This is a genomic window from Aminobacter sp. MDW-2, from assembly GCF_014250155.1.
Taxonomy (GTDB): Bacteria; Pseudomonadota; Alphaproteobacteria; order Rhizobiales; family Rhizobiaceae; genus Aminobacter; species Aminobacter ciceronei.
Genome location: NZ_CP060197.1, coordinates 2,415,426 through 2,470,654, shown reverse-complemented (window position 1 = coordinate 2,470,654; position 55,229 = coordinate 2,415,426). Strand labels below are relative to the sequence as shown.

Below are 55,229 nucleotides of genomic sequence, written 5' to 3'. Positions count from 1 at the left end.
ATCATGACGCTCGGCCATGACGCCGGCATGCGCATGATAGAGAACGTGGTTGCCCACATGCCGCGCAAGGCCAAGGACAAGGCGGCCTAGCCAACATCGACAAACTTCCCCTCTCGCTGCCGTCAAGCCGCGAGAGGGCACCATTCATCAAGCGAGATCATGGTCCAGACCGAAACGAAGGGATTGTCAGCCAGCGGCAGCCAACCGATATCGGCCAAGAAGCGCGTCGCGAGACTGGCCTTCTGGTCGATCATCATCGGCGCCGCCGTGATGGGGCTGAAATTCGTGGCCTGGTGGCTGACGGGTTCGGTGGCGCTCTATTCCGACGCGCTGGAATCGATCGTCAACGTGGTCGCCGCCATGGCTGCCTTCTGGGCGATCAAGGTCAGCCACAAGCCGGCCGATCTCGACCACCAGCATGGCCACCACAAGGCCGAGTATTTCTCTGCCGTGCTCGAAGGCGTGCTGATCATCGTCGCGGCACTTCTGATCCTGTTCGAGGTCTGGCGCAGCTGGGGCGTACCGATGAATGCGGACGAGCCATGGCTCGGCCTCGGCATCAACGGTGTTGCCGCTGTTATCAACGCCTTCTGGGCCACCATGCTGATCCGCGTCGGCCGCGCCGAGCGCTCGCCAGCCATGGTCGCCGACGGCCATCACATCATGACCGACGTGGTGACGTCGGCCGGCGTGCTGCTTGGCCTCGTCGGCGCCATCGCCACCGGCTGGACGATCCTCGACCCGGTGCTCGCCGTCATCGTCGCGCTCAACATCCTGTGGCAGGGCTGGCACGTGATGAGTTCGTCGATGAACGGCCTGATGGACCGCGCCGTCGAGCTGGAAGAGCACATGCGCATCCGCGACATCATCTCGGCCAACTCCAAGGGCGCTATCGAAGTCCACGACCTCAAGACCCGCATTGCCGGCCGCGCCACCTTCATCGAGTTTCATCTCGTCGTCGACGCAGACATGAGCGTCGGCGAAAGCCACGTCATCTGCGACCGCATCGAGGACGCGCTGAGGGAGGAAATTCCCTCCGTGCGCGTCATCATCCATGTCGAGCCGGATGACGAAGCCAAGCTGCCCAAGGGTACGGTGGCGGTTCCCTTCGCCTGAACTTCGACCCGCTTGTCAGGATGATGTCGGCTTGAACAGCCGGCATCACTGTCGCCGCTGGACAAGCATGGCCACGCAAGCTCTATCAAGGCAACGAGGCGATGCGAGGTCCTGAGATGTACGGATTGATCGGAAAGATGCGGGCGCAGACAGGCAAACGCGACGAGTTGCTCGGCATCCTGCTGGAAAGCACCAGTGCCATGCCGGGATGCCTGAGCTATGTCGTCGCCCGGGATCCTGCCGACGCCGACGCGATCTGGATATCCGAGGTCTGGGACAGCAGCGCAAGCCACAAGGCCTCGCTGCAGCTGCCCGAGGTCAAGTCGGCGATCAGCCGGGCAATGCCGATCATTGCCGGCTTCGACACCAGCATCGAGACCGAGCCGGTCGGCGGCTTCGGACTGGGGCGCTAGATCTTCACCAGCATCGCAGTGAGGTACATGAAACCGGCACCGGCAGCGAGGCCCGACATGATGGCCGGGCTGAACAGGCCGTTGCCCTCGGGCCCTTCTCGGCGTCGCATCATGGCTGTCACCTCGACAATGACCTGAAGGATCGCGCCGGCGCCGATGGCAAGCGCCAGCGCCGACCATTGCGGCGCAAAGGCCAGGCTGCCGATCCACAGGCCCAGCACCGCCGGCCCGCCGGCCAGCAGCATCAGCCAGGCGAAGGTCCAGAGCGCGATGCGTTCGCGCAGGATAGGTGCCGCGATGCCGATGCCCTCGGTAACGTTGTGCAAGGTGAAGCCGATCACCAGGAAGGTGCCAAGTCCGGCCGCGCCTGCCGCAAACGCCGCGCCGATGGCCAGGCCTTCGCCGAAATTGTGCAGGCCGATACCGATGGCGATATAGGTGGCGAGCGCCAGCCCCTTGGGTGCGCCATTGCGCCGGCCGATTCCCATCAGGATCAGGAAGCTCGCCGCGGCGGCCAGAACCACCATGGCGTTGCCCTGGAAAACTGCAGCCGATTCCGCCGCAAGTTCGAAGGCGTCGCCAATGGCGTCTACCATCAGGAAGGCAAGCAGGCCGACGGTCACGGCGAGAAGAAAATTCATGCCGTTGCGGCCGACGCCGCGCAGGGCGGGATAGAACATCAGGCCGATCGCCACCGGTACGATGCCGACGAAGATGCCGAGGATCGCCTGCGACAGCAGGCTGGAGCTGGTGGCGACGGGCGTCGCCACCGCGACCGGAATGTCATGGGCGAATGTGGCGCCGGTATTGGTCACCAAGTTGATGGCATGCGCCTCGCCGAGCACCCATGGGAACGGCACCTGGATCCAGGCGGAGGCGCCTCGTGCCAATGGGCCCGGCGGATCCTGGGTGAATTGCCAATAGGCATCGTCGACCTGGACCTGGGCGATCGTCATCGGCTCCGAGCCGCCGGCGCGGACCAGGACGCGAATGCCGTCGCTGCCAAGGATGACGCGTTCGAAGGCGATGTCTTCGACCGGCGGCGTGCCGTTGCTGAAGCGCGCCAGCGGATTCGTCGAAACCAGAACCGCGATCGCGGCGGCAAAGGCAAGCAGCGGCAGGATGATCCACCAGAGCGCGCGGCGCGGCGCGGCCGTGCCGGGCAGTTCGGCTTCGGTCTCGGAAACGGGCGCGTCCCTCATGCCACGTCCTCCACGACGTCGAACATGCCGACCCAGCCCAGTTCGGTAAACTCCGACTGGTGCGGATGGAACATGTAAAGGCCGGCCTCATGCTCGGCGAAAGTGAACTCGATGATGCCGCGCTGGGCCTGGCACTGGGTGATCAGGTCGACGGTCTTCAGCGTCGGCGTCAATGTCGTGCCCTGGTCGAAGTAGTCGAAGAAATTGGCATGCAGGTGAAACGAGTTGATCGGATCGAATTCGACGACGTTGATCAGGTAGATCCGCACCGGCTTGTTTTTCGAAATTCGGATCGGCGTGTTCATGTAGGTGTGCGCCACCGTGTTGACGGCATAAAACTCGTTCTCGCCGTCAAAGTTGGTGTCGAAGGCATTCATCACCATGACGAATTCCTGCCAGCCGGCATTCTCCGGCGAGCCGTAGAGCCGCGAACGGGCGACATCGGCCTGCTCAGGGTGGCGCGCCGGATCGGGATCGATGACGAAGGCGCCGTACATGCCCTTGTGGATGTGCCGCTTCAGCGGCAGCGCGTGACAATGATAGAGATGGCAGCCGAACGGCTTGGCGTCGAACTCGTAGATGAACTCATCGCCGGGATTGATCAGGCCGGCACCCGGCACGCCGTCCATGCGCGCGGCGTGGATGCCGTGGAAGTGCATCGAATGCGGATGCGAGCCGTAGTTCTTGAACACGATGCGCAGGCGCTCGCCTTCGGTGGCGCGCAGGGCCGGGCCGGGAACGCGGCCATTGTAGGTCCAGGCCGGGAACATCACGCCTGGCGCGATCTCGATTTCCTTGTCTTCGGCAACGATCTCGAAGGTCCTGAGCGTGCGCCCGTCAGGTAAGGTTGATGTCGTGCCGACATCCCAATCGGTCAGCATCTTGGCCGGATCGAAGCCGTTGCGGGCACTGTCGACCTCGCCGACGGTAACCATCGCGCCATGGGCGCCGCTATGGTCACCTGCCGGAGCCGGATAGGCGTCAGTGCTCGCAGGCGGCCGAGCGGCACCGGCCGCATGGCCATCATGGGACGCCTGCCCTACCGCTGCTGTGACGCCTGCAGCCGTTGCCCCCGCAGTGCAGATACCGCCTGCCAGCACCAGCCTGCGGCTGAGCCGCTCCCCAAACCATGTCGGCATTTCAACCATCCAGAGCCATTTGCAAATGCGAATGATTTGCATCATGCTCTTGCAAATGGCCGCGTACAAGCTGAATCTGATTGATAGCCGATGGACCTAAACTGACGCGATGACTCAATAATCCGGTGGCGAGGCGAGTTGCGGGCGATGAGCATGCGAGAGAGAAATGCCCGAGCCTTGCGGCGCAACCGGTTGAGAAGCACAGCTGTACAGAGGGGCGATGTGTGCGATACGTCCGCGACACGCGCCGTCATATGAAGAGTGGCAGTGAATCAGGATCGTAGAAATTCCGGGCAAGCCGCTGAACGGATTATCTGTTCTGAGCCCCGGCATCCGCTTCGGAGTGCTCGCGGACGACAGCGCTGTGCCTCGATGCCGATGACGTCGATACCCGACTGAAGCACTTCGGTTGTCACAACTGCACGGCGGCCCGCTCCGTCTACGATGACGGCCGGGTCGGTCATCGCCTCGTTGGCCGAGGCATTCAGGCGATCGACAACCTCCTTCGGCGTGCCGGCGGGCGCAAACAGCGCGTTCCAGGTATAGGTCTCATAGCCCGGCACGCCGGCTTCGGCGATTGTCGGTACGTCGGGGAAGGACGGCGCCCGCTCGGCCGTGGTGACGCCCAGCGCCTTCAGCGTGCCGCCCTTGATGTGCGAGGACGAGGACGGCAGATTGTCGAACATGATCGGCACTTGGTTGCCGACGACGTCGTTCAGCGCCGGACCAGCACCCTTGTCGGGAATGTGCTGGATGCTGACGCCGGCCATTGCCTTGAACAGTTCGCCTGACAGATGCAGCGGCGTGCCGTTGCCTGACGAGGCATAGGCATATTTGTCGGGCTCGGCCTTCAACAGCGCGATCAGCTCCTGCACGTTGTTGACCGACAGCTGCGGGTTGACGACGAGCACATTGGGCACGACGACAAGCAGCGAGACAGGGGTAAAATCCTTTTTCCGGATCGTAGGGCTTGGTCTTGAGGATGAGCGGGGTTGAGCGCGTGCGTGGCAACCGTGCCCATCAGGATGGTGTAGCCATCCGGTTCGGCGCGGGCGACACGGTCGGCGCCGATGTTGCCGCCGGCACCCTCGACATTCTCGACGATGACCTGCTGGCCGAGATCATCGGACATCTTCTGCTCGATGATGCGGGCGACGACATCGGTCGAGCCGCCGGCGGCAAGGGCACCACCAGGGTCACCGTCCGGTCCGGGAATTTCTGGGCTATGGCCTGCGGCGCCAAGGCCAGCAGCGAAGCAGCAGAAAGCCCGAGGGCCAATGTCATGCGGCGGGTGAATTTCGTCATCGGTACGCACCTCCCTTTTGGCGGTGGCACCTCGTTGCCGACTGTGTGGAGCGGCGAGCGTATGAACTTTGCCTACGCTGTCAATGCGACGTTGGACGTTCGGCAGAGGAACGAGGGTTGCCTGGCGCTGCATCTGCGGACAACACGGGCTGACACATCATCCCGAATAGGTCTAAGACGACGGCATGAAGCCTGACCCGCAGCCTGCCGCTCCGCTCACCGATACGAAGCCTTTGGTGCAATGGGCCCTGCTGCTCATCTGTTCGGTTCTGCTTGCCGGACTGTTCGAGCTCGTGCACCTGCCGGCCGCCCTGCTTGTTGGGCCGATGCTGGTCGCCATCGTACTCGGCAGCAGCGGCGCCACGGTGCGGGTGCCGCGGCCGCTTTTCGTTTCGGCGCAGGCACTCATCGGCTGCCTCGTCGCCAGTTCGATTTCTGCAGACATCTTCGTCACCTTCGCCGCCGAATGGCCGCTGTTCCTGAGTGCGGCCATCGCCACCGTCGCCGCGAGCAGCTTCCTCGGCTGGTTCATCTCGCGGCTGAAGGTGCTGCCCGGCACGACGGCCGTCTGGGGGTCGGCGCCGGGCGCCGCGACCGCCATGGTGCTGATGGCCGACGCGTTCGGCGCCGACGCGCGGCTCGTCGCCTTCATGCAGTATCTGCGCGTCATCATGGTTTCGATCGCCGCCGCGGTCATCGCACGGCTCTGGGTCGACACGTCAGGCGTCGAAGCGCCAGGCATCGAGTGGTTCCCTGATATCGCCTGGCCGGCATTCGGCGCGATGATCGGCGTCGCCATTGTCGGCGGCACGCTTGGCCATCTTCTGCGCATCCCCTCGCCCTACTTCGTCGGCGCGATGCTGGTTGGTGCGGTCGTCCATCTCGGCTTCGGCGTCGAGCTGCAACTGCCGGAATGGCTGCTGGCCATCGGCTACACGCTGATCGGCTGGTCGATCGGGCTCAACTTCACCCGGCCTATCCTGCGCCACGCCGCACGCGCCTTGCCTCAGGTGGTCGGCTCCATCGCCGCCCTGATGGCCTTTTGCGGCGCGCTGGCCTTTGGCCTGCACCTCATCCTCGGTGTCGACCCGCTGACCGCCTACCTCGCGACCAGCCCCGGCGGCATGGATTCCATCGCCATCATCGCCGCCGCCTCCAAGGACGTCGACCTGTCCTTCGTCTTGACGCTGCAGATGCTGCGCTTTCTGATCGTGCTGGTGTTTGGCCCGGCGCTGGCGCGGCTGGTGGCTCGCGCGATCAAGGACTGAGCGGCCGAAAAAGGCCTCGCCCCTGTAGGATCGGGCCGTCTGCTTTCGTCCTTTGATCGTCAGACGAGGAAGGAGAGCAGACATGGAATCTCATACCCCAGCGAAAATCATCATCGAGAACGTCAACCATCCCGGACAGGCCAAGCCGGCAGATGCTGCCATGTACCAGGCGATGAAGCAGGCGATCCTTGAGGTACTGCCGGCGAAATCACCTGGAATGACCGTCGCCGAAATGCAGGAATGCGTGCGCGGCCGCCTGCCCGAGCAGCTCTATCCCGACGGCGCCAAGTCGGGCTGGTGGACCAAGGCGGTGCAGCTCGATCTCGAGGCGAAGGGCATCATCACGCGCGAGAAGGTCAGCCCGCTGCGCCTGCACAAGGCCTGATCCGGAAGCTACTGCGTCAGAAAGGCCGGATACAGCACCGCGCATCGTGCCGGGCGGGCTTGCGCGGTCCATGCGCCTCCTGTAAGAGAGCGCCATGTCGTCGCGCAAGATCAACGAAATCTCCCGTCCGGCCGCTTTTGCGGGCGAGACACTGCGCGCCCTTTCCTCGGCTCTTCTTCTTCTCGGCCTTATCGGCGATCGCCGGGCTCGTTAAGGGAGCGTCCGGCGGTCGAATTGCCGCCGAGGCATATGCTCCTTTGCTCTTCACAACAGAACCGAATTTCTGATTTAAGACCGCTGAAGCATGCGCGCGTTGTCGTGCATGGCGGCCAAGAGAACGAGACCGACAATGAGCAAGACCACTCCCGCTTCCGGCCGAAGTGCTGGCATGCCGTCCGCCGCCATTAAGTACCAGCCCTACCACAAGATCGACCTGCCCGACCGGACCTGGCCGTCCAGAACCATCGACAAGGCGCCGATCTGGTGCTCGGTCGACCTGCGCGACGGCAACCAGTCGCTCGTCGATCCGATGGGCCACGACCGCAAGGCGCGCATGTTCCAGCTGCTGCTCGACATGGGTTTCAAGGAAATCGAGATCGGCTTCCCCTCGGCGTCGCAGACCGACTTCGATTTTGCCCGCTGGTGCATCGAGGAAGGCAATGTCGCCGACGACGTGTCGCTGCAGGTTCTCGTCCAATGCCGCCCGGAACTGATCACCCGCACCTTCGAGGCGCTCGAAGGTGCACACAAGCCGATTGTGCATTTCTACAACTCGACCAGTGAGTTGCAGCGCCGCGTGGTGTTCGCCAAGGATGTCCAGGGCATCAAGCAGATCGCCACCGACGCTGCCAAGATGATCACCGACATGGCCGCCAAGGCCGGCGGCGGCTATCGCTTCCAGTACTCGCCGGAAAGCTTCACCGGCACCGAACTCGAAGTCGCACTGGAGATCTGCAATGCAGTCGCCGAGATCGTCAAGCCGACGCCCGACAACAAGCTGATCATCAACCTGCCCTCGACCGTCGAGATGGCGACACCCAACATCTATGCCGACCAGATCGAATGGATGTGCCGCAACCTCGACAATCGCGAAAACCTGATCATCTCGCTGCACCCGCACAACGACCGTGGCACCGGCATCGCCGCCACCGAACTCGGCCTGATGGCTGGCGCCGACCGTGTCGAAGGCACGCTGTTCGGCAATGGTGAGCGCACCGGCAACGTCGACGTCGTGACACTGGCGCTCAACATGTTCACGCAAGGCGTCGACCCGATGCTCGACTGCTCGGATATCGAGCGGATCAAGCAGGTCTACGAATATTCGAACCAGATGGTCATTCCGGAGCGCCACCCTTATGTCGGCGAACTGGTCTACACCGCCTTTTCCGGCTCGCACCAGGACGCCATCAACAAGGGCATGAAGGCGATCAAGGTCGCCAACAAGCCACTGTGGGAAGTGCCCTACCTGCCGATCGACCCTCAGGACGTCGGCCGCAGCTACGAGGCGATCATCCGCATCAACTCGCAGTCCGGCAAGGGCGGCATAGCCTATGTGCTGCAGGCCGACTACGGCCTCAACCTGCCGCGCTCGCTGCAGGTCGAATTCAGCCAGGACATCCAGCAGATCACTGACAGCGAAGGCAAGGAAGTGTCGCCGAAGCGCATCCACGAGCGGTTCCTCGAGCGCTATGTCGACCAGCCGGGCGCCCGGATAAAGTTCGTCGATCACCAGACCTTCCCCGACACCGAGGTGAAAGGCCGCCGGGTCGTCGAGGCGACCATCCTCGACAATGGCAAGGAAATCGTCATCAAGGGCACCGGCAACGGCCCGATCGACGGCTTCGTCGACGCGCTTTCCCGCCACATCGGCATAGATCTGTCGGTGCTCGACTATTCCGAGCACTCGATCCAGCGCGGATCGAACGCCTCCGCCATCTGCTACATGGAAGTCGAACATCCGGCCGGACGCCTCTTCGGCGCCGGCATCAACACGAATATCGTCGCCGCTTCACTTGAGGCTGTGGTTTCCGCAGCCAACCGGATCGTGTCGAGATAAGTCTAACTGCAGTCCGCAGAAGCCTCGCCCGTGGATAACGGGCGGGGCATTTGTGCATCGTTGCTGAGCGCGCTTGTACACTGACGCCAGCCGACTATGATCAGGCCGTTCGTACCGGTTGGAAAAGGGTCGACACTTGGTTGCCTCCACGCCTGCTGCCCCCGCAGTGCGCGAAGCGCTTGAGCGGCTTGTTGCCAGCGAGACCTTTGGCCGGTCCGACCGGGCACGCAAGCTGCTGCGCTATATTGTCGAACGTGAGCTCGCCGGCGAAGCCGAGCGATTGAAGGGATTTGCCATCGCGGTCGACGTCTTCGGCAAGGACGCCGAGTTCGATTCGGCGACCGATGCCGTCGTCCGTGTTCAGGCAGGACGCCTGCGCGAGCTTCTGGCACATTATTATGCCGCTGAGGGCAGCAACGATCCGATCCGCATCGGCATACCGCGCGGCAGCTATGTCCCGACCTATGAGGCGCTCGCCGAGTTTCCTCCAGCGTCCCCTCGCCCCGCCGAAGCACAGCACAACGGTTCGACTGCGGTGCTGGCCCGGGTCGAATCAGGCCTTGCCGAGAACGAGCCGCATCATGCCGAGGAGGCTCAGGCCGGCCCGGCCTACTCCGGCACCAGCGTCAAGCGGCAGTTGCGCTACTTCTGGGCGGCTATGGCGCTGGTCATCGTCATGCTCGGCATCCTTGTCTTCCGCAACATCGGCGGCCCGATCGGCTTCGAGGTTGCCGGGCTGAACAACTTCCGCGGTGCCACTTCGAGCATCAACGACACTGTCGACCAGCTGCCGGCCGTGCACATCCATTCGAGCTCCGAGGGCGGACAGACGGCGCGCGTGGCAACGGTGCTGCGCACGGCACTGTCCGGCTTCGACACCATCGACCTGATAGCCCGCGAACGGTCCGATACGGTCAGGCGCGCCGATGCCACCGATTTCGACTTCACCGTCGATACCGGCCCAAGCGCCGGATCGGTGCTGGTCGAGCTGCAGCACATGGCCAGCGGCCGTATCCTCTTGTCGCGCGTACTCTCGCCGCAGGAGATCAGCCCTGATGTCATCGACGATCGCATCGCCGACGTCGTCTCTTCGGCCATCCCGGCTTCCGGCATGATCTACAGTTTCATCGAGCAGAACGGACTGCAGCGCGGACTGACGGCCTGCCTGCTGCTTAGCGGTGCCTATTACATGGACCAGAACGCCACCAAGCACCGCGCCGCCTATCAGTGCATGGACGACCTCTCCAAGCGCAGCGCCAAGTCGCCTGTCGTCTACGCCGAGTTGGCCTCGCTGCAGTTGGAAGCGGTCACCGACAATTATCCCTACCCGCCCAATGCGACGACCGAGGGCGCCTACGCGCTGGCCCACAGCGCCGTTCAGATGGGCTCGACCAGCCCCTACGCCCATCGCGCCTATGGCTATCTGCAGACGCGGACCGGCGATCGCACCGAGTCCATCAGGTGGATGCGCAAGGCCTATGAGCTCAACACTTACGACCTGACCATGGCGGCATCCTATGGCTATGCGCTCATTCTCGGCGGCAGCTACAGCGACGGCGTGCCGATCATGAAGCGCGCCGTCGAAAGCGCCAGCGCGCATCCGGGCTGGTGGGACTACGGCCTGTTTCTGGGCGAATTCATGCTCGGCAACCGCTACGCCGCGGCCCGCGCGGCAAGCGCGCTGGCGACGAACAAGAAACCGCATTACGTGGCAGCGCGCCTGATCGCCGCCAACTTCGTCGGCGACACCAAGCAGGCGTCCGAACTGTCAAAGGAGATTGCGACGCGCTACCCGGTTTTCGCGAACGACCCGGCAGCCACCTTCACCAAGGGCAAATACCCGGCGGAATTGACAAAGGCGTTGACCAAGGCGCTGCGCGCCGCCGGGCTCGGCCACCAGACCTGAGCCTCACTGGCGTTTTCTGCTCATTTCTTGCATAACTAAATTTGCGCGTTCGGCGCTCATACGTTGTTTTACAACCTGCTACTTTCAGTCTACAACTTTTCGTGAATTTCTATCCGACCTTTTGAGCAAAAATGAATTACCCCATCCATGCCGCCGTTCGGGGAAGCGGCAAGAATGTAGTCGTCCTGCTGCACGGTTTCGGCGGAATTGGCGGTGTCTGGGACGACGTCGTTGCCCACCTAGATGGCGCATGCATCACAATCGCCTATGACCTGCCGGGACACGGGCTGTCGCTCGACTATCCCAAGGCCGGCTCGGCCAAGGTGGCGGCAACTGCCGTTCTGGCCGATCTGGCGGCGCGTGGCATAGACCGCGCCCATTTCGTCGGCCATTCGATGGGCGGTGCAGTGGCGACGCTGGCAGCACTGTTCGATCCCGAACGGGTCGCCTCGCTGACATTGCTTGCACCGGGCGGCTACGGCCCTGAGATCAACGGCCCGCTGCTCAGGCGCTATGCGGCTGCCGCCTGCGCCGAAGAAATCCGCGCCTGCCTCGCCGAAATGTCGAGCCCCGACAGCACCGTTCCGGAAACTACGGTCCGCGATCTTGCCGAGATGCGCAACCGACCCGGCCAGACGGAAAAGCTCATCGCCTTTGCCGCGGCGATGACCGCCGAAGACAAACAAGGCGTGATCCCACGCGAAAACCTGGCGACGCTGGCGATGCCGGTGATGGTGGTATGGGGCACGGACGATGCCGTGCTGCCCTACAGCCATGCCGACGCGCTGCCTTCGGGCTTCCTCATCCACCATGTGCTGGAAATTGGTCACATGCTGCCGGAGGAGACGCCGGCGCTCGTAGCCGACATCGTCAGCCGCATGGTCCGCCGACGCCAGCGTCGTCGGCCAGACGTTGCCGCCTGCGACAGCTGATCTGCCAGGTGATGCGTTGCCGCTTCTAAGCACCTGCAGGGCAACCGTTTTCAGCTCCTCGGCGGCCAGCGAAAATGAGTTCACGCAGGTTACAATTCCGCCGCGATCGTAGCTATGTTAACGGTTGCTTAAACATGATCCGGGGCAACAGGCGATGAGCGACGACAGGGCGACCGCACTGAAGCAGGCGCAGCCGCTGGCGGACGCCATCCGCGACGTCAAGAACGCCAATGCCGACCGCAGCGACGTGGTCGTCGACCTGCGCGATGCCCACCGCATGCGGCTTGAGCTGCTTGCCGCCGAGCTTGAGCCGGTTTTCGCCGACGTGCCCAAAGACATCGACAACTTCGATTTCGTTATCTCTTCGGGGCTGCAGCCCAGGCTGTGGATCGACGCAGTGAGCCATGTCGGCCTCGGCCGCGACCGCCGCACCTTCCGCTTCGTCCGCGACACCCGTGTCGGCCGTGTCGTATTGGCCGAATCCACCGACGCCAAGCGCATCGCCGACCAGGTGACGCGCTATATCGCCGAACGAATCGTCGAGCGCCAGCAGATGATGGAGGGTGGTGCGGAACCGGCGCTTGCTGGCTTCGCCAGGGGGCCAGTGGCTGATGCCGAGCCACCGCTGCGGCAGAGGCCAGCCCTGCCGGGCATCATGGCGGGTTTTGGCCTGCTTGTTGCCGGTGCTGCCATCGGCATCGCCGTCATGGCGGTGCTTTACTGGCTGCGCCTCGCTGCCACCGGCATCATTCCCTGACCAATGCAGCCGAGCGCGGAACCGCTGCGCTCAGATCAAAGGTTCCGATCTCGGCCGATGGCATAGCCGGTCCGGACAGACCACGACGGGTAAGCCTGACATTCCAGTCCCCGGACTGGCCGGAGATGTCGAGCAGGTTGAACTGCGCCGCCGGCTTGTGTCCTCCCGGCGCTTGGCCTGCCGCGGCAACGCCGACAACAGGCACGGCCCCGTCGCGCCCGTCGATCCAGTGCAGCGTCGGCAGATGCGAATGGCCATGAAGCACCAGCTCGGCGCCATGTCGTCTGACCAGCTTTTGGAACTTGCCGATGCCGAACAGGCGCTTGTGCTGGCCCACAGCGCCGCGAACGGGCGGATGGTGGATCATGATCGCCCGGAAAAGGCCGCGCCTGCCTGTTTCGTCGAGGACCCTGCCCAGCCGCTCTGCCTGCCCTTCGCGAAAGAAGCCGCTGGCCATGAAGGGAGCCGTCGCGCGCGCCGTCGACACGCCAATCAGCGCAACACCCTGCCGCACGCGCAGATAGGGAAAGCTCGTCGAACTGATCGCGCCATGCACGCCGTCGCCATGCATCCACGGCGCCCAGGCATGGCAGGCCTTGTCGAAGGCCCCGGGCACATAGGCATCATGATTGCCCGGCACGACCGAGACATCGGCTGGTTCGCCCAGCGTTTCGAGCCACAGCCGCGCCAGCGCGATTTCGCCATCGAGCGCCAGATTGACCAGATCGCCTGTTACCGCGAGGTGGTTGGGCGCCTGCACCTTGAGGTCGGCGACGATGGCATCGACAATGCCGTCATGGTGATGCCGACGGCGGTTCCGCTGCCAATTGACGTAGCCGACCATGCGCTTGGAGGCGAGGTCGCGATAGGTTACATCCGGAAGCGGACCAAGATGGACGTCGGAAATATGCGCAAGCCTGAACATCGTTTCCTTTTAGGTCACGCGTTCCAAGCTTTCCACCCATGGCGGCATGCCTGATGAGCAATGTCGCCACTTCCCCTCGCCAGGGTTCATGGACGCGGCTGCGCGGAAGGCTGTTCCACTTCTATTTCCTGCTGCGGCGGCCGATGACGCTCGGCGTGCGCGGCCTCGTCCACGACACCGCCACCAACTCGGTCTTCCTGATCCGCCACACCTACGTGCCCGGCTGGCAGCTGCCGGGTGGCGGCATCGAGATCGGCGAGACCTTTGTCGAGTCGCTGGCGCGTGAACTGGAGGAGGAAGGCAACATCGTCCTCACCGCGCCGCCCATCCTCCGGTCGATCCACCTCAACAAGCAGGCGACAAAGCGGGATCATGTCGGTTTCTACCTGATCGAGGCCTTCCGGCAGGACAGGCCGAAGCAACCCGACCACGAGATCGCCGAGGCAGGATTTTTCCCGCTCGACGCGTTGCCGGAGGGCACGACGCCGGCGACGCGGCGGCGGATTGCCGAGGTGTTCGAGGGCAAGGAAGCATCGCCCTATTGGTGAGAGAGGGATGCTGTTCTTTGCGCAAGCACTGGGTGGAGAGACGGCAATGTGAATTCTGGTCGTTGCCAACCATGAAACCTCCACCCGATTGGTCGCCTTCCCGGCAGTTGCGTCGAGTTCCGGCCAGCTTCCGCTCTCCAGACGACAAGCGGTCGATGGTGTTGGCATCCGAGCATGAATCGAAAGGTCTGCACCTGAGCATTCGACCCCGACTACCCTGACGCTCCACGCCCTCATGGTTCGACAGGCGCACCATGAAGGCTTGGCACTCGGCGCAGGCAGCTCAAGCCGCCTTCAGCAACTTCCCCCGGTTGTGCGGCGCGTCGAGGTCGATCTCCGGCCCAAGCGGGATGATACCGGTCGGGTTGATGCCGGTGTGGCTGCCGTAATAATGCGCCTTGATGTGCAGCATGTTCACCGTCTCGGCGACGCCTTGCACCTGGTAGAGGTCGCGCAGGTAGTTCGACAGGTTCGGGTAGTCGGCGATCCGGCGCAGATTGGTCTTGAAGTGTCCGACATAGACCGGGTCGAAGCGCACCAGCGTCGTGAACAGCCGCCAGTCGGCCTCGGTCAGGGTGTTGCCGACGAGATAGCGCTGGCGTGAGAGGCGGTCTTCCAGCGTGTCGAGCGCGGCGAACAGTTCGTTGAATGCCTCCTCATAGGCGGTCTGGCTGGTGGCGAAACCGGCGCGGTAGACGCCGTTGTTGATCGAGGGATAGACCAGCTCGTTGACCGCATCGATCTCGCCGCGCAGCGGCTCGGGGTAAAAGTCAACCGCGGCGTCGCCCCATGCGTCGAAAGCCTGGTTCAGCATCCGGATGATCTCGGACGACTCGTTGGAAACGATCGTCTTTTCCTTCTTATCCCACAGCACCGGCACGGTGACGCGGCCCGAATAGGTCGGATCGGCCATGGTGTAGATCTGGTGCAGGTAGTCGAGGCCGTAGAGGGTGTCGCCAGTGGCGCCGTCATCGCTGCGGAACGTCCAGCCATTCTCGCCCATGTAGTGATGGACGACCGACACCGAGATGATGTCTTCTAGCTTCTTCAGCGCGCGGAAAATCAGCGTCCGGTGCGCCCAGGGACAGGCGAGCGAAACATAGAGGTGGTAGCGCCCCGGTTCGGCCTTGAAGCCACGTGTCCGGCCTGCCGCCGGCATGCCGTCGACGGTGACGAAATCGCGCCATTGCGAATGCGAGCGCACGAATTTGCCGCCTGTCGACTTGGTGTCGTACCAGCGATCCTGCCATTTGCCTTCAACCAGCAATCCCATCGTGAAATCCTTTCGTTTGCCACGATGTAGGTGCCCGGCGACCGAAGCCGAAGCGCAACTCGCTGAACGGATTGTCAACGCAGGACGCACATCGGCCAAATGCACGATGGACGGGCGCCGAAAATGATGGTAGCGGGCATTTCGATGTCACATTGCTTTGCAAATATCCGGGTCGACCGACGACGAATGAGCGCACGCGCTTGAAGCGCTGACTTGCGACTGCTGCGGCATGCCCCGCGGCACCTCATCCCACGGTACCGGATTGCAAAAAACATGACCCTCGCCGACGTCACCTACATGCCGGAAGCTCCGGCGCACGATCTCGAAATCGATGAAATCAACGCCGAGGCCTTTGGCCCGGGTCGGTTCACACGCGCGGCCTACAAGATCCGCGAAGGCGGTCCGCACGACCGCTCGCTGTCCTTCGTCGCCATGCATGGTGGCCAGGTCATCGCCTCGGTCAGGATGACGCCAATCGCCGCCGGCGCCGGCCGGGCACAGATGTTGGGCCCGCTTGCCGTGCGCCCCGACTTCAAGAACATGGGCATCGGCCGCAAGCTGGTCGCCATGGCGCTCGCAGCAGCGGAAAAATCCAGCGAACCCGCCGTCATACTCGTCGGCGACGAGCCTTATTACGGCCCGCTCGGTTTCGTGCGCATTCCGCGCGGTCAGATCGAGATGCCGCGGCCGGTCGACCTTAACCGCCTCTTGGCGCATGAGATCGTGCCGGGCGCGGTTGCCGAATTGACGGGCGAGGTCTGCCACGCCAACCTGGCCAAGACACCGCAACGCACGACCGAGCCGGCCTAGCCGCCGATGACTTGCCCGTGCCGCCCATCTTGCTAATTCAGTAACAGCAGAAGAGGACAGGCTGACATGAATCCAAACGGGCAGATTGCAGTGGTCACCGGCGCCGGCTCCGGCCTTGGCGAAGCCACCGCGCGCGCACTCGCTGCCAAGGGCGCCAAGGTCGCGATCTTCGATCTCAGCCTCGAACGCGCCGAGAAGGTCGCCGCCGACATCGGCGGTGTCGCCGTGCGCTGCGATGTCAGCAATGAAGAAAGCGCTGTCACGGCATTTGCCGAAGTGGAAGCCAAGCTCGGCACGGCCCGTATTTTGGTCAACTGCGCCGGCATCGCCGTCGGCGTGAAGACTGTCGGCAAGGACGGTCCGCATCCGCTCAGCGTCTTCCGCCAGGTGATCGAGGTCAACCTGATCGGCTCCTTCAACATGATCCGGCTGTTTGCCGACGCAGCCTCCAAGCTCGAACCGCTGGCCGGCGGCGAGCGCGGCGTCATCATCAACACCGCCTCGGTCGCCGCCTATGACGGCCAGATCGGCCAGGCCGCCTACTCCGCCTCCAAGGGCGGCGTCGTCGGCATGACGCTGCCGATCGCCCGCGATCTCTCGCGTTCGGGCATCCGTGTCGCCACCATTGCGCCCGGCATCTTCAAGACGCCGATGATGGCGGCGATGCCGCAGGAGGTGCAAGACTCGTTGGGTGCCGCCGTTCCGTTCCCGCCACGTCTGGGCGAACCGTCGGAATATGGTGCGCTGGCATTGCACATCGTCGAGAACCAAATGATCAATGGCGAGACCATTCGCCTCGACGGTGCCATTCGCATGGCGCCGAAATAGGCGCCAGCCGTCCCAGGATCGGCTATCCTGCAGCCCCGGCAGCGCAAGCTTCCGGGGCTGTTTTGCTTGTGGCGAAACGACCCCCTTGCCAAAGCCTGTCCGCCTTGGATAAGTAGATTGAATTAGTCATATTTGATGGTGAAGCAGTGGAAGAGCGCAAGAAGGACGTGTTTCTGGAGACCACCGCGGAAGCGACAGCGCTCGCGCGTTCGCTGATGCGCAAGGCCCGCCATGGTGCGCTTGCCGTCATCGAGCCGGAAACCGGCTCGCCACTCGCCAGCCGGGTCGGCACCGCAACCGACGTCGACGGCACGCCGCTGATCCTGATCTCAGGCTTATCCGCTCACACCAAGGGCATCGTCGCCAATCCCGTCTGTTCGCTTTTGGTCGGAGAGGTCGGCAAGGGTGATCCCCTCGCCCATCCGCGCATCACGCTGTTCTGCCGGGCGCGCAAGCTGGAACGCGGCACGCCGGAGTACGCCCGCGCCGAACGTCGCTACGTCAACCGCAATCCCAAGGCCAAGCTCTACATCGGCCTCACCGACTTTACCGTCTTTCGGCTGGAACTCGAGCGCGCCAACCTCAATGGCGGCTTCGGCAAGGCCTATCTGTTGAGCCGCGACGACCTGCTGCTCGCCGGCCCCGCGGTGGACGCGATCGCGGCAGCCGAACAGTCGGCTCTCGACCACATGAATTCGGATCACACCGAAGCGACCACGATCTATGCCACCCATTATGGCCGGCTCGACGACAAGGGCTGGGTGCTCAGCGGCTTCGATCCTGAAGGCATGGATCTGGCCGCCGGCGACGAGACCGCACGCGTGCTTTTCCCTGCGTTACTTGCCGAGGCCGCCGATCTCAGGCGAAGCCTTGTGGAAATGGCAAAAGAAGGTCGCGCAGCGAAGTCTTGATTTTTTCAGCGAAAGCTGATTTGTCCTATTTTAGCCAGATTGATCGCTGATTCCATTGATCATCTGGTTTGGTAATCCGTCGTTGTTGCCCCCATGACGCCGGAAAGCATGACTGATACACGGGGTACCCATGAAACCGAAAAAACTGACGGCCAATGCGGAAGCTGCTGCTTCCTTGCTCACACTTATGGGCAATGAAAAGCGGCTGATGATCATGAGCCATCTGCTCGACACGGAAATGTCGGTCGGCGCGATTGCCGAAAAGGTGTCATTGAGCCAATCGGCGCTGTCGCAGCACCTGGCCCGCTTGCGCAACGAGGAATTGGTCGAGACACGTCGCGACCGGCAGATGATCTACTACACCTGCAAGTCCGAAGCCGTGCGCAAGCTGCTCGGCACGCTGGAAGGCATCTTCGAGGACGCCTGATCTTCAGCTGACTAAGCCTTTCCAGGCTCCCATAGCGGACTGCCCTCCGCTATGAAGCTACCATGAACATCATCCGCATCGACAACCCGGCCGACCCGCGCGTGGCCCCCTATCTCGACATCCGCGAGCGCGATCTGGTCGGTCGCGAAGGGCGCTTCATCGCCGAGGGCAAGGTCGTTCTCAACGTGCTGTTTGCAGCGCGGCGCTTCGACGCGGATTCGGTGCTGGTGCTCGAAAACCGCCTTGCCGGCATGAGCCAGACCCTCGCCCTTGCTCCCGAAGCCATGCCGGTCTACGTCGCCTCGGGCGCCGTCATGGACGCCATTGCAGGCTTCCACATGCATCGCGGCATCCTGGCCATCGGCCGCAAGGGAGCGACGGCTTCAGTCGACGACGTGCTTGCCGCCCTGCCCGAACGCGCGCTGGTGGCGGTGCCGGTGGGGATCTCCAACCACGACAATATCGGCTCGATCTTCCGCAACGCGGCAGCCTTTGGTGCCGACGCGGTGCTGCTCGACCAGACCTGCTGCGACCCGCTCTACCGCAAGGCAATCAGGGTCTCAGTCGGTGCAGCGCTCAAGGTGCCGTTCGCCATAGGCGGCACGGCCGGCGAGCTTGCCGACGCACTTACCCGCCACAGCTTCGAACAGCTGGCGCTGTCGCCCGCGGGCGAGGCCGACATCAGGGACATCAGGCGCCCCGCCCGGCTGGCGCTGTACCTCGGCACCGAAGGCGAAGGTTTGCCCGAGCCGCTGCTGAGAAGACTGACGACGGCAAAGATCCGGATGGCGCCTGGTTTCGACAGCCTGAATGTCGCGGCCGCATCGGCGATCGCGCTGCATCACTTCACCGAAGCATCAGAATAGGCCTATTCGGCGGGGACAGGTTTCTGCAGCGCCCGGACGCGATCGGCAAGGCTGATCACGGCTGGCGCATCGACGGGCGTACGGGCCTCACCGGATTCGGCAAGCGCCTTGGCAATCGGCGAGTCAGCGCCCTCAAGCCGAGCGGTAAGCGCCACGACTTCGGCGGCCAGTTCGTGCATCTGCTCGCGCAGCTGCGAATCCTCGCTTGGCGACGACTTGGTGCGTCCGGCTTTCGACAACTCACCCTTCAGTCGCTTGTTCTCGCGCGTCAGCGTGGTCAGCCGCCCTTCCAGACGCTCCCGCTCCATCGCCTGCGCCGTGCCATTGACCGCTGCCGTTTCCGGCGCGGCCTGCGGGCCCTTCAGCTGCTCGCGCACGCGGGCGAGTTCAGTTTCGCGCAACCGGCCGAGCTCCGCCTCGCGCCGCTCCAGCTTGTCGTCGCGGTCACTGAGTGAAGACACCATCTGCTGCAACCTCTTGTCCAGTTCGACAGCGCGCTTGGTTTCCGCCAGGAGCGCCTCGCGCACGGCCTTGTTGTCAGCTTCGAGTTCGACGACACGCTTGTCGGCGTCCTTGCGCTGGCTGCGCAGCGCCGACATGTCGTCGGAGAGCTTGCCAATCTCGCTTTCGCGGCTGACCAGCTCGATCTGGCGGTTGCTCGAGGACAGGCTGGCCTCGTCATACAGCCTGCCAATCTCCTCGATCTCCTGTGCCCGCTTCTCCAGCATGCTTTCGGCTTCGACGAGCTGGGCGGCAAGAGCCTTGATCTGTTCGTCGCGCTTGGCGATGTCCTCTCTCAGGCTGCCGCGCGCGGCTTCCAGTTCGCCGACGGTGCGATCCTTGTCGGCATGGTCGGTGACGTGGGCCTTTTGCGCCTCACGGCTCCGGCTAAGCTCGACGGCCTGCGTCAGGAGCTTTTCCTGCGACGATTTGAGCTGAACCTCGACTTTGCGCAGCGCCATGGCGTGCTCGGCGCGCAGACTGTCCTTGTCGGCGCGGATTTCATCGAGGGTCATCGGAAGCTTGGCTTCGACCCGCTGGCGGGTGACCGAAACGGCACGCCGCCAGACCGACGGCGCAATCAGCAGCACCACAAAGCCGGCGGTCAGGAAGCCAAGAACGAAAAAGAGGATCGACTGGACCAAGGCACTTTACCCGTTACGGATACGCGCGAGTTTGCCATGTTCCCATGGCAGGAATCCAGCACCGCCGCAACAAAATGGCGCCCAATCGACCCGTTCTTCACACAATCAGAACGGATTCCAGGTCGGCTGCTGGGTCAACTTCAGGTAGCCAAGATTGACGCCCAGTCGCGCGCCGACACCGGTACGCACGGGCACGAGCAAAATGTTGCCGCGCTTGAGGACGTTGAAGCCAACGCCGGCAACGACATAGGCCGAACCCGCGACGCCGCCATAACGGTCATAGAGGTTGTTCACGTCGTCCAGGTTGTAGACCAGGATCATCGTGCGCGAGCCCTGCCCGCCGAAATCCCAGCCCAGCGACGGCCCCTGCCAGAACACCTTATGGTCGCCGGCATTCTTGGTGTAGAGCGTGCCCTCGCCATAGGTCAGGCCGCCGACAAAGGCACCCGATCCCTCTTCGCCAAGCACGTAGCCGTTCGGCAGGCCATAGGACGCGAAAACCTTCTCGACCACGCTGGCGAGACCGCCAGACGTCGAGCCAAAGAAGCGATGGCCGGAATCAAGGATCTCCTGCGAGGTATATTGCTGCGCGCGAGACGCAGATGTCGAAAATGCCAGAACGCCGACAAGGACGAACATCGCGGCAACAAGCCGGGCAAAAGTCCGGCCATAGAATCGGGAAATCATGCTTCCAAATCTCCGTCAGGGAGCACACTTTCTCGACGCCCCGGACCCGCTGCTACTCTTGATGGCGGCTGGCTGGTCCAACTTCGGCAAACTATGCCGTAATCCTTTTTCAACCATTAAACTGACCTACGAAGATGGCGGATCGAAGGCACGACCGGGCGTTAAAAAGCCCGGAGTTGCGCAGAAAAGCCACCATTTCGCGCAAGCGTTATCGGCTGTTTCTTGCCGCATGAGGCGGCGCTGTGTAACCAAGAGTACTGTAAGGCCAGCCCTGATTCGTACTGTCGGGCTTCGTGGCCGCCAGATCGTGGTTCAAGTCATTTTTTGCCCGAGGGATGCCGTTCATGGCCGAGTTGTTGACGCTTTCCGCCCCTGACCTCGCAGCGCTGCTGTGCAGCCGCGTCTGCCACGACATCATCTCGCCGGTCGGCGCCATCAACAATGGCCTCGAACTGCTCGACGAGGGCGGCGCCGACGAGGACGCGATGCGCCTCATCCGTACCAGCGCCCGCAACGCGTCGGCGCGGCTGCAGTTCGCCCGCATCGCCTTTGGTGCTGCTGGCTCGGCCGGCATGCTGATCGACACCGGCGACGCGGAATCGGTTGCGACCGCCTTCCTCAAGAACGAGAAGCCGGAACTGACCTGGAGTGGCGGGCGCGCACTGCTGCCCAAGAACAAGGTCAAGCTGCTGCTCAACCTTTTGCTCGTCGCCCATGCGGCGATACCGCGCGGCGGCAAGCTCAGCGTGACGCTGGAAGCCGTCGAGACGGCGCCGAAATTCATCCTGTCGGCCAGCGGCCCGATGTTGCGTGTGCCGCCAAAATTCCTCGAGCTGCACTCCGGCCACAAGCCTGACGAGCCGATCGACGCCCATTCGGTGCAGCCCTACTACACGCTGCTGCTGGCGCGCGAAGCCGGCATGACGATCTCGATCCACGCCACGCCGGAAGAGATCCTGCTCACTGCCGAGTAATCGGCACGACGTTTCAGTATTGTCGTCATCGCCTGGTGGCAACGGTCTCGTGACAGCGTGCGCGCGCTTGGGCGCGACCGCACGCGCCGAAGTTTCCAAGAATTTTACCATTCGGGTTTTCGGCTTCTTTACGCCGCCCAGCTAAGGTCACGTTGCATCCGGCGCGACTGACGCGTCCGGCTCCCGCAAAAAGGACCGGGATATGAAGCGTTGCCTGTTCGTCGATGATTCGAGCGTCATCCGCAAAGTCGCCAAACGCATCCTCAACAGCTCCGAGATGGTCGTCGTCGAGGCGGCATCCGGCGCCGAGGGGCTGGATATGTGCGCCTACGACATGCCCGACATCATCGTCGTCGACGGCGGGCTCGAGGACATGAGCACCACAGACTTCATCCGCCGTGTCCGCGCCATCGAAGGCCGTGTCAAGCCGCAGATCGCCATCTGCCTGACTGAGGTCGACATCGGCGCCATCATGCGCGCCAAGCGTGCCGGCGCGCAGGGCTATCTTCTGAAGCCGTTCACCAGGCCGCAACTGCTCGATCGCTTTCGCGCCTTCGACGTCGCAGCCTGATTTCGCTCCTGGCACGACAGACACCTAGCGAGAAACTGTGCCCAGAAAAAAGAAAACCCGGCACGAAGGCCGGGTTTTGACTGAAGTATCCAGAATAAATCAGGCAATTTCGCGAAGTTCTTCCGGCTCACGCAGCACATAGCCGCGGCCCCAGACAGTTTCGATGAAGTTCTGGCCACCGGATGCAGCGTCGAGCTTCTTGCGTAGCTTGCAAATGAAGACGTCGATGATCTTCAGTTCGGGCTCGTCCATGCCACCATAAAGGTGATTGAGGAACATTTCCTTGGTCAGCGTGGTGCCCTTGCGCAGCGAGAGCAGCTCCAGCATCTGGTATTCCTTGCCGGTCAAGTGCACGCGCTGGCCACCGACTTCGACCGTCTTGGCGTCGAGATTGACGATCAGGTCGCCGGTGATGATGACCGACTGGGCGTGACCCTTCGAACGGCGGACGATGGCGTGAATGCGTGCCACCAGCTCGTCCTTGTGGAACGGCTTGGTCATGTAGTCATCGGCGCCGAAGCCCAGGCCGCGCACCTTGTCCTCGATACCGGCCATGCCGGAGAGGATCAGGATCGGCGTCTTGACCTTGGACAGGCGCAAAGTACGCAGAACCTCGTAACCCGACATGTCGGGCAGGTTCAGGTCGAGAAGGATGATGTCGTAGTCATAAAGCTTGCCGAGATCGACGCCTTCTTCGCCGAGATCGGTCGTGTAGACGTTGAAGCTTTCCGATTTGAGCATCAGTTCGATGCTCTGTGCGGTTGCACTGTCGTCTTCTATCAGCAGAACGCGCATTCAAATCCCCTTTTCTGCTGCCGGAACGTCTTCTCGGTCTAATCCATACCGGCCCAGTGCTACTGAATCGGAGGCTGCCATCGAATGGTTAACAAAACCTAATTTCGTATGGAAGACCATATCAGAAATTTTAACCGGCGCATACACCCTCTTGAATCCAATCATGAATCACACGGTCAACATCTTAACGCGCTGCATTAACAAGGTTGCCTAAGCGACTCCGGACACGACCCGATCACATTCACGGCGAAAACCAGAATCTTTACCGGGCTTTAAGTCTCGATGGGTATGATTAACGATGCCCGTAAACGAATGGTTACCGACGGACAAAAACTTTAAAAGTTTGTTTTCCATAGTCGGGAGTTCAGAACCGGTTCCGGCGCGGCACGGTCCATTTGGGCCGAAGTAGGCGAGTAGAAGTGCGTTTTTCGGTGTTCGGGAGTATCGGGTCATGAAGTCACGTGAGAACCTGGTCAGGCTCAAGCAGTTTCAGGTGAACGAAAAGCGCCGCCAGCTGATGCAGCTTGATTCGATGATCGCCGAGTTCGACCGCATGGCCAGCGAGCTCGAACTGCAGATCGTCGCCGAGGAAAAGAAGGCGGGGATCACCGATCTCAATCATTTCGCCTATCCGACCTTCGCCAAGGCCGCGCGGCAACGACGTGACAACCTGAAAAACTCCCAGCATGACCTGGCGCAACAGCGCGCCGCTGCCGAATCCTTACTCGCCGAAGCTGAAGCGGAGCTGTCCAAGGCGGAGGCTCTGGAGTCGCGCGATCGCAACACCCGCGACGTCGACGGCACCGGTCGCAGCGCGATGATCGGCTAAAAAGTCAATTTCTCCCGCACTTTGCCGCTGCTCGCGCGGCAGCGAGCCGTTTGGCGCCTCGAGCCATCCGCTCGGCCCAAGGCCCCCGCTAGGTCCTGAGTTCGGCCGGCTCTCCTTCGGCAGCCAATGATTGGGCACGCGAATCACGAATTTCGGGCGCATGGCGCTCCGCCCAGACACGGATCTGGTTGAGCAGATCGGCGAGGTTACGGCCGAGATCGGTCAGCTCGTACTCGACGCGCGGCGGTATGACCGGGAAGATCTCGCGCCGCACCAGCCCGTCGCGCTCCAGAATACGCAGTGTCTGCGTCAGCATCTTGGGCGTGATGCCCTCTACCTTGCGCTGCAGCTCGCCATAGCGCCGCCGGCCCGGCTTCAAGGCACCGACGACCAGATAGACCCATTTACTCGCCAGCATCTCGAGCACGGTGTGCGACATGCATTCGCGTCGGAAGGCGTCATAGCCGAACGGCGTGTCGGGGGCGCAATCACTATCCATGGGGTACCTATGTATCATTGAGGTACATTCTAGACAAGCGAGTGATACTATCCAGATGATAGTGGCACATGCATCCACCCAAGGAGGACATTCTCATGCGTGCCATTACCCAGAACACTGTCGGCGGACCTGAAGTGCTCGAACTCGCCGAACAGCCGACACCACAGCCCAGGCCCGGCGAAGTGCTGATCCGCATCAAGGCTGCCGGCGTCAATCCGGTCGATGCCGCCGTGCGCGGCGGGTTCTACCCCCTTCTTGGCGAGCCGCCCTTCGTGCTCGGCTGGGACCTGTCAGGCACTGTCGAAGCCGTTGGCGCCGGCGCCAACGGCTTTGCAGCAGGCGACGAGGTCTTCGGCATGCCGCGCTTCCCGGCACAGGCCGGCACCTATGCCGAACTGGCGGCAGCACCGGCAAGCGAGATCGTGCACAAGCCCGAGGCGCTCGACCATGTCACGGCAGCCGCCCTCCCCCTCGCCGGCCTGACGGCCTGGCAAGGCCTGGTGACAGCAGGCAAGCTCAAGACCAACGACCGTGTCCTGATCCAGGCGGCCGCCGGCGGCGTCGGCCACCTGGCCGTACAGATCGCCAAGGCGCGGGGCGCTTATGTCATTGCCACCGCGAGCCCCGGCAAGGTCGATTTCGTCCGCTCCCTCGGTGCCGACGAGGTGATCGACTACACCTCGGACGATTTCGTCGCCAAAGCCGGCCCGGTCGATCTCGTCTTTGAGGCGCTCGGCGGCGATCATCCTGAGAAGTCGCTGAAAGCGCTGAAGGACGGCGGCACGCTCGTCGTGCTGCTCGGCCTCAGCGACAAGGCCGCAGCAGAGGCTGCATCACGTGGCATCAGGGTCGAACGCATCTCGGTCCGGCCGGATGGCGATGGCCTGAAGGAACTGGCGAAACTGACGGAAACCGGCAAACTCAAGGTCCATGTCGCCAGGAGCTTCCCGCTCGACCAGGCCGGTGCCGCGCATGCCTTCCTGGCGACCAGACCCAAGGGCAAAGTCGTGCTGGCGCTCTGAGAGCCACGCTCGAAATTCTGCAGCAACGGGCCGGGCGGCGCACATGCTGCCCGGCTTCTCCATCATCCGGACTTTCGCTATAGCTTGCCGATGCGCACGCTTTTGCCATTGATCCTGTTTGCAGCTTCGATCTGCTTCGCGCTCGGCATCGTGTTGCCGCTGATTCATGTCGATCGACTGTATTTCTTCGCCGATGAACCTTCGTTGATCGGCATGATCGCAGCATTGTGGCGTGGTGGCGATTGGCTGCTGGCGATTGTCGTCGCCATGTTTTCGGTGGTCTTTCCCGCGATGAAGCTCGGCCTGCTGCACAATGCGGCCTATGGCCAGGCAGCCGGCGCCGTCAGCATTCCCGGCTGGTTTCGGGCCCTGTCCAACTGGTCGATGCTCGACGTCATCCTCGTCGCGCTGGTGGTCTTCGCCGCCAAGACATCAGGCCTCGCCACGGCCTTCACCAAACCTGGTCTGTGGTTCTTCGCGGCATCGGTGATGCTGACTGCAACCGCTTCAGCCGTCATAAAGAGGAAGCCACGGGACAGCGCACAGGCAGCTCATTGAGGCAATGCGTTTCAGGTAGCAATTCGGGGAAAGCTCAGCCCGAAAGCAAAAAGGGTGCGGCAAGCCGCACCCTTTTCTGTTGGTTGGCCGCAACGGCCGGTGTCAGTGGCGGTATTGCTGGATGCGCGTGGTGCGCAGGCCGGCAAGGCCGTATTCGTCAATGGAAGCCTGCCAGGACAGGAACTCCTCGGTCGTCAACTTGTAGCGTTGGCACGCTTCGTCAAGACTGAGCAGTCCTCCCCTGACCGCGGCGACCACTTCCGCCTTGCGGCGGATAACCCACCGGCGCGTGTTGGTCGGGGGCAGATCGGCAATCGTAAGCGGGCTGCCGTCCGGCCCGATAACATATTTGACACGCGGTCTAACCAGATCGGTCATCGTACTCTCTACTAAAAACTCAAAGACCCAATCACCTGTCACACTAGCGCCACAGCTTTAAAAATTGCCTAAGCGTACACTAAGAGCTAAGTAACGAACGTGAACAGAACGTTAGACTCTCAATCCGCAATTTAACCACCTGCCCAGTTGGCTGGTTTCTCGCCGAAAAAGGTGGGCCAGCGCGCTCCGGGTGGCACTGCGATGAGGCTTGACCTATATTGCAGCCATTGGCATGCAGCCGACCTATAGACAGCGGAACGCAATCCCGATGAACAGCCTGGACCTGCCCGGACGCCCCGAAGACACCCGCGTGGTTGTTGCCATGTCGGGCGGTGTCGATTCTTCAGTCGTGGCCGGCCTGCTGAAACAGGAAGGCTATGACGTCGTCGGCGTCACGCTGCAGCTCTACGACCATGGTGCCGCAACCCACCGCGCTGGCTCCTGCTGCGCCGGTCAGGACATCGCCGACGCTCGCCGCGTCTCCGAGACGCTCGGCATTCCACATTACGTGCTCGACTATGAAGAGCGCTTCCGCAAGGCCGTCATCGACCCCTTCGCCGAAAGCTATGTCGCGGGCGAGACGCCGATCCCCTGCGTTTCGTGCAACCAGACGGTCAAGTTCGCCGACCTGCTCGCCACCGCGCGCGAGCTCGGCGCCGATGCGCTCGCCACCGGCCACTACATCCGCTCCAAGCAGAACGGTGCCCACCGCTCCCTGTACCGCCCCGTCGACGCCGATCGCGACCAGAGCTATTTCCTGTTCGCCACCACCCAGGAGCAGATCGACTATCTGCGTTTTCCCCTTGGCGGCATGTCCAAGCCAGACGTGCGCGCCGCTGCCGAGCGCATGGGCCTGACGGTTGCCGCCAAGCAGGACAGCCAGGACATCTGCTTTGTGCCGCAGGGCAAATATTCCGACATCATCGCCAAGCTCAGACCTTCGGCCGCCAATCCCGGCGACATCGTCCATATCGACGGCCGTGTGCTTGGCCGCCATGAAGGCATCCTGCGCTATACCATCGGCCAGCGCCGCGGCATCGGCATCGCCTCGGGCGAGCCGCTCTACGTCGTCCATATCGACGCCGAGCGCGCGCGTGTCGTCGTCGGCCCGCGCGAGGCGCTGGAGACGCACAAGATCTTCCTGCGCGGCATGAATTGGCTCGGCGATGACGCCCTGTCGGCGGTGCCGGCCAGCGGCCTCGAGCTTTATGCCAAGGTGCGTTCGTCGCGTCCGCCCCGCCCCGTCGTGCTGCATCACAAGGACGGCACCACCTGGGTCGAACTCGTCGATGGCGAGTCGGGCATAGCACCGGGTCAGGCCTGCGTGCTCTATTCCGATGAAGGCAACGAAGCCCGCGTCTTCGGCGGCGGCTTCATCGAGCGTTCCGAGCGCCACGCCGACGCCGAGGCGATGCTGTCGCGGCTGGCGGCAACGCCGGGGTCGATCGCGGCAGAATAACCGCCACTTCGATGCTGGAAGCGGCCAAGCGCTGGGCCCGACTTCTGAAGCGCGACGTCGTGGCGCTGTACCTGGCAGCGCGCAGCCCGCTGACGCCGTGGCTTGCCCGCGTGGCTGCTGCCTGCGTCGCAGCCTACGCGCTGAGCCCCATCGACCTCATTCCCGATTTTGTACCGGTGCTCGGTTATCTCGATGACCTGCTGATCGTGCCCCTGGGCATCTGGGTGGTGATCCGCATGATCCCGGCCGAGCTGATGGCAGGCTTCCGCGCCCAGGCGGCCGAAATCACAGCCAAGCCGCGCAGCATGGCTGGTCTGGTGTTCATCATTGCTGTGTGGCTGGCCGTCCTGGCTCTCGCGGGATGGTGGGTGCTGCGAAGGGAGTAAGGGAGTAAGGGAGTAAGGGAGTAAGGGAGTAAGGGAGTAAGGGAGTAAGGGAGTAAGGGACGGAGCAGACGTCGCCAACGGCGGGCAAGCCCTTTTTCCCCTACTCCCTTACTCCCTTATTCCCCTATCCTCAGTCGTGCGTGACAGTACCTGCCGTGAGAATCCTGAGCACGCCGAGCGCTTCCTCGGCACCGGTGCGCGGCTCTTGGCGCGTCTGGATGCAGTGGATGAAGTGCTCGAGCTCGCGCGTCAGCGGCATGGCGTTCTCGATCGGAATGTAGGTCGGCTCGTTCATCGTCGACGTCCACTGCCCCTCGTCCTGCCAAACGGCGTGGCGATAGAGCGCCAGTTTGCGCTCCTGCGGCTCGACGTCGTCGAACACCGCCATGCCCTTGGTGCCGACGACGGTCAGCCGCCGCTCGCGGTAAGGGTTGAGCCGCGAGGCGAACAGGTGCCCGCGCAGGCCGTTGGGGAAGCGCATGTGCAGATGGGCGAAATCGCTGAGGTGGTTGAGCACGGCAGCCCCCTCGCCGCGCACCTCGATCGGCGCCGTGCCGGTGATCGCCAGGATCATCGACAGGTCGTGAGGGGCCAGATCCCACAACGCGTCGTTCTCGGCGTGGAATTTGCCAAGGCCGAGGCGGTGCGAATGGATGTAGCCGACATCGCCGAGCTCGCCCTTGTCGACAAGCGCCTTGAGCCCTTCGAAGGCCGGGTGAAAACGCAGCACGTGGCCAGTCATGAAGACGCGGCCATTGTCGCGCGCGGCCTTCACGGCGCGCTCGGCATCAGGCACGGTTAGCGCGATCGGCTTTTCGACCAGCACGTCCTTGCCGGCCGAGACGGCACGCACGGCAAAGTCGGCGTGGAACTGCGGCGGCAACGCCATGACGATCGCATCAACATCGTCGCGGGCGAACAATTCGTCTGGGGTCAGCGCGATGCAGCCATGTTCGCCGGCAAAGCGTTCGGCCCGCGCCGAATCGACGTCGGAAACGGCATGGAGGGCGCCAAGCGACTTCAGGGTGCGGATGTGGTTACCGCCCCAATAGCCGCATCCAAGGACTGCAATACGCGGTTTCATCAGGCTCTTTCCAAGGAGAATTACGCCGGCAGACATAGTCCCGGCACCTCGCCAACTCAACCCCGCGTGTTGCGCCATAAGCGCCCGGCGCGTCCGCGAAGGCGGTGGAATGGCGCTTTCCGCGAGCTGCCCAAGGGTCAGCCGATGCGTCAGACATTTATCCTGAAACGCCCGATCTCACTGCTTGACAGGCTCGCCATCGAGACATTATATCCGCCCAACCTTGGCGAACGCATCGACGCCTGCCTCTCACAGAGACAGTGATTTCGGGCCTTCTCCAACCCTGGCGGGATAGCTCAGTTGGTTAGAGCACGGGAATCATAATCCTGGGGTCGGTGGTTCGAATCCACTTCCCGCTACCACTTCCTCACCTCAAGACAGCATGCAGCCGGCGTAGCAGATGCCGCTTTCGGGGTTCGTCCCCACGAGCGCTCGTCGTTGTTGAGGCATTTTGCTGCCTGCCAGACGCGCCTCATTGACGCGCGGCGCCGGGAAGCTCGGCGCCGCAGAGATGGATGTTGGACGCTCGATCAGGCGGCGCGGGCCTGACCGATGACCTGGGCCTTGTCGGCCAGCGCCTTGGTCGCATCGACGGTTTCCTGAGCGGCGTACCAGTAGCGTTGCTTGAGCTCGATATTGAACAGCACGCCCTCCGGGAAGCTGCATTCGGCCATCAGCGTTTCCCAGGGGATGTCGCCCCAACCGACCGGCAGGTGCAGGTCGCCATGGCCGTAGGCGAGGCGCTCACCCTCGGTAAACATCCAGATGTCGTCCTGGCGGCCGAAGCTGTCATGCATGTGGAGATGGCGGGCATACGGCGCCAGCGCCTTGATCTCCCCGACGAAATCATCGCGGCGGCCGTCGAAGTCGAGCTTGAGATAGGCGTGGCTGAAGTCGAGGGTCGCGACGACATTGGGGTGGGCGATGGCCTCCAGTTCGCGGGCGAGGCGCGACGGCGACGAAGCATGGATCTTGCCGTCATAGCCTGCAAACAGCGTCTCGACGCAGAGAAAAAGGCCGTGCTGGCGGGCTATCTCGCCAGCCTTGGCCAGCCATTCGCGCTGGCGGCCATAGGCGGCCTCGATGCCATGGCCCTGCTGCAGCGGTGTCAGGCCGGAGTGCATGACATAGTTTTCGGCGCCGACCTCAGCCGCTATTTCAAGCGAGGCCTCGAGCACCTCGAGGTGGCGCGGCAAGCGAAATGCCTCGTCCATGAAGTTGATCGCCAGCGGGCCATGTACCGAGAAGCCGACGTCGCGGCCGGCAGTGGCGCGCTTCAGCGCCTCGAGCTGCGGCCTGCGGATCCTGCCACCGACCACGAGGTCCATGTCATATGTGGGCAGCTCGATCGACTCGACGCCCAAGGCTTCAATCATGTCGAGCTCGTCGCTGAAGTCGGAAAGGTCGTCGGCGCGCTTGTGCGCTGAAATGCCGGTGCCGGCGGTGCCATTGGCAAGCATGGTCTGTTCCTCGTCTTGGAGAATGGCGGGGCATCGCCCCTCGGGTGAAAACCGTGGGCAGACTGGCCCGGCTACGTGTCAGCCGTTTTGCGTGAGCGTGACGCTTTGCTGACAGTGCACGGGCGCCATCGGCCATGGACATTGGCCGGCAAATGTCATTGAATCGTCATCGCAACGTCATGAACGGGTACCGCGATACGACGCTTCCTGCAGGTGCTGTTGATGCTGTCGGCCGCGTTTCCGCCGATGTCGGCCGCTCTCGCGGGCGAGCTCAGTTCGGGCGAAATCCGCAGCGAACTCGTCGGCCGTTCGATCTCGTGGTGGGAACAGGGCGGCTGGTTCAGTGGACAGATGATGCTTTTGCCCGACGGCCGCGCCGAGATCAGCATCGATGCGCCGAAGCGGGCCGGCGATAGCGGCCGCTGGATGGTGCGCGGCGACCAGCTCTGTACCGTCTGGGGCGATTTCCGCTCCGGCCAGGAGAAATGCTACTCGCTCCAGCGCGGCGCGGCCGGCCGCTTCGAGACCAGCGGCGGCAACGTCTTCGAAGTCAGGGAAGCCGGCGTCTGACAGACTGCGTTCTTGGATGAGAGCAGCTGCGCGGCCGCCATTCCACGCTGTCGTTGATTGTCGTCATTCTGTCACCGGATCAAGACGTGCCTGTCATCCCGTCAGGGTACGGGCTGCAGCGAGCATTGTGCTCGCACCAGCTTCCTGAGGGAGACGACGGATGAAACGACTGTTCCTGCTTGCAACTGCGGCAAGCGCCATTGCGACGGCCGCCGGTGCGGCCGAGCGCACCAAATTCGATTTCTGGTACGGCCTGACCGGCGACCTCGGTGAGGTCGTAGCCAAGCACTGCCAGCTGTTCAATGAATCGCAGGACAAGTACGAGGCGGTCTGCACCGGTCAGGGCGGCTACGACAAGGCCGAGCAGAACACGATCGCCGCTTATCGCGCCAAGCAGCAGCCGACGATCGTCCAGATCTATGACGCCGGTACCGTCAACTTCATGCTGTCGGGCGCCATCTATCCGGCCAATAAGTTTACCGAGGAGCACAAGCTCGACATCGACTGGAAGGGCTATTTCCCCGGCATCGCCAACTATTATGCCACCTCCGGCGGCGACATGTGGTCGTTCCCCTACAATTCGTCGACGGCCGTGTTCTACTGGAACAAGGATGCCTGGGCGAAGATCAACAAGACCAGCGCCCCCCAGACCTGGGCCGAGCTCGGCGAGGACCTCAAGGCCATGAAGGCCGCCGGTGTCGAGTGTGGCTTCGCCTTCGACTTCGACACCTGGATGAACCTCGAGCAGTTCTCCGCCACCAACAACCTCCCCGTTGCCTCGATGGACAACGGTTACGGCGGCCTCGGCGCCGAGCTGGTCTTCAACAAGACCGCCTTCGTCGACCACATGAAGGACTTCAAGATCTGGCTCGACGCCGGCTACGCCAAGATCCAGACCACCCAGGTGGGCAAGAACCTTGTGCAATCCTTCGCCGACGGCAGCTGCGCCTCGACAATCACCTCGATCGCCAACCACGGCACGGTCAAGAACACCCAGGTCGCCGGTCTCAACTGGGACGTGGCGATGCTGCCGGTGATCGACACCACCAAGCGCACCAACTCGCTGGTCGGCGGCGCCTCGCTGTGGCTGATGCAGGGCAAGACGGATAAGGAATACGAAGCTGCCGCCGCATTCCTGAAATATGTGACGGCTGCCGACACCGGCGAGAAGTACATCGCCGAGAACACCGGCTACATCCCTGTTACCACCAAGGGATTCGACCTGCTCAAGCAGGAAGGCTTCTACAGCGACCCCAAGCATACCGGCCGTGAGGTCGCCATCGCCTCGCTGACCGCTTCCGACGTCGGCCCGCTGTCGCGCGGCATTCGCCTCGGCAACTTCACCTCGATCCGCGCCGAAGTCCGCGCCGAACTCGAGGCCGCCTTCACCGGCCAGAAGGACATGCAGACGGCCATCGACGCGGCCGTCGAACGCGGCAACCAGATCCTGCGCCGCTACGAGCAGACCTACAAGGGCGCTGCCCTGCCCTGATCCTCAGGCTCGGGACCAGTCGGGCGCCGCTCTCCGCGGCGCCCATTTTTCAGCATAGCGGACCGGGAGACGTTGCTTGGAAAAGCGCGCCACTTTCTCCAACCTGTGGCTGGCGGCAGCCTTCATCGCGCCGCAGATGCTGCTCATCTTCGTCTTCTTCTACTGGCCTTCGGGCGAGGCGCTCTACTGGGCGGTCACACTCGAGCCGCCATTCGGCGGCAGCAACGACTGGGTCGGCCTGCTCAATTTCCAGACCGTCTTCGCCGATCCCAAATATTGGAGCTCGGTGCGGATATCGCTCGCCTTTGCCGGCATAGCCACCGCGCTGTCGTTGGTCATCGCCGTTATCCTCGCGCTGTTCGTCGACAGACGGTTGCCCGGACACCAGGTCTACAAGTTCACCTTCTTCCTGCCCTACGCGCTGGCAGCACCCGCCGTCGGCCTTGCCTTCCGCTTCATCTTCTCGCCGGATGCGGGCTTCGTCTCGGCCATCAACCGGGTCTTTCCCGACATCTGGAATCCGGCGCTCGATGGCTATGACGCCTTTGCCCTGATTGTCTTTGCCCAGAGCTGGAAGATGGTCGGCTACAACTTCATTTTCTTCCTGGCCGCACTCCAGTCGATACCGCGCTCGGTGATCGAGGCTTGCGCCATGGACGGCGCCGGCGTGATGCGCCGTATGCGCGACGTGCAATTGCCGCTGATCGCGCCGACGCTGTTCTTCCTGATCGTCATCAACATCACCGACAGCTTCGTCGACAGCTTCGGCATCGTCGACATCACCACCGGCGGCGGCCCGGCCCGCGCGACCGACCTGATGGTCTACAAGATCTATGCCGACGGCTTTCAGGGCAAGGACTACTCGCTCGCTGCCGCCCAGTCGATCGTGCTGATGCTGCTGGTCATCGCCCTCACAGTCATCCAGTTCCGCTACGTCGAGCGGCGCATCCACTACAGCTGACCGGAGCGCCAACCGTGATCGAACGTACTCCCATCCTCGACTTCGCCACCCACGCGCTGCTGATCTTCAGCCTGGTCGCACTGCTGATCCCGCTGTGGATCGTGTTCGTGGCGGCGAGCCACGACTTTCACACCGTCAACCAGGTGCCGATGCCGCTCTGGCCCGGCGGCCACCTGTTCGAGAATCTGTCCGCCGCCTGGGAGCGGGGTAACTTCGACCGGGTGATGCTGAATTCGCTGATCGTCGCAGGCGGCGTCACCATCGGCAAGATCTCCATCTCGGCGATCTCGGCCTTCTCGATCGTCTACTTCAACTACCGCCTGCGCATGGTTTTCTTCTGGCTGATCTTCATCACACTGATGCTGCCGCTGGAGGTGCGCATCGTGCCGACCTACGCGGTTGCAGCCGATGCGCTGAGGCCGTTCCAGTCGATGCTCGATTTCGTCGGCATCAGCGTCAATCTGCCGGAGTGGAACCTGCTCAACTCCTATTCGGGTCTGATCCTGCCGCTGATTGCCACCGCCACCGGCACGTTCCTCTACCGCCAGTTCTTCCTCACCGTGCCCGACGAGTTGACCGAAGCCGCCAAGATGGACGGCGCAGGCCCGGTACGCTTCTTCTTCGAGGTGCTGTTGCCACTGTCGCGAACCAACATGGCAGCGCTCGCCACCATCATGTTCGTGTGGTCTTGGAACCAATATCTCTGGCCGCTGCTCGTCGTCACCGACCACCAGAACTACGCCACCGCCACCATGCAGTTGCAGAAGGTCGTGCCCGGTCCGTTGTTTGGCGAGCCGCCGGTCTGGAACATCGCCATGGCGGCCAACCTGATCGTCCTGGCCCCGCCGGTGCTGGTGACCATTCTTCTGCAGCGCTGGTTCGTGCGCGGCCTCATCCAGACCGACAAGTAAGGAGACCAGACCATGGCCCAGATCGCCATTCGCGGCGTGCGCAAGACCTACGGCAAGAACGAGGTCGTGCACGGCATCGACCTAGACATCTCCAGCGGAGAGCTGGTCGTCATCCTCGGCCCGTCCGGTTGCGGCAAGTCCACGCTGCTGCGTATGGTCGCCGGACTTGAAGCGATCTCCGACGGGGACATCTCGATCGCGGGCAAGATCGTCAACAAGCTCGAGCCGCGCGAACGCGGCTGCGCCATGGTGTTCCAGAACTACGCGCTCTATCCGCACATGACGGTCGCTGACAACATCGGCTACGCGCTCAAGATCGCCGGTATCTCGAAGACCGACCGCCGCGAGCGTGTGAAGGCGGTGGCGACATCGCTCGGCCTTGGCGAGTTCCTTGACCGCAAGCCGGGCCAGCTGTCCGGTGGCCAGCGCCAGCGCGTGGCCATGGGCCGGGCGATGATCCGCGAACCCAAGGTGTTCCTCTACGACGAACCGCTGTCGAACCTTGACGCGCGGCTGCGCGTGGCGATGCGCGTCGAGATCCGCAAGCTGCACCAGCGCCTGGGCGCAACCACCCTGTTCGTCACCCACGACCAGATCGAGGCGATGACCTTGGCCGACCGCATCGTTGTCATGAACAAGGGCGTCATCGAGCAGGTCGGCGCGCCTGTGGAAATCTACCAGCGCCCGGCGACAACCTATGTCGCCGGCTTCATCGGCACGCCCGGTCTCAACCTGCTGCCCGGCACCATCGATCCGGCCAAGGGCATCATCACGCTCGAGGACGGGCAGGAACTGGCCTATGACCGTGGCCGCTGGCCCGCGGCGGTTCCTGGGCCGATCACCGCCGGCTTCCGCGCCGAGGCAGTGGAACTCGGCTCGGGCGGACTGTCGGGAACCTACGAATTCTCGGAAGAACTCGGCGCCGCCCAACTGGTCCACGGTACGGTGGCGAAGTCGATCGTCATCGCCCACATCGTCGGCAGCAGCCGGCGCAAGGCGGGAGAGCCGCTGTCGTTCCGGGTCGTGCCGCAGCATCTCCAGCTGTTCGACCACCGCAGCGGCCGCCGGTTGAGCGGCGAAAAGAGCCCTGAAGTTTCGCTGGACGCCGCGTCCGACATCGTTGCCGAGCGACCGATGCTGATGCCCGCCTGACAGGTGAGAACGACGAAGCCATTGAGCCCAAGCCATTGGCTTGACTTGTGCCTCTGTGAGGCCGGCCCCGGCCCCCTCTCGCCAGGCCCTTTTTGCTTGGACTTACGGATGCGCGTATCCAACTTCCGCTACCGGTTCCTCACTTTGAGACGGCATGCGGCCGGCGAAGCAGACCTTCCTGCTAGCCCGTCATCTGCTGGATGATCCATTTCCTGAAGGCGATCACGCCTGGGCTTCGCCTTTGTGCCGGCGACGTCACCAGGTGGTACTGCAGGTCCGACGGGATGATCTCGTCGAAGCATTTGACCAGCCGCCCCGCGGCGAGGTCGTCGGCGACAAGCGAGGACCGTACCAACGCCAGCCCAGCATCCTGCCGGCACGCCGCGATCATGTCGGAGAATGTCGGGAAGCTCGGCCCGGCCTGAAAATCGAACGGTCCCTCCACGCCGTCGACAGCAGGAAACTGCCCCTTCCCGTCGTAGATCTGCCCATGCCAGCGCTCCCAATCCAGCACCGTGTGCCGGGCGCCTTCATAGCGCAGCAAGGGTGCCGCGCGCAGTGCCTGGCGACTGGGCAGAGCCCTGGCAACGGCCGGTGACGAGACGGCGAATTCGTAGTCCTCGGTAAGGCGGAAGGCTTCGGTGCCCGGCAGTGTCCCCGCCAGCCAGATCGCAACGCCGATTTTGTCGATGTCGAAGCGGGCGCGCCGGTATTCGATGGTCACGCTGACGTCGATCTCTGGGTGGGCGACGCAGAAGCCGCCGAGCCGCGGCTGCAACCACTGGCTGGCGAATTCCGGTGTCGTCGAGATGCAGAGCTGTTCGCTCCGGAGGCTCGGGCGCGCGTCTCCAGCACCGCCTCCAGCGCCGACAGCGCCGCGACGATATCAGGTATCGCCTTGTCGGCCAGGACTGTCAGCTCGACACCCTTCCTGCTGCGCACGAACAGCGGCGTGCCCAGCCAGGCTTCGAGCTGCGCGATCTGATGGCTGATGGCCGTCTGGGTCAGCCCGAGCTCCTCGCCCGCTTTGGTGAAGCTGCGTGTGCGCGCCACCGCTGCCATGGCGCGGAGCGTCTGCAGCGGCGGCAGGCGGGAGCCCTGTTTCATGAAATTCCTTCATGCCAAGAGTGACGGTACTTCATTGTACCCGACGCATGGCGGCATGCAAATCGTGGAGAGCTATGAAACAGCTGCCGGTCGTTTCTATGAAGAAAATCTCTGATACAGTCAGGCGCGTGTTGCGGCGCTTTCGCCGCCATGGTCGCCCGTCTTCTCTCCCGAGTTACCTCCAGCGCGACATCGGCCAGCCGCACAAGCCTGATCGGCCACGCCATTGGGCCGACTTAACGCCCGACGGCTTGTCCCATCGCATGATCGAGCAGTCTCAATGGGTGATCAGCAGCGGCGAGATCGAGTTCGCGATGGTCTGGAACGCCGCCTTCAGCTCGGCGATGTTCTTGGTCGGGAAGTAGTAGCCCGGACCCGTCGCGCAGGTGCTGTAGAGATCGCGATTGGCCGGGGTGTCGGCACCCAGCACCACCGTGTAGACGACGACATCCTGCTTCTTCAAATCGGCACAAACGGTCTTCGTCGCCTCGTTGACCTTGCTGAGCGCACCGCTACGACTGGTCGAGCCCATGCGCCCCGTGTCGAGGTAACTGTAGGCGCCGTAGTCCGACTTGTTGATGGCTTCCGAAGACGCGCCGAAGACGTTGTTTTCGCCGTCGGTGAAGACGACGACAACCTTGGTGGTATCGGGCGCCTTGAAGGCATCGCCCTCGGTGAACGGCGCGCCCGGCGAAAGCACGCGATACCCCCAGGCGAGGCCCTCGGACACGTTGGTCCCCGAACCGTACCAGAAGTTCATGTTGTCGAGCTCGCCCTTGGTCTTCTTGACCGGATCGCCGCCAATCTTGGCGAGGTCCTCGGTCAACGGGACCACAGGCGTCGCGCAGCCATAATTCGGGCCGTTGGTGTCGTTCGGGGTTTCCTTGAGAATGGAACTGTCCCGAATTGTCTTGTCCCGATACTTGTCCCAGGATTGCTGCTTTGCGCGGTCGGTGTCATTCTTGCCGACCAACTTCTCGTTCAGATAGCTGTTGTTGTATTTGTTGCCATTGTTGCCGGTCTTGACGGCGTCGCCCGGCTCGTCGGGCGCAAAATAGGGCACGAACAAGGTTTCCGGAATGCTCAGGTCGGGCGGCGTGTCGTCAAGCGCATAGCTGCCACTGCGGGCTTCGACACAACCCTTCCATTCACCGGTCGGGCCGCTCTTCCAGTTGTCCTTCAGGTACTTGAAGAGCTTCCAATGGCCAATGCGATTCTTTGGGTCGTAGTTGTTGAAGTTCTTGCCGTTCCACGACTTGTCATCCAGCGGGATGAGCTCCCTGGTATCGATCCACGACTGACTGAAACCCTTGTCGCTCTTGATGTTCACGGCAGTCACGAACGGCACTAGTGCTGCCCGAATCTGGCGCTCAGGCCGGTCGGCCTTGACCTTCTGCAAGGTCCTGATGATCTCCTTGGAGCCCTCGATCAGCGCCGCCATGTTGGCCGCGCCCATCGAGCCGGTGTTGTCGAGCACCAGCGCGACTTCGAGCTTGGAATTCGATTCAAACGCATTGGCCGTGGCGGCGACGGCCGAGCTCTGTCCGAAGATGAAGGAGAAGTTCAACTTGATGTTGGAATCGGCGGTGGCGGTGGTCTTTATTTCGTTGACAGTCTGCTCAACGACGAGCTTGGCCTTGGCGTTGACCAGCGCCGGCTTGTTGGCAACGTTGGCGGCAAAGAAAGCGTCAAAGGTGGCCTGGCGAGTGCCGGTCTGATCGCTCAGTCGCGACGCCGCCAGCACCGCAGAATCGAGCGCGTTCTGCAGGTCCGATCTGGCCTTCATCAGATTGGCGATATCGAGCGCGAAGCCGACGGCGGCCAACAGCACAGGCAGCAAGATCGCGAACATCATCGCGAAATTACCGCTTCTCGACAGCCAGAAGCGTTTGAGCACGACAGCCTCCCCGAAATCCCGCAGAGGCTTTTGCATACAAACAATTTAAATTGAGTTTAGCGGATTTCATACAACCGCAAGATGGCCTGCATGGCACTCAGAGGTCTCCCGCAGCGTCAATTTCCTTGCCGTCACGATAGGCCAAGCCAGTCCTCAAGGACTGCGGCTGCAAACCAAGCATCGGCAGGACGCGCCGGAGGATGGCGCCGCCAAGGGGAACGGCATTCCACCCTGAAGTCCTGAAGCCGTATGTCTCGGGCAGACCCTTGGGTTCATCCAGGATCGTCAGCAAAAGGTATCTCGGCTTGTCGGCCGGAACCACGGCCATGAACGAGGTCATCACCAGGTCCTCGACGTATCGGCCGTTGACGACCTTCTCCGCCGTGCCCGTCTTGCCACCGACGAGATAGCCTGCGACGGCTCCGTTCCTGGCGGAACCGACCTCGGCGTTGTAGCGCAGCAGGTAACGCATGGCGTCCGCCGTGGCAGGCGAGACGAGCCCCGAGCCGACGACGCGGCCGGCGACCGGGGCGCCCTTGATGAAGGTCGGGGTGATCAGGCGGCCGCCATTGACCAGCGCTGCGATGCCCATGCTTGCCTGCAATGGCGTCACCGCAATGCCATGACCGAACGAGACGGTTGACGTCGTCACATCGCTCCAGCTTCGCGGCAGGATCGGGGCGGCGCTCTCCGGCAGTTCGGTGCGCAGTCGCGACATCAGGCCGAAGCGCGTGAGGTAGGCCTGCTGCGCGTCACCGCCCAAGGTCATGGCAATCCTCGCCGTCGATATGTTTGAGGAGTAGATGAAGACCTCCGGGATGGTCAGCATGCGGTACTTGCCGCGATAATCGTGGATCATCTGCCGCCCGAACTGCAGCGGCTTGCGCGCATCGATGACCGACTTCAGCGTGAACTGTCCGGAATCGAGCGCCATCGCAGTTGTCAGCGCCTTGAATGTCGAGCCCATTTCGAACGCGCCGGCACTGATGCGGTTGAGCCGCTCGGGCTTCAGCGCATCGATGGGCACGTTGGGGTCGAAATCGGGAAACGAGGCCAGCGCCAGCACCTCGCCATTGTCGACGTCGAGCAGCAGGCCGGCACCTGCCTTGGCCTTGAAGCGTGCCATCGCCTTGAGGGTTTCGTCGGCAAGGGCGTGCTGGACGCGGACATCGATCGTCAGAGCTACCGGCTCCAGCTGCCTGGCATCGCCGGCCATGCCAGCGAGATTGAGCTCCTGCAGACCCTGACCGTCGATCCACTTCTCGATACCCGAGATGCCTATGTTGTCGAGATCGACTGCGCCGAGCACATGAGCGGCCAGCGGACCGTTGGGATAGATGCGACGCTTCTCCGGGCGGAGCCCGATGGCCGGAAGCCCGGCGTTCCACAGAGCCTGTTTCTGCGCCGGCGTTACCTGACGCTTGAGCCAGGCGAAGGCGGCATCGCTTTTCAGCCGCTGATGCAACTGGCGCGCATCGAGGTCTGGAAAGATGGCCACCAGTTTTTCGACTGTCTCGTCGACGTCGGGCACGTAGCGCGGCTCGGCATAGACAGACGCGCTCGGCAGGTCGGTTGCCAAAAGCACGCCATTGCGGTCCAGGATCTGCGGCCTGGCATTGGCCACCCCCCTGAAGGCATAGGCCGGTCGCTCGTTGCCGGCCACGCCAAGCTGCACCAGTCGTCCGCCGATGGCTGCGAACAAGAGGGCAAACGCCGCCATGACAAGCCGGATGCGGCCTCCGGCATTTCTCGCGCCACGCCTCTGCATCTCAGTAGAGCCCGCCGGTGCTGTTGAGGAGCCTGTCGCGCAGCGCGGGCGAAATGCCGCCAATGGCAGGAACCGTCGTCGTGACGATGTCAGACGCTTCAAAACCGTCGATGACAGGGCAGTCGCCGATGCAGGGCGAGGTGCCAGGCTTGAAGGCTTCACGAATCGAGTCCGGAGTGCCGGCAGCGACGCGCCTTCCTGTACGTCGGTCGACGCTTTCGAATGTCATCCCTTCGGGCACAGGAAACTCGGCAGCCAGCTTGCCCTCGAGGGCAACCTTCATGAAGTCGATGAAGACGGGTGCCGCCAGCCCACCGCCGGATTCGCCATATCCCATCGGCTTCGGCGTGTCGTAGCCCAGGAACACGCCGGTGACGACGTTGGGCGTGAAGCCGACGAACCAGACGTCCTTCTCGTCATTGGTGGTTCCGGTCTTGCCCGCGACCGGCACGCCGAGCGCCGATACGCTGGTTGCCGTGCCACGCTCGACAACGCCACGCATCATCGAGGTGATCTGGTAGGCAGTCATCGGGTCGAGCACGTGTTCGCTGACGTCACGCAGTTCAGGTTCCGGCTGGTCCTGCCATGCCTCGACATTGCAGGCGTCGCAGTCCCGGCCGTCGTGGCGGAAGATGGTCTTGCCGTGACGGTCCTGGACACGGTCGATCATCGACGGCTGCACCGATTTGCCGCCGTTGGCGATGACAGCATAGGCCGAAACCAGGCGCATCAGCGTGGTCTCGCCAGCACCGAGCGACATCGGCAGGTAGGGCTTGAGCTTGTCATAGATGCCGAAGCTCTGGCCGTATTGCGCCACCACATCCATGCCGACATGGCGCGCGAGACGCACCGTCATCAGGTTGCGGCTTCGTTCGAGCCCGGTGCGCAAGGTCGAGGGACCGCTGAAGCGGCCGTCATAGTTCTTCGGTCTCCAGACCCGCCCCGCACCATCGGGAAGTGCGATCGGCTGGTCCATCACCAGTGCTGCCGGCGTGTAGCCGATGTCGAGGGCCGCGGCATAGACGAAGGGCTTGAACGCCGATCCCGGCTGCCGATAGGCCTGCGTGGCGCGGTTGAACTCCGACTGGGCAAAGGAGAACCCGCCGACGCTCGCCAGCACCCGGCCGGTGTGCGGATCCATCGAGACGAGCGCGCCCTGCACTTCCGGCACCTGCCGCAGTACATAGCCGTCGTGCTGCTTCTCAACATAAACGACATCCCCGGCCGCAAGCGCGCCTGCCGATGTCTTGCCCGCCTTTGGGCGCCTCAGTGCCCAGCGCATCGACTGGGTGCTGATGTGGGCGATTTCTCGCGCCTGCCGGCTGCCTGAAGCCTGGCGAAGGCCAATCCTGATGCCCTCGTCGGCCGCGCCGAGCACAACCGCCAGGCGCCATTCCGGCACGTCGGCCAGTGGCACGATGCCATCAAGTGCTTGTTGCCAATCGCCATCGGTCGCGATGCGGGTCACCGGTCCGCGAAAGCCCCTGCCCTGATCATAGTTGACGAGCCCGCGCCGCAGCGCTCTGACCGCTGCTGCCTGCAGCCTGGGATCGAGCGTCGTGCGCACGGCGAGGCCGGCGGTGTAGAGCGCAGCGTCGCCATATTGCTCGGCGATCTGTCTGCGCACCGCCTCGGTGAAGTAACTGGCATCAGCAACCAGCAGGTTCGGTGCGCGCGTCTTCGTACCGAGCGGCAAGGCCGCCGCAGCGCGCGCTTCATTCCGGTCGACAAATCCGTTGCGCAGCATCTGGCCGATCACCCAGTTGCGTCGTTCGACGGCTCGCTCGGCGTTGAGATAGGGATTGTAGTTGTTCGGCCCCTTGGGCAGCGCGGCAAGATAAGCCGCCTCCGCAACCGAAAGATCGCCGACCGGCTTGTCGAAATAGGTCAGTGCCGCCTCGGCGATGCCATAGGCGCCGAGCCCGAAATAGACGTCGTTGAAATAGAGCTCGAGGATCTCGTCCTTGGAAAAGGCGCGTTCGATGCGAACGGACAGAACCGCCTCGCGGACCTTGCGTTCCAGCGTGCGGTCCGAGGAGAGCAATAGATTCTTGGCGATCTGCTGGGTGATCGTCGATCCGCCGATCATGCGCTGACCAGAACCGAAGTTGGCCATGTTGGCCCAGACCGCGTTGACGAGCCCGGACATGTCGATGCCGGAATGGCTATAGAAGCCCTTGTCTTCCGCCGACAGGAACGCCTGCCGGACACGATCGGGCACGGCGGCGATCGGCAGGAAAAGCCGCCGCTCGCGCGCATATTCCGCAAGCAATGCGCCATCATAGGCATAGACCCGGGTCATGACAGCCGGCTCCCAATCCGCCAGTTCGCGGTAGTCGGGCAGATCCCTGGTGATGTCGGCGACCAGCAAAGCCAGGCAGCAGGCGGCCGCAAGCCCGGTCAGGACGAGGAATGAGAACAGATGGCTGATGAATTTCATGATGGGCAGCTTGTCAGTTGGAAGCAGGCCCCAGGAAAATGGGCGAATGACTACAGCTCACAGGCTCCACCCCAGCCCGCGAACAGGTCATAACCTGCAGGTTTTGTTCGATAACGGCCGCAACCTGGCAAAATCCCGTGACCTCGACAAACACTCAATATTTTGGTTACCCATGAGAAAAATATGGGCATAGGACCAAAACCACGTGGAAACGTCGCAATTGCCGCTGAACGCGCTGCGAGCCTTCGAGGCTTCGGCGCGCCATTGCAGCTTCACCCGGGCCGGCATGGAGCTGTTCGTGTCGCAGACCGCAGTCAGCCATCACGTGAAGTCGCTCGAGGACCTGCTCGGGGTGAAACTGTTCCGTCGGCTGCCGAGGGGACTGGCGCTGACCGACGAGGGCGCGGCCCTGGCGCCTGTGCTGACAGACGCCTTCCGGCGCGTCACCGCGACGATGAGCCGGTTCGAGGAGGGGCACTTCCACGAAGTGGTGACTGTCGGCGTGGTCGCGACCTTCGCCGTCGGCTGGCTGATGGAACGACTGCCGGCGTTCCACCAGGCGCACCCCTATCTCGACCTCAGGATCATGACCAACAACAACCGTGTCGACATCGCCGGCGACGGTCTCGACCTGGCGATCCGCTTTGGCGACGGCTCATGGCGTGGAACCGAGGCGATGCAGCTGATTGCCTCGCCATTGTCGCCGGTCTGCTCGCCCGTGATGGCGGCGCGGCTGACACAGCCGGCGGACCTCGCGCGCGTCGAACTGTTGCGCTCCTATCGCGCCGACGAATGGACGCGCTGGTTCGAGGCGGCAGGTGCGCCGCAGCCGGTGTTGCGCGGTATGATGTTCGATTCGTCGCTGGCCCTTGCCGAGGCTGCTGCCCGCGGCGTCGGCGTAGCCCTGGTGCCGATCAACATGTTCGAGCGCAATCTCGACGACGGCCGCCTCGTCCAGCCGTTCGAGACGACGGTTTCAACCGGCGACTACTGGCTCACCCGGTTGAAATCCCACCCGGTGACAGCTGGAATGCAGGCCTTCGAGAACTGGTTGCTGCAGCAGTTCGGCGCTCCGGGCGCAGCCTGACCCTTACCCCGAGGCAGCGGCCAGCTGCCGCCGGAGCAACAAAAAAGCGGCGCAGCGACCCGCCAGGAGCGCCGCGCCTGCGGTGCCCAGACCTTAAGCTATCGCATATCCGTCACGGCAAAGGCTGTTGAGCTCGGCCAGCGACATGGCGTCGAGGTCGAGCGCGGTCAGCAGGTCGTTCTCGGCAGTAAAGTCGCGGCCATACATGGCCGAGAAGATGCGCACGCCGGCTTCGTGCAGCTCGGCGGGGTAGCCTGCCAGACGGCCGATCTTGGCGGTCATGACCAGGCCGAAAGGCACGTCTTCGGTAACATAGCGGCTGTCGGCAGTGGTCGGGCCCTGGCCGCCATTGCCGGCCTCGTGCATCTCCTGGTTCATCTCAGAGATCGAGCTCATCGGCACGTGGAAAGACAGGTGGAAGTGCTGGAAGATGTTGCGCACTTCGAGGCCGAGCTTGGTGGCAATGGCGATGCGTTCCTCGTCGAGCTGCTCGAGCAGGCGGCCGACATTCGGCGTCACGTTCTGGCCCTGGCTCCAGGTTTCACCGCGCTCCATGCGCGTCATGTTGCCGAGCGCGATGCCCATGTGGTTCTGCGGGTTGAGGTTGGACAGCGCGATCGCCATCAGGCTGCCGCGGTCGACGAAGCGGTCGCCGAACAGCGTCTGGCAGACGGCAAGGCCGTCGGCGCTGCGCGATGCCGGAACGGTGGCGAGATCGACCTTCTTGCGCACGGTGTTGACGTTGACCAGCGTCGGGCTGAGCTGGCGACCGGATACGACAGTCGTGCCCCAGCCTACAACAGGCGCGACGACACCGCGCGCAGCCAGCAGGCGCGACAGATAAAGCGCGCCGAAGGATGCGTGCGAGCTGATGATGACGGTCTGGTCGGCCCTGACGTAAGGCGCGATGGCGTCGAGAACGACCTTGTGGCCATAGGCCGGCAGCGCGATCACGATCGCTTCGGCGCCGGCGACGAGCGCTTCGGCGCTCGGAGCAGCAGCCGGATGGAAGGTGCCTTCGACGGCGCCCTGGGCAACCAGAGCTTCGCCCTTGGCCAGCGCCTTGGTGCGTTCGCCCGACGGCGACCACAGCGTTGCCGTGTGGCCCTGCTGTTCCAGAAACACCGCCGTGCCAAAGGCGATCGAACCCGCGCCGACAATACCTACCTTCATTTTCAACATTCCCTTTTGGATCAAATTCATTTCAGCCCCGGCGCTCCCATTGCGGGCGCACCGGGGTCGTTCATTTCGGGCGAATCAACGCCCGGGTCGTGCTGCTGCCGACCTCCCCTGATGCCACCACCAGGAAAGCCCGTGCACCGGCCGGGCCAACACTGGTCAGCGAATGTGCGACGTCGGCCGCATAGCGCGCCGTCTCGCCGGCGCGGACGATCATCTCGTTGCCGGCGCTGCGCACCACGATCTCGCCTTCGGTGCAGTGCAGATGCTCGATCGTGCCTGTGCCGTGGGGATCGCTGATCAGCTTGCCCTTGAGTTCGAAGCTCAACAGATACCATTCGATCAGCGGCACCATGCCGGCCGGCGACAGGATCTGCAGCGTGCAGCTGCCGTCGGCGCTGCGGATGGTCGGCGTCAAATTCTCCGGCTGCAGGTCGATGCGGTCGCCACGCTCCTCGCTGGCGCCGCTGATCAGGCTGTTGAGGTCGATGTTGAGCGCGCGGGTGAGATGCCACAGCGTGCCATAGGTCGGGTTGGCGTTGCCGCGCTCGATCTCCGACAGCATCGAGCGCGAGACGCCCGATCTGGTCGCGAGGTCGGCAAGCGTCAGGTTCTGCTGCTTGCGATATGCCTGCAGGCGCGGCCCGATTTCCGGCGGATTGACCGAATGTATGTTCATTCCGATTCTCCATTCCGACGCCACGGGCAACTATTCGGCGAGCGGTTCTCCAAGCGTGTGCATCAGCCGGTTGGCCCAGCCGAACAGCGACGACGACAGGATCAGGTCGAGGATCTCGTCCTTGCCGAGACCGGCGTCGACAAGCGCCTGCATGTCGGACGCATCGGCGTCCGAGGGGCATTTCGACAGCTTGACCGAAAAGTCGAGGATCGCCTTCAGCCGCGGCGAAATTACCGCTTCGACACCGTCGGCGAAGATCGCCGCAATGACGGTCTCGTCCTTGGCCAGCTGGTTGTAGCGGCTGGCATGCACCGCCGCACAGTAGATGCAGCGGTTGACGATCGACGCGCCGACGGCGCCGATCTCGCGCTCGGCGCGCGACAGGCCGCCCTTGTTGTACATCACCCCGTTGAACAGCGGCGAGCGGTGAGTCAGCGTCTCGACGTCATGGGCCAGCACCAGCACGTAGTCCGACACCTTGGTGTTGGACGGCGTGATCTTCAGCGCCTCGAGCTGTGCCGGAGTGGCATCCGCGAGATCGAGCGGCTTGACGTATGGCTTCCACTCGGGGACCGCGGTGGTGAATTCGTGAACGACCTTGCTCATGCCTGTCCCCGCATCAGCCGCAGCCCGGCGGCAACCCTGATCTGATAGCTGACGAAAGCGACGAGCTCGGACAGGCGCACGATGTCGGCGTCGGTTAGCCCGGCTTCCTGCAGCAGTTCGATATCGCGGCGCGTCGCATCCTTGGGCGCATGTGCCACGAGATCGACATGGCGGATCAGGGCCTTGAGCCTGATGTCGCCGCCGCCGTCGAACCAGATGTCGGCAATGCGCGCGGTGTCGCCTGAGGCGCCCGAGCTGTCGAGCAGGGTTTCGAAATGCGCCTCGAAATCGCCGGCGTCGTTGATCTTGGCGATGCGGCAGGCCAGGGCTGCGCGCTCGGCATGGGTGAGACCGCCGGGTTCAGCGGGCGTCAGCGCCGCATCATGCGTCTGCTGGGTCAGCGCCATGATGTCGGCGCGGCCGGCGACGACCGCCGCCAGTTCGCTGCCCGGCGCTATGCCGACGATCGCGGCGATCACGTCTATGGTGTCAGTCATGCCGTTCCTCTTATGCCTGCTTGCGGGCGGCTGCCGGCGCTTCGTCCGGCAAGGGCGATGCCGTCCACTCGTCACCGCGCAGTTCGGGCGTGTCGTAGTCGAGCAGGCGCTGCCAGTACTGGCCGAAATTCTCGCTGTAGAGCTTTGCGGCGATCTCGCGCGCCAGCCACGCCGCACCTTCGCTGATGCCCGGTATGTCGCCGCTCATCTTGCCAAGGCTGGCGGCCGCCCCGGAGTTGAAGCTGTGGATGTTGGCCAGCCACGGTGCCTGTCCCGGCTCGCGTTCGAGAAAGGTGAAGTCGTTGGCAAGATAGGGGTAGTTGCCAAGCTCGGTGTTTTCCTGGCCTTCAGGTGGCGTGAAGCGGTCCTGCCACAGCAGGATCTTGTCGGCGTAACCGTCGAGCTCCTTGCGCGCCAGCGGATCGACGCCGAAGCCAGTGCCGAGGATCAGGAAGTCGCAGCGGACCGCCTTGCCCTGCGAGGTCGAGATGACGATCTCGTCGCCGTCGAGCTCGGCCTTCTCGACCGCCGCATCGAAATGGAACCAGGCATTGGGATGCCGGCTGACACGCATCGTCGAGCCACGCGGCGCTGGCGTCTGGGTGCGCAGCGAATAGTTCATGATCTGCCAGCGCCGGGCATCGCCGAGCTGCGGGAAGGCAGCGGTGAAGCCGAACGAGCCGATGCCCATCAGCTTGTTGATACAGGGCATCTGCTTGCGGCGGATGAGATGGCGGACTTCCGCCGCTCCTGCCTCCAGCGCCTCGGCGGAATTGTCGACGGCAGATGCGCCGACGCCGACAACGACCACGCGCTTGCCGCGCAGGGCGGCGAAGTCGATTGCATCGGAGGAATGCGCCCAATAGTTTCGCGGCAAGCCGTCGACAAAACCGGGAATGCTTGGATGGCCCATGCCGTCACGGCCGGTCGCCATCACCACCTTGCGGGTCAGCACCGATTTTTCCCGAGCGCCCTCGCCCGACAGCGTCAGCCGCATCAATTCGCCTTCCGGCACGATCGTCTTGACCTCGACGCCGTTCTCGACCGGCAGGTCGAGCACCTTGCGGTACCAACGCAGATACTCCATCCACATCGGCCGGGGGATCTTGTCGAGTTCAGCCCAGGTATCGTTGCCGAACTGGGCGACATACCATGCACGAAAGGTCAGCGACGCCATGCCATAGGCCGGGCCGGTCAACTGCTTGGGCGAGCGCAGCGTCTCCATCCGGGCATAAGTCAGCCACGGCCCCTCGAAGCCCGTCGGGCTGCGGTCGAAGATGCGGATGTTCTGGATGCCGGCACCGAAGAGGGCGAAACTCGCGACCAGGCCGCACATGCCGCCGCCAATGACGACGACGTCATGGACCTTTTCTTCCCCCTCGGCTGATGTCGGCACCACCCAGTTCGACGGCGGGTAGCACAGGCAGGCCAGCTCGTCGCGAACACGCTGTTCGAGCTCGGCGAGGCCGGCGGCGGCCGCTTGCAACGGCGCTTGTACGTCAAACGCCATAGGTCGCCCCTGGTGTCCGGTCGAATTCGTCATGTCGCATGTCCTGCCCTGCCTGCTGTCGGCCCGCACCGGTTCTCGACGCGGGCCGCCCTTGTCGCCTGTTTGTCGTCTCAGTTGTGCGCGTGGCGGTCGGGGATGACCGTCGTCGTCTCTGGCTTCCAGCCGACCCAGATTTCCTCGCCATTGAGCTGGCTGACGTCGGCGGGATGGACCAGCGCATTGAGCATGGTCCCGTCGCCGACCTCGACCGAAAGCGAGGTGTGGTTGCCCTTGAACACGCGCTGGCGGATCTTGCCCTTGATGCGGTTGCCACTCTCCGGCTCGGCGGCCGAGCAGTGGATCGCCTCGGGGCGCAGCACGACATAGAGGTGGTCACCGGCCTTTGGCGTAAGCCCGCCCTGTGCTGCCTTGATGGTGACGCCGTTCCAGTTCAGCGCTGCCTGGTCACCTTCGGTGCCGACGACCGTGCTGCGCAAAAGATTGGTCTCGCCGATGAAGTTGGCGACGAACACAGAGCCTGGACGGCCATAAAGCGTGTTCGGGTCACCCATCTGCTCGATGCGGCCCTTGTTCATGACCACGATCGTGTCGGACATGGTCAGCGCCTCTTCCTGGTCGTGGGTCACGAACATGAAGGTCTTGCCGGTCTTTTCCTGGATCGACTTGAGCTCGATCTGCATCTGCTGGCGCAGCTTGGCGTCGAGCGCCGACAGCGGCTCGTCGAGCAGCAGCACCTCCGGATCGGGAGCCAAGGCGCGCATCAGCGCGACGCGCTGGCGCTGGCCGCCCGACAGCTCCGACGGCAACCGCTTGGCATAATCCTGCAGTTGGACAAGCTCGAGCAGCTCCGAGACGCGGCGGTGGATGTGCTGGTTGTCAAACCCCTTGAGCTCGAGGCCGAAGGCAATGTTCTTGGCAATGCTCATATGCGGAAACAACGCGTAGTCCTGAAACACGATGTTGACGTTGCGCTTGTTGGGCGGCACGCGCGTCACGTCCTTGCCGCCGAGCAGGATGCGGCCGGAGTTCGGCGTCTCGAAGCCGCCGAGCATGCGCAGCGAAGTCGACTTGCCGCAGCCGGACGGGCCGAGCAGCGTGACGAACTTGCCCGCCTCGATGCTGAGGTTCAGGTTCTCGACGGCAACATGCTTGCCGTAGCTCTTGGTGACATTGTCGAACTGGACGACGGGTTGCATCAGCGGGTCCTCGCGCGGCGGGTCATGTATTCGGCGTAAAGTCCGACGGCGGCGGTAACCACCAGGACGAGTGTCGCCATTGCGTTGATTTCAGGAGACATGCCGCCCTGCACCTTGGCGAAGATCAGCATGGGAAGGGTCGGACGATAGCCGCCCAGGAAGAAGGTGCGCACGAAGTCGTCGATCGACAGAAGCACGCAGAAGATCATGCCGCCGACAAGCGCCGGCCCGAGATAGGGCAGCGTGACGCGGAAGAAGGCAACGATGCTGTCGGCACCGAGGTCACGCGCGGCATCGACGAGATTGCCCGGCATCGAGCGCAGGCGGGTCAGCGCCATCACCACCACGAAGGGCACTGCATGCACCGTGTGGCCGAGGATGATGGCCGCGGTTCCCGTCGGCATGTCGATTGTCGAGATGAAGATGCGCAGCGAGATGGCCGAGATCATGCCTGGCACGACAGCCGGAAGGCAGGCGAGCGCGAAGATGATGACCTGGCCCTTGATGCCTTCGGCGACGATCAGCATGGCGATCCAGGTACCGAGCGTGGTTGCGGCGAGCGTCGAGGCGGCGGCGATCATCACCGAGTACAGGCAGGCTTCCAGGAACTGCTTGTCCTGCATCACCTTGGCATACCAGTCGAGGGTCCAATCGCCGATCGGGAAGGCGACGAAGTTGGCGTCCTTGAAGCTCATCGCCATCATCAGCGTGAGCGGCAGGAGCAGGTAAAGCAGGAAGGCCCAGTAGATCGCCGTCAGCGACGTGCGCGGAGCGTCTGCAAACATGTTGCGCATCAGAATGCACTCCTTTTCTTGCCGCCGACGAGGCGCATGAAGATGCCTGCGGTGATCAAGGCGGTGACCAGCATGATCAGCGCAAAGGCGGCGCCGACCGGCCACTTGTCGCTGGCGCCATGGAAGAAGCCGCTGATGGTTTCAGGAAACAGCACGGTGTTGGGTCCGCCGAGCAGCATCGGGGTCGCGAAGACGCCGATGCAGGTCAGGAACACCAGCGAGCAGCCCGAGACGATGCCGTCCTTGGACAGCGGCAGGATGATCCGGCGGAAGCGGGTGAACGGACCGGCGCCCAGATCGGCAGCCGCATCCAGATATTGTCCCGGGATCTTCTCGATCGCCGAATAGAGCGGCAAAAGCATGTAGAGGCAGATCAGGTAGACCAGGCCGAAGCCGAGCGAGAACGAGGTGTAGAGCATCGGGATCGGCCGGTCGATCAGGCCGATCTCGCGCAAGAGCACGTTGACCGCGCCGCGGTTGGCAAGAAGCATGATCACCGAGAAGGTGCGGATCAACTCACCGGCCCAGAACGGCACCAGCAGCAACAGCAGCGCCTTGGAACGGCCCTCCGGCTTGACGACCTTGGCGACGTAGTAGGCCACCGGGTAGACCACAACCAGCGTCACCGCCGTCGCTGCCGTGGCGAAGATGAAGCTCTTGATCAGCGGCGTGAAGTAGAGCGATTCCTTGAAGAAGATCGCGTAGTTGTCCAGGGTGAAGTGCGATTCCACACCCGGCAGCACCGGGTAGTGGGACATCAGGCTGATCTTCAGCATCTGATAGATCGGCCCGACATGCAGCATGATCAGCCAGACCAGCGGCACCCCGGCCAGAAGGATGATCCGGCCGATCCGGGACTCGACAGCGGCCCCCAGCGTATGCCGGTAGAGCGCGGAATTGACCACCTTGGCGATGCCGGTCGAATATTTGGGCACCGGCGCGTCGCCGCGCCCTGCCGCATAGCCGGCTGTCGTGTTGCTACTCACCATCAAACAATCTCGGTTGGCGCAGCCCAACTTGTACCGCCAGGCATTGCCGGCAGGTCAGTCATCGCGCGTTGTGGGACTACAGCGCCTCGCTCAGAACGCTGTAACTCTCTGAACCGGTGCATGAGCCCACCCGAAAACCGTGCCCGATTTTCGAGGGTCATGCACATGACAGGCCGGCAGCCTGTCCCGGAGATCGTCGCAGCGCTCCGGGACAGGCGATGGGCCGTGCGAGGCTTTCGCCTCGTCAGGCCGCTTTGACCTCAGCGGTCGCCCGGTCGATCATCTCGTTCTTCATGTCGCGATTGACCGACGAGAAGAAGACGATGCGCTCAAGCTCTTCCTGGGGCAGCGTCGAGGCGAGCTTTTCGCGGTCGTTGAGCAGGTCGGCGACGCCGTTGATCGTCGAGCTGTAGCCCGACTGGCGGGTCATTGCGGCCCCCACCTCCGGGCTTGCCAGCACGGCATCGAGCAGCTTGTAGGCGTTCTCGGCGTTGGGCGCGTTGTTGACGACGTTGAGCGTATAGCAGAAGCCGAACGTGCCTTCCTTCGGCACCGACAGCTTGATCGGATGACCGTCCATGATCAGCTTGGCAGCCGGACCCGACCAGGAATGGCCGAGATAAATGTCCTCGTTGATGAACATCTGCTGCACTTCCGAGCCGGCGTCATAGTACTTGCGCACCATGTCCTTGTGCTTGATGAGGAAGTCGCGCGCTTCGTTGGTCGCCTTCTGCGCCACGTCGGCCTTGTCGACATAGCTGACGAAGTCGCCGTCATGGCCGAGATACTGCATGACGATGGTCATGAAATCGCTGACGATATAGGAGGTCTGCCCCTTGTACTGCGGGTCGAACATGATCTCCCAGCTCGGCGCTTCCTTCACATAGTCGACATTGCGGGCGAGCCCCTCATAGCCGGCGAGGATCGGCAGGCCCCAGAGATTGTCGTCGACGCGCGCCCAGGCAGCGTTCTGGTAGGCCGGGTTGAGGTTCTTCCAGTTCGGAATCTTGCCGGTGTCGAGCGGCTGCAGCAGCTTCGAGGCGATGAACTGCGAATAACGATGGCCGGCGACGGTGACGATGTCGGTCGAGGGATTTGCGCCCTCGGCGGTGAGCAGATTGTATTGCTTGCCCTGGTCGTCGGTCAGCCGGATGTTGACCTGAATTCCACTGTCCTTCTGGAACTTGTCGAGGAATTCCTGCGGCAGGAATTTGTCGTAGGTGGTGATGTTCAACACGCCGTTCGCAGCCCAGCCGGGGGTCGGGCGGATCACGGCGGGCATGGCAAGGACGGCGGCGCCACCACCAAGCATCTTCAGCGCGGTACGGCGGTTCGGTACCAGAATATTGTTCATTATGTTCCCCATTTGGATAATATCGATCACGCGCACGGCTTTCGCCGCGCAATAAAACCCGCCCTCACGCAGTCGAAAGGACTGCGCGACCGACAAGCCGGCGAAGAGGTATTCTCAGCGGTGTTTTACAGACTACTAATGAACTGGCGCAAAGTCCTCCACCAAGCCAGTCCTGAATTCCGACATTCCGTCCGCAAATTCCACTAAACTGGAATTTTTCTCTAAACCGGACAAATGTCAAGCATTGTTAGAAAGAATCTTGTTTGCCCACCAACATATGCAGCCAGCAGACCCCGCATAGGTTGCGCTGGCAGCCAACTAAGCACGGCCATGGGAATCGCATCCAAACGCCAGGAATCGACGATACGCTGAGATGAACCGCCATGCGCCTTGGCGGCCGCGGCAAATAGCTGGAACCTCAGGCCTCCGTCGAGACGCTGAGCTCGACCCTGTCGGCGACAAAGCGGGTTTCAGCGTACTGGACCGACACGCCTGCGGTGTCGACGTTGATCGCCCTGGCGACGAGTACGATGGCGCCGGCGGACAGCTTGAGATCGGTCAGGTCGGCGGCATCGGCATGGCGCGCCGAAACCAGTGTCGACTTGCGGAAATAGTCCTCGATTCCAAAATGCTGGAAAGCGAGCGTGATCGACGCGGTCTCGGCGTAGACCCGTGCGAAGTCGGGGAAGCGCTCGGCGTCGAACCAGCTCGTCGCGCGCGACACCGGCCGGCCGTCGGCCTCGCTCAGCGTTTCCAGCCGGAGCACCGGCGCATCCGGCGCAAGCCCCAGGGCTTCGGCGACACGGCTGAGGGCAGGCTCTATGGCGTCGGCCAGGAGGATGCTGCGGCGCTCGCGTGTCTGCTCGCGCAGCCCTGTGGAAAAGCGCGTCCGCGCCGAAATTGGGTAGGAGAGCTTCTGGCGGCTCTCGACGAAAGTGCCGCGCCCCTGCTCGGCGCGCAACACACCTTCCTGGACAAGCGCGGCAATGGCGCTGCGCAAGGTATGGCGATTGACGCCGAAGCGTTCGGACAGGATCATTTCGGGCGGCAGCTTGCCATCGGCGCCCAGAGTTCCAGCCGATATCGCCTGCCTGATCTGGTCGGCGATCTGGCGCCACAGCGCCACCCCGCTCTTGCGTGTCACCGCCTGCTCTCGTCCCTGCCCGCTCAAATCCACCGTCCCAGTTTGCGACTTGTCATGCATCCGTCACGGAGCCTCGCTACAAGCCCATTGTAAGTTGTTCGATTGTATAGAACAATAGATAAATGTGAAGTGGAGCAGCGAAAGCGATGGACCGACGGCAGGAAAGAGAACTGGAGACGGCGCGCAAGACGGCCATGGCGGCGCTTTCGCTAGCACCAGTGGACGAGTTGAAGCGGCTGTGCGCGGCGGCAGGCATTTCTGGCGAAGCCGAGATGCTGCGCGGACCGGAGACCGGCCTCGTGTCGGTTCGTGGCCGTATCGGCGGCGGCGGCGCGCCGTTCAACTTCGGCGAGGCGACGGTGACCCGCGCCACGGTGCGTTTGCCGAGCGGCGAGATCGGCCATTCCTATGCGCTCGGCCGCGACAAGGACAAGGCCCGCCTTTCGGCCATCACTGATGCCCTTTGGCAGAATGCCGACCGCCGCGCCGACATCGAAGAGAAGGTCATCGCACCGTTGCGTGCCGCACAAGCCGAAGCCGATGCGACCAGTCGTGCCGAGACGGCAGCGACCAAGGTCGACTTTTTCACCATGGTGCGTGGAGAGGACTGATGGATCAGATGGATGTGATTGACGGCGGCTTTGCCGCCCCGGTTTTTAATGCCCAGACGGTATTCCGCGCCGTCATGGACGCCATGGCGCGTCCCGGAACGGTCCAGCAGGTAGCTGGCCTGGCACAGCCGCCTGCACCGCTGGCGGCAACCGCAGGCGCGGTGGCGTTGAGCTTGTGCGACCACGACACTCCGCTCTGGCTCGATGCCGGGCTGCAGGTCTCGTCGGCAAAGTCCTGGCTCGGCTTCCACACCGGCGCGCCGCTGGCCGCGACACCGGCCGACGCGCATTTCGCCCTTGTCGCCAACCCGGCCAACCTGATCTCGCTCGAAAACTTTGCGCAAGGAACGCAGGAATATCCCGATCGCTCG

Annotated in this window: 56 protein-coding genes, 1 tRNA gene and 1 pseudogene (2 of these 58 cut by a window edge); 31 read left to right on the top strand and 27 right to left on the bottom strand. The window is 63.1% G+C overall.

What is annotated here, in order from left to right:
• The 3 genes from H5P29_RS12020 to H5P29_RS12010 all read left to right on the top strand — a co-directional run.
• On the top strand, window positions 1–90 hold the end of the coding sequence (locus H5P29_RS12020) for an anthranilate synthase (protein WP_067959215.1). It extends 2,100 nt beyond the left edge of the window; only the last 90 of its 2,190 coding nucleotides appear in the window; the start codon falls outside the window, past its left edge; it ends in the stop codon at window positions 88–90.
• Window positions 91–159: 69 nt separating this feature from the next.
• A complete protein-coding gene (locus H5P29_RS12015; RefSeq protein WP_067959212.1) occupies window positions 160–1,116 on the top strand; it encodes a cation diffusion facilitator family transporter in 957 nt (318 codons plus the stop codon).
• 116 nt (window positions 1,117–1,232) lie between these two features.
• Window positions 1,233–1,529, top strand: coding sequence for a putative quinol monooxygenase (locus H5P29_RS12010; protein ID WP_067959208.1), 297 nt, complete (start codon window positions 1,233–1,235; stop codon window positions 1,527–1,529).
• Here the strand turns inward: H5P29_RS12010 and H5P29_RS12005 are convergent.
• The 3 genes and pseudogenes from H5P29_RS12005 to H5P29_RS11995 form a co-directional block, all read right to left on the bottom strand.
• Window positions 1,526–2,731, bottom strand: a complete 1,206-nt coding sequence (locus tag H5P29_RS12005) for a ZIP family metal transporter (protein WP_154386832.1) — start codon at window positions 2,729–2,731, stop codon at window positions 1,526–1,528. The genes H5P29_RS12010 and H5P29_RS12005 overlap by 4 nt on opposite strands.
• On the bottom strand, window positions 2,728–3,879 hold the full coding sequence (locus H5P29_RS12000; protein ID WP_185910342.1) for a multicopper oxidase domain-containing protein: 1,152 nt from the start codon (window positions 3,877–3,879) through the stop codon (window positions 2,728–2,730). The genes H5P29_RS12005 and H5P29_RS12000 overlap by 4 nt, the downstream gene beginning before the upstream one ends.
• 263 nt (window positions 3,880–4,142) lie before the next feature.
• Window positions 4,143–5,175: pseudogene (locus H5P29_RS11995) on the bottom strand (Bug family tripartite tricarboxylate transporter substrate binding protein).
• A 185-nt stretch (window positions 5,176–5,360) separates the two neighbouring features.
• Here H5P29_RS11995 and H5P29_RS11990 point away from each other — a divergent pair.
• The 6 genes from H5P29_RS11990 to H5P29_RS11965 all read left to right on the top strand — a co-directional run bounded on the left by H5P29_RS11990 (window position 5,361) and on the right by H5P29_RS11965 (window position 12,479).
• On the top strand, window positions 5,361–6,443 hold the full coding sequence (locus tag H5P29_RS11990) for an AbrB family transcriptional regulator (protein ID WP_154386834.1): 1,083 nt from the start codon (window positions 5,361–5,363) through the stop codon (window positions 6,441–6,443).
• 82 nt (window positions 6,444–6,525) lie between these two features.
• Complete coding sequence (locus H5P29_RS11985) at window positions 6,526–6,828, top strand: hypothetical protein (RefSeq protein ID WP_067959199.1); 303 nt, start codon at window positions 6,526–6,528, stop codon at window positions 6,826–6,828.
• 388 nt (window positions 6,829–7,216) lie between these two features.
• On the top strand, window positions 7,217–8,884 hold the full coding sequence (gene leuA, locus H5P29_RS11980) for a 2-isopropylmalate synthase (protein WP_154386864.1): 1,668 nt from the start codon (window positions 7,217–7,219) through the stop codon (window positions 8,882–8,884).
• 136 nt (window positions 8,885–9,020) lie between these two features.
• Window positions 9,021–10,790, top strand: coding sequence for a M48 family metallopeptidase (locus tag H5P29_RS11975; RefSeq protein ID WP_154386835.1), 1,770 nt, complete (start codon window positions 9,021–9,023; stop codon window positions 10,788–10,790).
• Between the two features lie 131 nt (window positions 10,791–10,921).
• On the top strand, window positions 10,922–11,722 hold the full coding sequence (locus H5P29_RS11970) for an alpha/beta fold hydrolase (RefSeq protein WP_067959194.1): 801 nt from the start codon (window positions 10,922–10,924) through the stop codon (window positions 11,720–11,722).
• A gap of 154 nt (window positions 11,723–11,876) precedes the next feature.
• A complete protein-coding gene (locus H5P29_RS11965) occupies window positions 11,877–12,479 on the top strand; it encodes a hypothetical protein (RefSeq protein ID WP_154386836.1) in 603 nt (200 codons plus the stop codon).
• On the opposite strand, the gene H5P29_RS11960 is transcribed toward H5P29_RS11965, so the two are convergent.
• On the bottom strand, window positions 12,469–13,404 hold the full coding sequence (locus tag H5P29_RS11960; RefSeq protein WP_154386837.1) for a metallophosphoesterase: 936 nt from the start codon (window positions 13,402–13,404) through the stop codon (window positions 12,469–12,471). The genes H5P29_RS11965 and H5P29_RS11960 overlap by 11 nt on opposite strands.
• 53 nt (window positions 13,405–13,457) lie before the next feature.
• On the opposite strand from H5P29_RS11960, the gene H5P29_RS11955 reads away from it, so the two are divergent.
• The gene (locus H5P29_RS11955) at window positions 13,458–13,952 is read left to right on the top strand and encodes an NUDIX domain-containing protein (protein ID WP_067966242.1); all 495 of its coding nucleotides are present in this window, start codon (window positions 13,458–13,460) and stop codon (window positions 13,950–13,952) included.
• Window positions 13,953–14,235: 283 nt separating this feature from the next.
• Here the strand turns inward: H5P29_RS11955 and H5P29_RS11950 are convergent, their stop codons facing one another.
• Entirely contained in the window at window positions 14,236–15,225 is a 990-nt protein-coding gene (locus tag H5P29_RS11950) for a glutathione S-transferase family protein (RefSeq protein ID WP_067959184.1), read from the bottom strand.
• Window positions 15,226–15,498: 273 nt separating this feature from the next.
• Here H5P29_RS11950 and H5P29_RS11945 point away from each other — a divergent pair, with 273 nt between their 5' ends.
• The 5 genes from H5P29_RS11945 to H5P29_RS11925 all read left to right on the top strand — a co-directional run bounded on the left by H5P29_RS11945 (window position 15,499) and on the right by H5P29_RS11925 (window position 19,067).
• Window positions 15,499–16,035: a GNAT family N-acetyltransferase gene (locus H5P29_RS11945; protein ID WP_067959181.1), complete on the top strand. Its 537-nt coding sequence runs from the start codon at window positions 15,499–15,501 to the stop codon at window positions 16,033–16,035.
• A 66-nt stretch (window positions 16,036–16,101) separates the two neighbouring features.
• Entirely contained in the window at window positions 16,102–16,863 is a 762-nt protein-coding gene (locus H5P29_RS11940; RefSeq protein WP_067959179.1) for a 3-hydroxyacyl-CoA dehydrogenase, read from the top strand.
• A gap of 146 nt (window positions 16,864–17,009) precedes the next feature.
• Window positions 17,010–17,774 carry a HugZ family protein gene (locus H5P29_RS11935; RefSeq protein WP_185910341.1) on the top strand — a complete coding sequence of 255 codons (765 nt, stop codon included), beginning with the start codon at window positions 17,010–17,012 and terminating at the stop codon, window positions 17,772–17,774.
• 130 nt (window positions 17,775–17,904) lie between these two features.
• Window positions 17,905–18,201, top strand: a complete 297-nt coding sequence (locus tag H5P29_RS11930; protein ID WP_109575469.1) for a helix-turn-helix transcriptional regulator — start codon at window positions 17,905–17,907, stop codon at window positions 18,199–18,201.
• A gap of 62 nt (window positions 18,202–18,263) precedes the next feature.
• Window positions 18,264–19,067 carry an RNA methyltransferase gene (locus tag H5P29_RS11925; RefSeq protein WP_154386838.1) on the top strand — a complete coding sequence of 268 codons (804 nt, stop codon included), beginning with the start codon at window positions 18,264–18,266 and terminating at the stop codon, window positions 19,065–19,067.
• A 2-nt stretch (window positions 19,068–19,069) separates the two neighbouring features.
• Here H5P29_RS11925 and H5P29_RS11920 read toward each other — a convergent pair whose 3' ends face one another.
• Complete coding sequence (locus H5P29_RS11920; protein WP_154386839.1) at window positions 19,070–20,212, bottom strand: hypothetical protein; 1,143 nt, start codon at window positions 20,210–20,212, stop codon at window positions 19,070–19,072.
• 105 nt (window positions 20,213–20,317) lie between these two features.
• Entirely contained in the window at window positions 20,318–20,899 is a 582-nt protein-coding gene (locus tag H5P29_RS11915) for a DUF1134 domain-containing protein (RefSeq protein ID WP_067959164.1), read from the bottom strand.
• A 344-nt stretch (window positions 20,900–21,243) separates the two neighbouring features.
• On the opposite strand from H5P29_RS11915, the gene chpT reads away from it, so the two are divergent.
• Window positions 21,244–21,873 carry a histidine phosphotransferase ChpT gene (chpT, locus tag H5P29_RS11910; protein WP_067966240.1) on the top strand — a complete coding sequence of 210 codons (630 nt, stop codon included), beginning with the start codon at window positions 21,244–21,246 and terminating at the stop codon, window positions 21,871–21,873.
• A gap of 202 nt (window positions 21,874–22,075) precedes the next feature.
• Complete coding sequence (locus tag H5P29_RS11905) at window positions 22,076–22,444, top strand: response regulator (protein WP_067959161.1); 369 nt, start codon at window positions 22,076–22,078, stop codon at window positions 22,442–22,444.
• A gap of 99 nt (window positions 22,445–22,543) precedes the next feature.
• On the opposite strand, the gene ctrA is transcribed toward H5P29_RS11905, so the two are convergent.
• Window positions 22,544–23,239 carry a response regulator transcription factor CtrA gene (gene ctrA / locus H5P29_RS11900; protein WP_067959158.1) on the bottom strand — a complete coding sequence of 232 codons (696 nt, stop codon included), beginning with the start codon at window positions 23,237–23,239 and terminating at the stop codon, window positions 22,544–22,546.
• 451 nt (window positions 23,240–23,690) lie between these two features.
• On the opposite strand from ctrA, the gene H5P29_RS11895 reads away from it, so the two are divergent.
• Complete coding sequence (locus H5P29_RS11895) at window positions 23,691–24,068, top strand: flagellar export protein FliJ (RefSeq protein ID WP_154386840.1); 378 nt, start codon at window positions 23,691–23,693, stop codon at window positions 24,066–24,068.
• An 88-nt stretch (window positions 24,069–24,156) separates the two neighbouring features.
• On the opposite strand, the gene H5P29_RS11890 is transcribed toward H5P29_RS11895, so the two are convergent.
• Window positions 24,157–24,585, bottom strand: coding sequence for a winged helix-turn-helix transcriptional regulator (locus tag H5P29_RS11890; RefSeq protein ID WP_371818633.1), 429 nt, complete (start codon window positions 24,583–24,585; stop codon window positions 24,157–24,159).
• 77 nt (window positions 24,586–24,662) lie between these two features.
• On the opposite strand from H5P29_RS11890, the gene H5P29_RS11885 reads away from it, so the two are divergent.
• Together H5P29_RS11885 and H5P29_RS11880 are read left to right on the top strand one after the other, a co-directional pair.
• Window positions 24,663–25,589 carry an NADP-dependent oxidoreductase gene (locus H5P29_RS11885; protein ID WP_154386841.1) on the top strand — a complete coding sequence of 309 codons (927 nt, stop codon included), beginning with the start codon at window positions 24,663–24,665 and terminating at the stop codon, window positions 25,587–25,589.
• A 90-nt stretch (window positions 25,590–25,679) separates the two neighbouring features.
• A complete protein-coding gene (locus tag H5P29_RS11880) occupies window positions 25,680–26,147 on the top strand; it encodes a paraquat-inducible protein A (RefSeq protein ID WP_067959150.1) in 468 nt (155 codons plus the stop codon).
• A gap of 102 nt (window positions 26,148–26,249) precedes the next feature.
• Here H5P29_RS11880 and H5P29_RS11875 read toward each other — a convergent pair whose 3' ends face one another.
• A complete protein-coding gene (locus tag H5P29_RS11875; protein WP_013529904.1) occupies window positions 26,250–26,525 on the bottom strand; it encodes a DUF1153 domain-containing protein in 276 nt (91 codons plus the stop codon).
• A gap of 268 nt (window positions 26,526–26,793) precedes the next feature.
• On the opposite strand from H5P29_RS11875, the gene mnmA reads away from it, so the two are divergent.
• Both mnmA and H5P29_RS11865 read left to right on the top strand, forming a co-directional pair.
• Window positions 26,794–27,984: a tRNA 2-thiouridine(34) synthase MnmA gene (mnmA, locus tag H5P29_RS11870; RefSeq protein ID WP_067959147.1), complete on the top strand. Its 1,191-nt coding sequence runs from the start codon at window positions 26,794–26,796 to the stop codon at window positions 27,982–27,984.
• An 11-nt stretch (window positions 27,985–27,995) separates the two neighbouring features.
• On the top strand, window positions 27,996–28,370 hold the full coding sequence (locus H5P29_RS11865; RefSeq protein ID WP_154386842.1) for a YkvA family protein: 375 nt from the start codon (window positions 27,996–27,998) through the stop codon (window positions 28,368–28,370).
• Between the two features lie 130 nt (window positions 28,371–28,500).
• On the opposite strand, the gene H5P29_RS11860 is transcribed toward H5P29_RS11865, so the two are convergent.
• Window positions 28,501–29,454, bottom strand: coding sequence for a Gfo/Idh/MocA family protein (locus H5P29_RS11860; RefSeq protein ID WP_154386843.1), 954 nt, complete (start codon window positions 29,452–29,454; stop codon window positions 28,501–28,503).
• A gap of 285 nt (window positions 29,455–29,739) precedes the next feature.
• Here H5P29_RS11860 and H5P29_RS11855 point away from each other — a divergent pair.
• Window positions 29,740–29,816 (top strand) — tRNA-Met (locus H5P29_RS11855).
• A gap of 168 nt (window positions 29,817–29,984) precedes the next feature.
• Here the strand turns inward: H5P29_RS11855 and H5P29_RS11850 are convergent.
• Window positions 29,985–30,914 carry a sugar phosphate isomerase/epimerase gene (locus H5P29_RS11850; protein WP_154386844.1) on the bottom strand — a complete coding sequence of 310 codons (930 nt, stop codon included), beginning with the start codon at window positions 30,912–30,914 and terminating at the stop codon, window positions 29,985–29,987.
• 222 nt (window positions 30,915–31,136) lie between these two features.
• Between H5P29_RS11850 and H5P29_RS11845 the strand changes: the two genes are divergently transcribed.
• The 5 genes from H5P29_RS11845 to ugpC all read left to right on the top strand — a co-directional run bounded on the left by H5P29_RS11845 (window position 31,137) and on the right by ugpC (window position 36,000).
• The gene (locus H5P29_RS11845) at window positions 31,137–31,484 is read left to right on the top strand and encodes a hypothetical protein (protein WP_154386845.1); all 348 of its coding nucleotides are present in this window, start codon (window positions 31,137–31,139) and stop codon (window positions 31,482–31,484) included.
• A gap of 160 nt (window positions 31,485–31,644) precedes the next feature.
• The gene (locus tag H5P29_RS11840; RefSeq protein ID WP_182575867.1) at window positions 31,645–32,976 is read left to right on the top strand and encodes an extracellular solute-binding protein; all 1,332 of its coding nucleotides are present in this window, start codon (window positions 31,645–31,647) and stop codon (window positions 32,974–32,976) included.
• Window positions 32,977–33,052: 76 nt separating this feature from the next.
• Entirely contained in the window at window positions 33,053–33,937 is an 885-nt protein-coding gene (locus H5P29_RS11835) for a carbohydrate ABC transporter permease (RefSeq protein WP_067958858.1), read from the top strand.
• A 14-nt stretch (window positions 33,938–33,951) separates the two neighbouring features.
• Window positions 33,952–34,848: a sn-glycerol-3-phosphate ABC transporter permease UgpE gene (gene ugpE / locus H5P29_RS11830; protein WP_067958855.1), complete on the top strand. Its 897-nt coding sequence runs from the start codon at window positions 33,952–33,954 to the stop codon at window positions 34,846–34,848.
• Between the two features lie 12 nt (window positions 34,849–34,860).
• Window positions 34,861–36,000: a sn-glycerol-3-phosphate ABC transporter ATP-binding protein UgpC gene (gene ugpC, locus H5P29_RS11825; RefSeq protein WP_154386846.1), complete on the top strand. Its 1,140-nt coding sequence runs from the start codon at window positions 34,861–34,863 to the stop codon at window positions 35,998–36,000.
• Between the two features lie 181 nt (window positions 36,001–36,181).
• Here the strand turns inward: ugpC and H5P29_RS11820 are convergent, their stop codons facing one another.
• From H5P29_RS11820 to H5P29_RS11800, 5 genes are all read right to left on the bottom strand, one after another.
• Window positions 36,182–36,778 (bottom strand): LysR substrate-binding domain-containing protein, encoded by a 597-nt coding sequence (locus H5P29_RS11820; protein ID WP_246670880.1) that lies wholly within the window; start codon window positions 36,776–36,778, stop codon window positions 36,182–36,184.
• A complete protein-coding gene (locus H5P29_RS11815) occupies window positions 36,721–37,107 on the bottom strand; it encodes a LysR family transcriptional regulator (RefSeq protein WP_154386848.1) in 387 nt (128 codons plus the stop codon). The genes H5P29_RS11820 and H5P29_RS11815 overlap by 58 nt, the downstream gene beginning before the upstream one ends.
• 277 nt (window positions 37,108–37,384) lie before the next feature.
• The gene (locus H5P29_RS11810) at window positions 37,385–39,004 is read right to left on the bottom strand and encodes a pilus assembly protein (protein WP_246787040.1); all 1,620 of its coding nucleotides are present in this window, start codon (window positions 39,002–39,004) and stop codon (window positions 37,385–37,387) included.
• Between the two features lie 97 nt (window positions 39,005–39,101).
• A complete protein-coding gene (locus tag H5P29_RS11805; RefSeq protein ID WP_154386868.1) occupies window positions 39,102–40,724 on the bottom strand; it encodes a penicillin-binding protein 2 in 1,623 nt (540 codons plus the stop codon).
• A gap of 49 nt (window positions 40,725–40,773) precedes the next feature.
• Window positions 40,774–43,212 (bottom strand): penicillin-binding protein 1A, encoded by a 2,439-nt coding sequence (locus H5P29_RS11800; protein WP_154386849.1) that lies wholly within the window; start codon window positions 43,210–43,212, stop codon window positions 40,774–40,776.
• A 205-nt stretch (window positions 43,213–43,417) separates the two neighbouring features.
• On the opposite strand from H5P29_RS11800, the gene H5P29_RS11795 reads away from it, so the two are divergent.
• Window positions 43,418–44,299, top strand: a complete 882-nt coding sequence (locus H5P29_RS11795; RefSeq protein ID WP_185910340.1) for a LysR family transcriptional regulator — start codon at window positions 43,418–43,420, stop codon at window positions 44,297–44,299.
• A 93-nt stretch (window positions 44,300–44,392) separates the two neighbouring features.
• Here H5P29_RS11795 and H5P29_RS11790 read toward each other — a convergent pair whose 3' ends face one another.
• The 10 genes from H5P29_RS11790 to phnF form a co-directional block, all read right to left on the bottom strand.
• Window positions 44,393–45,472, bottom strand: a complete 1,080-nt coding sequence (locus tag H5P29_RS11790) for an NAD/NADP-dependent octopine/nopaline dehydrogenase family protein (protein ID WP_185910339.1) — start codon at window positions 45,470–45,472, stop codon at window positions 44,393–44,395.
• Between the two features lie 70 nt (window positions 45,473–45,542).
• Complete coding sequence (locus H5P29_RS11785; protein WP_067958831.1) at window positions 45,543–46,157, bottom strand: helix-turn-helix domain-containing protein; 615 nt, start codon at window positions 46,155–46,157, stop codon at window positions 45,543–45,545.
• 30 nt (window positions 46,158–46,187) lie between these two features.
• Window positions 46,188–46,763 carry a peroxidase-related enzyme gene (locus H5P29_RS11780; protein ID WP_067958829.1) on the bottom strand — a complete coding sequence of 192 codons (576 nt, stop codon included), beginning with the start codon at window positions 46,761–46,763 and terminating at the stop codon, window positions 46,188–46,190.
• Window positions 46,760–47,260 carry a CMD domain-containing protein gene (locus tag H5P29_RS11775; RefSeq protein ID WP_154386851.1) on the bottom strand — a complete coding sequence of 167 codons (501 nt, stop codon included), beginning with the start codon at window positions 47,258–47,260 and terminating at the stop codon, window positions 46,760–46,762. The genes H5P29_RS11780 and H5P29_RS11775 overlap by 4 nt, the downstream gene beginning before the upstream one ends.
• Window positions 47,261–47,270: 10 nt before the next feature.
• A complete protein-coding gene (locus H5P29_RS11770; RefSeq protein WP_154386852.1) occupies window positions 47,271–48,770 on the bottom strand; it encodes an NAD(P)-binding domain-containing protein in 1,500 nt (499 codons plus the stop codon).
• A 110-nt stretch (window positions 48,771–48,880) separates the two neighbouring features.
• Window positions 48,881–49,966, bottom strand: coding sequence for an ABC transporter ATP-binding protein (locus H5P29_RS11765; RefSeq protein ID WP_067958817.1), 1,086 nt, complete (start codon window positions 49,964–49,966; stop codon window positions 48,881–48,883).
• Window positions 49,966–50,760: an ABC transporter permease gene (locus H5P29_RS11760; protein ID WP_067958813.1), complete on the bottom strand. Its 795-nt coding sequence runs from the start codon at window positions 50,758–50,760 to the stop codon at window positions 49,966–49,968. Before H5P29_RS11760 ends, H5P29_RS11765 begins: the two co-directional genes overlap by 1 nt.
• Complete coding sequence (locus H5P29_RS11755) at window positions 50,760–51,749, bottom strand: ABC transporter permease (RefSeq protein WP_115731047.1); 990 nt, start codon at window positions 51,747–51,749, stop codon at window positions 50,760–50,762. The genes H5P29_RS11760 and H5P29_RS11755 overlap by 1 nt, the downstream gene beginning before the upstream one ends.
• A gap of 244 nt (window positions 51,750–51,993) precedes the next feature.
• A complete protein-coding gene (locus H5P29_RS11750) occupies window positions 51,994–53,103 on the bottom strand; it encodes an extracellular solute-binding protein (RefSeq protein WP_067958797.1) in 1,110 nt (369 codons plus the stop codon).
• Window positions 53,104–53,521: 418 nt separating this feature from the next.
• The gene (gene phnF, locus H5P29_RS11745) at window positions 53,522–54,307 is read right to left on the bottom strand and encodes a phosphonate metabolism transcriptional regulator PhnF (RefSeq protein ID WP_154386853.1); all 786 of its coding nucleotides are present in this window, start codon (window positions 54,305–54,307) and stop codon (window positions 53,522–53,524) included.
• A gap of 86 nt (window positions 54,308–54,393) precedes the next feature.
• On the opposite strand from phnF, the gene phnG reads away from it, so the two are divergent.
• Window positions 54,394–54,858 carry a phosphonate C-P lyase system protein PhnG gene (phnG, locus tag H5P29_RS11740; RefSeq protein ID WP_067958793.1) on the top strand — a complete coding sequence of 155 codons (465 nt, stop codon included), beginning with the start codon at window positions 54,394–54,396 and terminating at the stop codon, window positions 54,856–54,858.
• Window positions 54,858–55,229, top strand: partial view of a phosphonate C-P lyase system protein PhnH gene (gene phnH / locus H5P29_RS11735; protein ID WP_154386854.1) — the 5' portion only. The gene runs 234 nt beyond the window's last position; 372 of the gene's 606 nt are visible here — the first part of the coding sequence; the start codon lies at window positions 54,858–54,860; its stop codon lies beyond the right edge, outside the window. The genes phnG and phnH overlap by 1 nt, the downstream gene beginning before the upstream one ends.

What these genes read in the sequence shown, in the direction of transcription:
- H5P29_RS12015 (WP_067959212.1), top strand. Translation starts at nt 160, where the DNA reads ATGGTCCAGACCGAAACGAAGGGATTGTCAGCCAGCGGCAGCCAACCG.
- H5P29_RS12010 (WP_067959208.1), top strand. Translation starts at nt 1,233, where the DNA reads ATGTACGGATTGATCGGAAAGATGCGGGCGCAGACAGGCAAACGCGAC.
- H5P29_RS12005 (WP_154386832.1), bottom strand. Translation starts at nt 2,731, where the DNA reads ATGAGGGACGCGCCCGTTTCCGAGACCGAAGCCGAACTGCCCGGCACG.
- H5P29_RS12000 (WP_185910342.1), bottom strand. Translation starts at nt 3,879, where the DNA reads ATGGTTGAAATGCCGACATGGTTTGGGGAGCGGCTCAGCCGCAGGCTG.
- H5P29_RS11990 (WP_154386834.1), top strand. Translation starts at nt 5,361, where the DNA reads ATGAAGCCTGACCCGCAGCCTGCCGCTCCGCTCACCGATACGAAGCCT.
- H5P29_RS11985 (WP_067959199.1), top strand. Translation starts at nt 6,526, where the DNA reads ATGGAATCTCATACCCCAGCGAAAATCATCATCGAGAACGTCAACCAT.
- leuA (WP_154386864.1), top strand. Translation starts at nt 7,217, where the DNA reads ATGCCGTCCGCCGCCATTAAGTACCAGCCCTACCACAAGATCGACCTG.
- H5P29_RS11970 (WP_067959194.1), top strand. Translation starts at nt 10,922, where the DNA reads ATGAATTACCCCATCCATGCCGCCGTTCGGGGAAGCGGCAAGAATGTA.
- H5P29_RS11965 (WP_154386836.1), top strand. Translation starts at nt 11,877, where the DNA reads ATGAGCGACGACAGGGCGACCGCACTGAAGCAGGCGCAGCCGCTGGCG.
- H5P29_RS11960 (WP_154386837.1), bottom strand. Translation starts at nt 13,404, where the DNA reads ATGTTCAGGCTTGCGCATATTTCCGACGTCCATCTTGGTCCGCTTCCG.
- H5P29_RS11955 (WP_067966242.1), top strand. Translation starts at nt 13,458, where the DNA reads ATGAGCAATGTCGCCACTTCCCCTCGCCAGGGTTCATGGACGCGGCTG.
- H5P29_RS11950 (WP_067959184.1), bottom strand. Translation starts at nt 15,225, where the DNA reads ATGGGATTGCTGGTTGAAGGCAAATGGCAGGATCGCTGGTACGACACC.
- H5P29_RS11945 (WP_067959181.1), top strand. Translation starts at nt 15,499, where the DNA reads ATGACCCTCGCCGACGTCACCTACATGCCGGAAGCTCCGGCGCACGAT.
- H5P29_RS11940 (WP_067959179.1), top strand. Translation starts at nt 16,102, where the DNA reads ATGAATCCAAACGGGCAGATTGCAGTGGTCACCGGCGCCGGCTCCGGC.
- H5P29_RS11930 (WP_109575469.1), top strand. Translation starts at nt 17,905, where the DNA reads ATGAAACCGAAAAAACTGACGGCCAATGCGGAAGCTGCTGCTTCCTTG.
- H5P29_RS11925 (WP_154386838.1), top strand. Translation starts at nt 18,264, where the DNA reads ATGAACATCATCCGCATCGACAACCCGGCCGACCCGCGCGTGGCCCCC.
- H5P29_RS11915 (WP_067959164.1), bottom strand. Translation starts at nt 20,899, where the DNA reads ATGATTTCCCGATTCTATGGCCGGACTTTTGCCCGGCTTGTTGCCGCG.
- chpT (WP_067966240.1), top strand. Translation starts at nt 21,244, where the DNA reads ATGGCCGAGTTGTTGACGCTTTCCGCCCCTGACCTCGCAGCGCTGCTG.
- H5P29_RS11905 (WP_067959161.1), top strand. Translation starts at nt 22,076, where the DNA reads ATGAAGCGTTGCCTGTTCGTCGATGATTCGAGCGTCATCCGCAAAGTC.
- ctrA (WP_067959158.1), bottom strand. Translation starts at nt 23,239, where the DNA reads ATGCGCGTTCTGCTGATAGAAGACGACAGTGCAACCGCACAGAGCATC.
- H5P29_RS11895 (WP_154386840.1), top strand. Translation starts at nt 23,691, where the DNA reads ATGAAGTCACGTGAGAACCTGGTCAGGCTCAAGCAGTTTCAGGTGAAC.
- H5P29_RS11890 (WP_371818633.1), bottom strand. Translation starts at nt 24,585, where the DNA reads ATGATACATAGGTACCCCATGGATAGTGATTGCGCCCCCGACACGCCG.
- H5P29_RS11885 (WP_154386841.1), top strand. Translation starts at nt 24,663, where the DNA reads ATGCGTGCCATTACCCAGAACACTGTCGGCGGACCTGAAGTGCTCGAA.
- H5P29_RS11880 (WP_067959150.1), top strand. Translation starts at nt 25,680, where the DNA reads ATGCGCACGCTTTTGCCATTGATCCTGTTTGCAGCTTCGATCTGCTTC.
- H5P29_RS11875 (WP_013529904.1), bottom strand. Translation starts at nt 26,525, where the DNA reads ATGACCGATCTGGTTAGACCGCGTGTCAAATATGTTATCGGGCCGGAC.
- mnmA (WP_067959147.1), top strand. Translation starts at nt 26,794, where the DNA reads ATGAACAGCCTGGACCTGCCCGGACGCCCCGAAGACACCCGCGTGGTT.
- H5P29_RS11865 (WP_154386842.1), top strand. Translation starts at nt 27,996, where the DNA reads ATGCTGGAAGCGGCCAAGCGCTGGGCCCGACTTCTGAAGCGCGACGTC.
- H5P29_RS11860 (WP_154386843.1), bottom strand. Translation starts at nt 29,454, where the DNA reads ATGAAACCGCGTATTGCAGTCCTTGGATGCGGCTATTGGGGCGGTAAC.
- H5P29_RS11850 (WP_154386844.1), bottom strand. Translation starts at nt 30,914, where the DNA reads ATGCTTGCCAATGGCACCGCCGGCACCGGCATTTCAGCGCACAAGCGC.
- H5P29_RS11845 (WP_154386845.1), top strand. Translation starts at nt 31,137, where the DNA reads ATGCTGTCGGCCGCGTTTCCGCCGATGTCGGCCGCTCTCGCGGGCGAG.
- H5P29_RS11840 (WP_182575867.1), top strand. Translation starts at nt 31,645, where the DNA reads ATGAAACGACTGTTCCTGCTTGCAACTGCGGCAAGCGCCATTGCGACG.
- ugpC (WP_154386846.1), top strand. Translation starts at nt 34,861, where the DNA reads ATGGCCCAGATCGCCATTCGCGGCGTGCGCAAGACCTACGGCAAGAAC.
- H5P29_RS11815 (WP_154386848.1), bottom strand. Translation starts at nt 37,107, where the DNA reads ATGAAACAGGGCTCCCGCCTGCCGCCGCTGCAGACGCTCCGCGCCATG.
- H5P29_RS11805 (WP_154386868.1), bottom strand. Translation starts at nt 40,724, where the DNA reads ATGGCGGCGTTTGCCCTCTTGTTCGCAGCCATCGGCGGACGACTGGTG.
- H5P29_RS11800 (WP_154386849.1), bottom strand. Translation starts at nt 43,212, where the DNA reads ATGAAATTCATCAGCCATCTGTTCTCATTCCTCGTCCTGACCGGGCTT.
- H5P29_RS11790 (WP_185910339.1), bottom strand. Translation starts at nt 45,472, where the DNA reads ATGAAGGTAGGTATTGTCGGCGCGGGTTCGATCGCCTTTGGCACGGCG.
- H5P29_RS11785 (WP_067958831.1), bottom strand. Translation starts at nt 46,157, where the DNA reads ATGAACATACATTCGGTCAATCCGCCGGAAATCGGGCCGCGCCTGCAG.
- H5P29_RS11780 (WP_067958829.1), bottom strand. Translation starts at nt 46,763, where the DNA reads ATGAGCAAGGTCGTTCACGAATTCACCACCGCGGTCCCCGAGTGGAAG.
- H5P29_RS11775 (WP_154386851.1), bottom strand. Translation starts at nt 47,260, where the DNA reads ATGACTGACACCATAGACGTGATCGCCGCGATCGTCGGCATAGCGCCG.
- H5P29_RS11770 (WP_154386852.1), bottom strand. Translation starts at nt 48,770, where the DNA reads ATGGCGTTTGACGTACAAGCGCCGTTGCAAGCGGCCGCCGCCGGCCTC.
- H5P29_RS11765 (WP_067958817.1), bottom strand. Translation starts at nt 49,966, where the DNA reads ATGCAACCCGTCGTCCAGTTCGACAATGTCACCAAGAGCTACGGCAAG.
- H5P29_RS11760 (WP_067958813.1), bottom strand. Translation starts at nt 50,760, where the DNA reads ATGCGCAACATGTTTGCAGACGCTCCGCGCACGTCGCTGACGGCGATC.
- H5P29_RS11755 (WP_115731047.1), bottom strand. Translation starts at nt 51,749, where the DNA reads ATGGTGAGTAGCAACACGACAGCCGGCTATGCGGCAGGGCGCGGCGAC.
- H5P29_RS11750 (WP_067958797.1), bottom strand. Translation starts at nt 53,103, where the DNA reads ATGAACAATATTCTGGTACCGAACCGCCGTACCGCGCTGAAGATGCTT.
- phnF (WP_154386853.1), bottom strand. Translation starts at nt 54,307, where the DNA reads ATGCATGACAAGTCGCAAACTGGGACGGTGGATTTGAGCGGGCAGGGA.
- phnG (WP_067958793.1), top strand. Translation starts at nt 54,394, where the DNA reads ATGGACCGACGGCAGGAAAGAGAACTGGAGACGGCGCGCAAGACGGCC.